At 66.0% G+C, this 55822-nt stretch carries 55 protein-coding genes, 1 tRNA gene and 2 pseudogenes (1 of these 58 cut by a window edge); 26 read left to right on the top strand and 32 right to left on the bottom strand.

The genetic code is table 11. The features are described 5' to 3' along the window. The 12 genes from frr to lpxB form a co-directional block, all read left to right on the top strand. On the top strand, window positions 1–116 hold the 3' end of the coding sequence (frr, locus tag ACH13J_RS09895; protein WP_397543164.1) for a ribosome recycling factor. The gene continues 448 nt to the left of window position 1, outside the view; the window shows 116 of its 564 coding nt (coding positions 449–564); the start codon falls outside the window, past its left edge; it ends in the stop codon at window positions 114–116. Window positions 117–193: 77 nt separating this feature from the next. After that, complete coding sequence (locus tag ACH13J_RS09890) at window positions 194–931, top strand: isoprenyl transferase (protein ID WP_397543163.1); 738 nt, start codon at window positions 194–196, stop codon at window positions 929–931. Continuing rightward, window positions 928–1695: a phosphatidate cytidylyltransferase gene (locus ACH13J_RS09885; protein WP_397543162.1), complete on the top strand. Its 768-nt coding sequence runs from the start codon at window positions 928–930 to the stop codon at window positions 1693–1695. Before ACH13J_RS09890 ends, ACH13J_RS09885 begins: the two co-directional genes overlap by 4 nt. 6 nt (window positions 1696–1701) lie before the next feature. Beyond that, window positions 1702–2874, top strand: a complete 1173-nt coding sequence (gene dxr / locus ACH13J_RS09880) for a 1-deoxy-D-xylulose-5-phosphate reductoisomerase (protein WP_397543161.1) — start codon at window positions 1702–1704, stop codon at window positions 2872–2874. A 10-nt stretch (window positions 2875–2884) separates the two neighbouring features. Then, window positions 2885–4237 (top strand): RIP metalloprotease RseP, encoded by a 1353-nt coding sequence (gene rseP / locus ACH13J_RS09875; RefSeq protein ID WP_397543160.1) that lies wholly within the window; start codon window positions 2885–2887, stop codon window positions 4235–4237. 91 nt (window positions 4238–4328) lie between these two features. Next, entirely contained in the window at window positions 4329–4454 is a 126-nt protein-coding gene (locus ACH13J_RS09870; protein ID WP_397543159.1) for a hypothetical protein, read from the top strand. Window positions 4455–4664: 210 nt separating this feature from the next. Continuing rightward, window positions 4665–6992, top strand: a complete 2328-nt coding sequence (gene bamA / locus ACH13J_RS09865) for an outer membrane protein assembly factor BamA (RefSeq protein ID WP_397543158.1) — start codon at window positions 4665–4667, stop codon at window positions 6990–6992. A 2-nt stretch (window positions 6993–6994) separates the two neighbouring features. After that, complete coding sequence (locus ACH13J_RS09860) at window positions 6995–7579, top strand: OmpH family outer membrane protein (protein WP_397543157.1); 585 nt, start codon at window positions 6995–6997, stop codon at window positions 7577–7579. Between the two features lie 70 nt (window positions 7580–7649). Beyond that, the gene (gene fabZ / locus ACH13J_RS09855; protein ID WP_397543156.1) at window positions 7650–8114 is read left to right on the top strand and encodes a 3-hydroxyacyl-ACP dehydratase FabZ; all 465 of its coding nucleotides are present in this window, start codon (window positions 7650–7652) and stop codon (window positions 8112–8114) included. A 4-nt stretch (window positions 8115–8118) separates the two neighbouring features. Beyond that, window positions 8119–8925 (top strand): acyl-ACP--UDP-N-acetylglucosamine O-acyltransferase, encoded by an 807-nt coding sequence (gene lpxA / locus ACH13J_RS09850; RefSeq protein ID WP_397543155.1) that lies wholly within the window; start codon window positions 8119–8121, stop codon window positions 8923–8925. 3 nt (window positions 8926–8928) lie between these two features. Beyond that, complete coding sequence (locus ACH13J_RS09845; RefSeq protein WP_397543154.1) at window positions 8929–9735, top strand: LpxI family protein; 807 nt, start codon at window positions 8929–8931, stop codon at window positions 9733–9735. Between the two features lies 1 nt (window position 9736). Then, complete coding sequence (gene lpxB / locus ACH13J_RS09840) at window positions 9737–10888, top strand: lipid-A-disaccharide synthase (protein ID WP_397543153.1); 1152 nt, start codon at window positions 9737–9739, stop codon at window positions 10886–10888. Between the two features lie 14 nt (window positions 10889–10902). Here the strand turns inward: lpxB and mnmA are convergent, their stop codons facing one another. Both mnmA and ACH13J_RS09830 read right to left on the bottom strand, forming a co-directional pair. Continuing rightward, a complete protein-coding gene (gene mnmA / locus ACH13J_RS09835; RefSeq protein ID WP_397543152.1) occupies window positions 10903–12039 on the bottom strand; it encodes a tRNA 2-thiouridine(34) synthase MnmA in 1137 nt (378 codons plus the stop codon). 138 nt (window positions 12040–12177) lie between these two features. Continuing rightward, window positions 12178–12254, bottom strand: a tRNA-Ile gene (locus tag ACH13J_RS09830). Between the two features lie 235 nt (window positions 12255–12489). On the opposite strand from ACH13J_RS09830, the gene purM reads away from it, so the two are divergent. From purM to rnd, 3 genes are all read left to right on the top strand, one after another. Further along, window positions 12490–13536: a phosphoribosylformylglycinamidine cyclo-ligase gene (purM, locus tag ACH13J_RS09825; protein WP_397543151.1), complete on the top strand. Its 1047-nt coding sequence runs from the start codon at window positions 12490–12492 to the stop codon at window positions 13534–13536. Next, a complete protein-coding gene (purN, locus tag ACH13J_RS09820; RefSeq protein WP_397543150.1) occupies window positions 13533–14126 on the top strand; it encodes a phosphoribosylglycinamide formyltransferase in 594 nt (197 codons plus the stop codon). The genes purM and purN overlap by 4 nt, the downstream gene beginning before the upstream one ends. Before the next feature lie 82 nt (window positions 14127–14208). After that, complete coding sequence (gene rnd, locus ACH13J_RS09815) at window positions 14209–15369, top strand: ribonuclease D (RefSeq protein WP_397543149.1); 1161 nt, start codon at window positions 14209–14211, stop codon at window positions 15367–15369. Window positions 15370–15389: 20 nt separating this feature from the next. Here the strand turns inward: rnd and ACH13J_RS09810 are convergent, their stop codons facing one another. Next, a complete protein-coding gene (locus ACH13J_RS09810) occupies window positions 15390–15974 on the bottom strand; it encodes a hypothetical protein (protein WP_397543148.1) in 585 nt (194 codons plus the stop codon). 136 nt (window positions 15975–16110) lie between these two features. On the opposite strand from ACH13J_RS09810, the gene ACH13J_RS09805 reads away from it, so the two are divergent. Next, window positions 16111–16521: a SufE family protein gene (locus ACH13J_RS09805; RefSeq protein ID WP_397543147.1), complete on the top strand. Its 411-nt coding sequence runs from the start codon at window positions 16111–16113 to the stop codon at window positions 16519–16521. Window positions 16522–16599: 78 nt separating this feature from the next. Here the strand turns inward: ACH13J_RS09805 and ACH13J_RS09800 are convergent, their stop codons facing one another. After that, window positions 16600–17235 carry a DUF1638 domain-containing protein gene (locus ACH13J_RS09800; RefSeq protein WP_397543146.1) on the bottom strand — a complete coding sequence of 212 codons (636 nt, stop codon included), beginning with the start codon at window positions 17233–17235 and terminating at the stop codon, window positions 16600–16602. Window positions 17236–17305: 70 nt separating this feature from the next. Further along, on the bottom strand, window positions 17306–18010 hold the full coding sequence (locus ACH13J_RS09795) for a corrinoid protein (protein ID WP_397543145.1): 705 nt from the start codon (window positions 18008–18010) through the stop codon (window positions 17306–17308). Window positions 18011–18211: 201 nt separating this feature from the next. Between ACH13J_RS09795 and ACH13J_RS09790 the strand changes: the two genes are divergently transcribed. Further along, entirely contained in the window at window positions 18212–19300 is a 1089-nt protein-coding gene (locus tag ACH13J_RS09790; RefSeq protein WP_397543144.1) for a PA0069 family radical SAM protein, read from the top strand. Window positions 19301–19350: 50 nt separating this feature from the next. Here the strand turns inward: ACH13J_RS09790 and bmt are convergent, their stop codons facing one another. Both bmt and ACH13J_RS09780 read right to left on the bottom strand, forming a co-directional pair. Continuing rightward, window positions 19351–20388 (bottom strand): betaine--homocysteine S-methyltransferase, encoded by a 1038-nt coding sequence (bmt, locus tag ACH13J_RS09785; protein WP_397543143.1) that lies wholly within the window; start codon window positions 20386–20388, stop codon window positions 19351–19353. 88 nt (window positions 20389–20476) lie between these two features. Further along, window positions 20477–20791, bottom strand: coding sequence for a DUF1476 domain-containing protein (locus ACH13J_RS09780; RefSeq protein WP_397543142.1), 315 nt, complete (start codon window positions 20789–20791; stop codon window positions 20477–20479). A 423-nt stretch (window positions 20792–21214) separates the two neighbouring features. Here ACH13J_RS09780 and aroQ point away from each other — a divergent pair, with 423 nt between their 5' ends. Both aroQ and ACH13J_RS09770 read left to right on the top strand, forming a co-directional pair. After that, entirely contained in the window at window positions 21215–21658 is a 444-nt protein-coding gene (gene aroQ, locus ACH13J_RS09775; protein WP_397543141.1) for a type II 3-dehydroquinate dehydratase, read from the top strand. Continuing rightward, complete coding sequence (locus tag ACH13J_RS09770) at window positions 21655–22410, top strand: autoinducer binding domain-containing protein (protein ID WP_397543140.1); 756 nt, start codon at window positions 21655–21657, stop codon at window positions 22408–22410. Before aroQ ends, ACH13J_RS09770 begins: the two co-directional genes overlap by 4 nt. A 377-nt stretch (window positions 22411–22787) precedes the next feature. Here the strand turns inward: ACH13J_RS09770 and tsf are convergent, their stop codons facing one another. After that, window positions 22788–23663: a translation elongation factor Ts gene (tsf, locus tag ACH13J_RS09765; protein ID WP_397543139.1), complete on the bottom strand. Its 876-nt coding sequence runs from the start codon at window positions 23661–23663 to the stop codon at window positions 22788–22790. A gap of 74 nt (window positions 23664–23737) precedes the next feature. Further along, on the bottom strand, window positions 23738–24511 hold the full coding sequence (rpsB, locus tag ACH13J_RS09760) for a 30S ribosomal protein S2 (RefSeq protein ID WP_397543138.1): 774 nt from the start codon (window positions 24509–24511) through the stop codon (window positions 23738–23740). 234 nt (window positions 24512–24745) lie between these two features. Here rpsB and ACH13J_RS09755 point away from each other — a divergent pair, with 234 nt between their 5' ends. Further along, window positions 24746–25444 carry a DUF502 domain-containing protein gene (locus tag ACH13J_RS09755; RefSeq protein WP_397543137.1) on the top strand — a complete coding sequence of 233 codons (699 nt, stop codon included), beginning with the start codon at window positions 24746–24748 and terminating at the stop codon, window positions 25442–25444. Window positions 25445–25485: 41 nt separating this feature from the next. Here the strand turns inward: ACH13J_RS09755 and ACH13J_RS09750 are convergent, their stop codons facing one another. Together ACH13J_RS09750 and ACH13J_RS09745 are read right to left on the bottom strand one after the other, a co-directional pair. Further along, entirely contained in the window at window positions 25486–26502 is a 1017-nt protein-coding gene (locus ACH13J_RS09750) for a patatin-like phospholipase family protein (RefSeq protein WP_397543136.1), read from the bottom strand. Window positions 26503–26595: 93 nt separating this feature from the next. Further along, a complete protein-coding gene (locus tag ACH13J_RS09745; RefSeq protein ID WP_397543135.1) occupies window positions 26596–27369 on the bottom strand; it encodes a 3-hydroxybutyrate dehydrogenase in 774 nt (257 codons plus the stop codon). A gap of 158 nt (window positions 27370–27527) precedes the next feature. On the opposite strand from ACH13J_RS09745, the gene ppk2 reads away from it, so the two are divergent. From ppk2 to ACH13J_RS09730, 3 genes are all read left to right on the top strand, one after another. Next, window positions 27528–28448: a polyphosphate kinase 2 gene (gene ppk2 / locus ACH13J_RS09740; RefSeq protein WP_397543134.1), complete on the top strand. Its 921-nt coding sequence runs from the start codon at window positions 27528–27530 to the stop codon at window positions 28446–28448. Window positions 28449–28670: 222 nt separating this feature from the next. Continuing rightward, entirely contained in the window at window positions 28671–30500 is a 1830-nt protein-coding gene (locus ACH13J_RS09735) for an extracellular solute-binding protein (protein WP_397543133.1), read from the top strand. A 32-nt stretch (window positions 30501–30532) separates the two neighbouring features. After that, window positions 30533–30649, top strand: a complete 117-nt coding sequence (locus tag ACH13J_RS09730) for a lipoprotein (protein ID WP_397543132.1) — start codon at window positions 30533–30535, stop codon at window positions 30647–30649. 82 nt (window positions 30650–30731) lie between these two features. Here ACH13J_RS09730 and ACH13J_RS09725 read toward each other — a convergent pair whose 3' ends face one another. The 3 genes from ACH13J_RS09725 to ACH13J_RS09715 all read right to left on the bottom strand — a co-directional run bounded on the left by ACH13J_RS09725 (window position 30732) and on the right by ACH13J_RS09715 (window position 34144). After that, window positions 30732–32045 (bottom strand): cytochrome P450, encoded by a 1314-nt coding sequence (locus tag ACH13J_RS09725; protein WP_397543183.1) that lies wholly within the window; start codon window positions 32043–32045, stop codon window positions 30732–30734. Window positions 32046–32098: 53 nt separating this feature from the next. Continuing rightward, window positions 32099–33310, bottom strand: coding sequence for a hypothetical protein (locus tag ACH13J_RS09720; RefSeq protein ID WP_397543131.1), 1212 nt, complete (start codon window positions 33308–33310; stop codon window positions 32099–32101). An 81-nt stretch (window positions 33311–33391) separates the two neighbouring features. After that, entirely contained in the window at window positions 33392–34144 is a 753-nt protein-coding gene (locus ACH13J_RS09715) for a cytochrome c biogenesis protein CcdA (protein WP_397543182.1), read from the bottom strand. 92 nt (window positions 34145–34236) lie between these two features. Here ACH13J_RS09715 and ACH13J_RS09710 point away from each other — a divergent pair, with 92 nt between their 5' ends. Further along, complete coding sequence (locus ACH13J_RS09710) at window positions 34237–34485, top strand: sulfurtransferase TusA family protein (RefSeq protein WP_397543130.1); 249 nt, start codon at window positions 34237–34239, stop codon at window positions 34483–34485. 72 nt (window positions 34486–34557) lie between these two features. On the opposite strand, the gene ACH13J_RS09705 is transcribed toward ACH13J_RS09710, so the two are convergent. The 7 genes from ACH13J_RS09705 to ACH13J_RS09675 form a co-directional block, all read right to left on the bottom strand. Beyond that, the gene (locus ACH13J_RS09705) at window positions 34558–37401 is read right to left on the bottom strand and encodes an Rne/Rng family ribonuclease (protein WP_397543129.1); all 2844 of its coding nucleotides are present in this window, start codon (window positions 37399–37401) and stop codon (window positions 34558–34560) included. Between the two features lie 437 nt (window positions 37402–37838). After that, window positions 37839–39173: a response regulator gene (locus ACH13J_RS09700; protein WP_397543128.1), complete on the bottom strand. Its 1335-nt coding sequence runs from the start codon at window positions 39171–39173 to the stop codon at window positions 37839–37841. 28 nt (window positions 39174–39201) lie between these two features. Then, window positions 39202–40941 (bottom strand): sensor histidine kinase, encoded by a 1740-nt coding sequence (locus tag ACH13J_RS09695; RefSeq protein ID WP_397543127.1) that lies wholly within the window; start codon window positions 40939–40941, stop codon window positions 39202–39204. Window positions 40942–41029: 88 nt separating this feature from the next. Continuing rightward, window positions 41030–41698, bottom strand: a complete 669-nt coding sequence (gene purQ, locus ACH13J_RS09690) for a phosphoribosylformylglycinamidine synthase subunit PurQ (protein WP_397543126.1) — start codon at window positions 41696–41698, stop codon at window positions 41030–41032. Continuing rightward, window positions 41698–41937, bottom strand: coding sequence for a phosphoribosylformylglycinamidine synthase subunit PurS (gene purS, locus ACH13J_RS09685; RefSeq protein ID WP_397543125.1), 240 nt, complete (start codon window positions 41935–41937; stop codon window positions 41698–41700). Before purS ends, purQ begins: the two co-directional genes overlap by 1 nt. Window positions 41938–41949: 12 nt before the next feature. After that, window positions 41950–42711: a phosphoribosylaminoimidazolesuccinocarboxamide synthase gene (gene purC / locus ACH13J_RS09680; RefSeq protein WP_397543124.1), complete on the bottom strand. Its 762-nt coding sequence runs from the start codon at window positions 42709–42711 to the stop codon at window positions 41950–41952. Between the two features lie 112 nt (window positions 42712–42823). Then, on the bottom strand, window positions 42824–44047 hold the full coding sequence (locus tag ACH13J_RS09675; protein WP_397543123.1) for an acyl-CoA dehydrogenase: 1224 nt from the start codon (window positions 44045–44047) through the stop codon (window positions 42824–42826). A 105-nt stretch (window positions 44048–44152) separates the two neighbouring features. Between ACH13J_RS09675 and ACH13J_RS09670 the strand changes: the two genes are divergently transcribed. After that, window positions 44153–45064, top strand: a complete 912-nt coding sequence (locus tag ACH13J_RS09670; protein WP_397543122.1) for a LysR substrate-binding domain-containing protein — start codon at window positions 44153–44155, stop codon at window positions 45062–45064. Window positions 45065–45109: 45 nt separating this feature from the next. Here the strand turns inward: ACH13J_RS09670 and phoB are convergent, their stop codons facing one another. The 11 genes and pseudogenes from phoB to ACH13J_RS09615 all read right to left on the bottom strand — a co-directional run bounded on the left by phoB (window position 45110) and on the right by ACH13J_RS09615 (window position 55050). Then, entirely contained in the window at window positions 45110–45799 is a 690-nt protein-coding gene (phoB, locus tag ACH13J_RS09665) for a phosphate regulon transcriptional regulator PhoB (RefSeq protein ID WP_397543121.1), read from the bottom strand. Between the two features lie 26 nt (window positions 45800–45825). Continuing rightward, window positions 45826–46539, bottom strand: a complete 714-nt coding sequence (gene phoU / locus ACH13J_RS09660; RefSeq protein ID WP_397543120.1) for a phosphate signaling complex protein PhoU — start codon at window positions 46537–46539, stop codon at window positions 45826–45828. 9 nt (window positions 46540–46548) lie between these two features. Then, a complete protein-coding gene (gene pstB, locus ACH13J_RS09655; RefSeq protein WP_397543119.1) occupies window positions 46549–47346 on the bottom strand; it encodes a phosphate ABC transporter ATP-binding protein PstB in 798 nt (265 codons plus the stop codon). Window positions 47347–47360: 14 nt separating this feature from the next. Further along, window positions 47361–48167 (bottom strand): annotated as a pseudogene (gene pstA, locus ACH13J_RS09650) (phosphate ABC transporter permease PstA); the annotation flags it as partial. A gap of 498 nt (window positions 48168–48665) precedes the next feature. Further along, a pseudogene (locus ACH13J_RS09645) lies at window positions 48666–49157 on the bottom strand (DUF3333 domain-containing protein); the annotation flags it as partial. Window positions 49158–49169: 12 nt separating this feature from the next. Then, window positions 49170–50546, bottom strand: a complete 1377-nt coding sequence (pstC, locus tag ACH13J_RS09640; protein ID WP_397543118.1) for a phosphate ABC transporter permease subunit PstC — start codon at window positions 50544–50546, stop codon at window positions 49170–49172. 115 nt (window positions 50547–50661) lie between these two features. Continuing rightward, entirely contained in the window at window positions 50662–51642 is a 981-nt protein-coding gene (locus ACH13J_RS09635; RefSeq protein WP_397543117.1) for a substrate-binding domain-containing protein, read from the bottom strand. A gap of 170 nt (window positions 51643–51812) precedes the next feature. After that, a complete protein-coding gene (locus tag ACH13J_RS09630) occupies window positions 51813–52871 on the bottom strand; it encodes a sensor histidine kinase (RefSeq protein ID WP_397543116.1) in 1059 nt (352 codons plus the stop codon). Window positions 52872–52876: 5 nt separating this feature from the next. Beyond that, window positions 52877–53398, bottom strand: a complete 522-nt coding sequence (locus tag ACH13J_RS09625) for a DapH/DapD/GlmU-related protein (RefSeq protein ID WP_397543115.1) — start codon at window positions 53396–53398, stop codon at window positions 52877–52879. Next, window positions 53395–54048: a guanylate kinase gene (gmk, locus tag ACH13J_RS09620; protein WP_397543181.1), complete on the bottom strand. Its 654-nt coding sequence runs from the start codon at window positions 54046–54048 to the stop codon at window positions 53395–53397. The genes ACH13J_RS09625 and gmk overlap by 4 nt, the downstream gene beginning before the upstream one ends. A gap of 123 nt (window positions 54049–54171) precedes the next feature. Continuing rightward, the gene (locus ACH13J_RS09615; protein WP_397543180.1) at window positions 54172–55050 is read right to left on the bottom strand and encodes a YicC/YloC family endoribonuclease; all 879 of its coding nucleotides are present in this window, start codon (window positions 55048–55050) and stop codon (window positions 54172–54174) included. Window positions 55051–55241: 191 nt separating this feature from the next. Between ACH13J_RS09615 and ACH13J_RS09610 the strand changes: the two genes are divergently transcribed. After that, window positions 55242–55822 (top strand): PAS domain-containing protein (locus ACH13J_RS09610; RefSeq protein ID WP_397543114.1); only part of this gene is annotated, 581 nt, incomplete at its 3' end.

Raw genomic sequence — 55822 nt, 5'->3', positions numbered from 1 at the left:
TGTCCGAGGACGACCAGAAATTCTGGGAAAACGAGGTGCAGGAGATGACGGACAAGTACATCTCCGCCGTGGACGAGGCGCTGGAGCACAAGCAGGCCGAGATCATGCAGGTCTGACCTGCACGTGATCGAACCGCGAACGGGCGATGAACCGGCACGCCCCCGGTCGGCCGGAAAACCACAGGAGCGAGACCATGGCGCGAAACGCAAAGACACCGCCCCCCGCGCAAGGCGGCCCGCGCCACGTCGCGATCATCATGGACGGTAACGGGCGGTGGGCACAGGCGCGGGGCCGCCCGCGGCTTTTTGGCCATCACGCCGGGGCGCGCCGCGTGCGCGAAATCGTGACGGCCTGCCCCGATCTCGGGGTCGAGTACCTGACGATCTTTGCCTTCTCCACCGAGAACTGGAAACGCACCCAGGCCGAGGTGGCCGGTCTGATGAGTCTCTTCCGCCGTTACATCATGAAGGAAATGCAGGACTTCGTGCGGGAGAACGTGCGCGTGCGCTTCATCGGCGACCGACCCCGGCTGGATGCCAAGCTGCGCGCGCTCATGGACGAGGCGGAGCAGATGACCAGCCACTGCACGGGCACCAACCTGACGATCGCCTTGAACTACGGCGGCCGCGACGAGGTCTCGCGCGCGACCAAGCGGCTGGCAGAGGATGTCGCCGCGGGCCGGCTGAAACCGCAAGACGTGGACCAGGAGACGCTGCCGAGATACCTTGATACCCATGTGCTGCCCGATCCCGACCTGGTGATCCGCACGAGCGGCGAGGCCCGCATCTCCAATTTCCTGCTGTGGCAATCCGCCTATGCCGAGTACGAGTTCATCGACACGCTCTGGCCGGATTTCACCCGCGAGATATTCACCAACCTGCTCAAGAGTTACGGCGCGCGCGAGCGCCGGTTCGGGGCCGTCACCGCATGAACGACGCGCGGCGATGGCACGACCTGATGCCGCGCGTGCTCTCGGGGATGGCGCTTGCGGTGGCCGGGGGTGCCGCGCTCTGGCTGGGGGGCTGGGTGTTCGCGCTGGCGGCCTGCGCGGCCTGCGGCGTGATGATCTGGGAGGCGGGGCGCATGTTCGGCTCGCCGTCGCCGCGCACCGACGGGGCATTGGCCGCCGTGTCGGTCGCGCTGGCATGGCTGCTGCCGGGAATGTTCGCGCTGCCGCTGATGGGCGCGGCGGCGCTGGTCGGCGCCGGGCGGGCGGCGCACGACAAGGGGCTTTGCCTGGGGCTCTACCTTTGGGTGGTTCTCGCGACCTTTGGCCTTGTCGTTCTGCGGGACGCGACGGGATTTGCCGGCATGGCCTGGCTCGTCGGCGTGGTCGTCGCGTCCGACGTGGCTGGCTACTTCGCCGGGCGGATGCTTGGCGGGCCGCGGTTCTGGCCGGCGGTAAGCCCCAAGAAGACATGGAGCGGCACGCTTGCCGGCTGGGCCGCCGCCGCGCTGGTCGGCGCGGTGTTCGCCGCCGGCGCCGGGGGGGCATGGCTGGTACCGGTGTCGGTGGCGGTGGCGCTGGCCGGCCAGCTGGGGGATATCGGTGAAAGCGCCGTCAAGCGCCGGATGGACGTCAAGGACAGCTCGGACCTCATCCCCGGCCATGGCGGCGTTCTCGATCGATTCGACGCGCTATTGGGCGCGGCCGTTCTGGCGACTATCTTCTGGTCACTCGGCTTGATTTTCTAGGGGCGCATGAAACGGGTTTCGATACTGGGCGCGACCGGCTCGATCGGTCAGAACACCATGGACCTGCTGCGCCGCGACAGCGCCGGCATCAAGGTCGTGGCGCTGACGGGCGGCCGCAACATCAAACGGCTGGCCGCGGATGCGCGTGCCCTTGGCGCCGATATCGCCGTCACAGCGCATGACGAGCTTCTGGACGAGTTGCGCGCGGCACTGGCGGGCAGCGGGACCGAGGCCGCGGCGGGCCGGGCGGCGCTGGTCGAGGCCGGGGCGCGCCCCGCCGACTGGGTGATGTCGGCCATCGTGGGTGCGGCCGGTCTGCGGCCGGGCATGGCCGCGCTCGAGCAGGGCGCGACGCTGGCGCTGGCCAACAAGGAAACCATGGTGGCAGCCGGACCGCTGGTGATGGAGACGGCGCGCCGCCACGGCGCGCAAATCCTGCCGGTGGACAGCGAGCATTCCGCGATCTTCCAGGCGCTCCGCGGCGAGGACTCCTCGGCGGTGGAGCGCGTCATCATCACCGCGAGCGGTGGCGCCTTTCGTGACTGGCCGCTGGAGTCGCTGGACAATGCCACGCCGGAACAGGCCGCCACACACCCCAACTGGGAGATGGGACAGCGGATCACCATCGACAGTGCCTCGATGTTCAACAAGGCGCTTGAGATGATCGAGGCGCGCGAGTTCTTCGGCTTTGCCCCCGACCAGATAGAGGTGCTGGTCCACCCCGAGTCGCTGGTGCATGCGCTGGTGGGTTTTCGCGATGGCGGGCTCATGGCACATGTCGGCCCACCCGACATGCGCCATGCCATCGGCCACGCGCTGCATTGGCCCGAGCGGCGCGACCTGCCGGTTGCGCGGCTCGATCTTGCCGCCGCGGGCCAGCTCACCTTTCGCGCGCCGGACATGGCACGATATCCCGCCCTTCGGCTGGCCCGCGAGGTGATGGCGGCGGGCGGAGCGGCGGGCGCGGTGTTCAACGCGGCCAAGGAACGCACGCTCGATCACTTCATTGCTGGACATATCGGATTCCGGCATATGTCAGAGGTTGTCGAAGAGGTGCTCGCCCGTATGTCGTCAGACGCGGGCCCCAATCTAGACGGATTGACCCTCGATAGGGTTTTGGAGGCGGATCACCGCGCGCGTGACTGCGCCGACGCGGTGGTGAAGGAAACAGCAGGCTAGGAGGACACGGGTGGACCCGATTTCCCTGATCCCACAATTCGGCGGCGTTTTCATGACGGTGCTTGCATTCATCGTGGCATTGTCCGTGATCGTCGCCATCCATGAATACGGCCACTACATCGTCGGCCGGTGGTGCGGGATCAAGGCGGACGTGTTCTCGCTCGGGTTCGGGCCCGTTTTGTGGGCGCGCACCGACAGGCGCGGCACGCGCTGGCAGGTCGCGGCGCTGCCGTTCGGCGGCTACGTCAAGTTCATGGGCGATTCCAACGCCGCGAGCGGCACGGCGGCCGAGAGCGTCGAACACATGCCCGAGGAGCAGAAACGCCATACCATGCTCGGCGCGCCGCTCTGGGCGCGCACGGCGACCGTGGCGGCGGGTCCGGTGTTCAACTTCGTGCTGTCGATCCTCGTTTTCGGCGGCGTCATGATGGCACAGGGCAAGATGGCCGATCCCCTCACCGTGGACGAGGTGCGGCCCCTGCCGGTGGACGGGATCACGCTGGAGCCGGGCGATGCGCTGTTGCGCATAGCAGACCAGCAGGTGCCCGAACGCGACCCCGACGCGCCCGAGGCATTCTCCGATTTCGTCGACAGCCTGCCCAGGCAAGCGTTGCTGGATTACCAGGTGCGCCGCGACGGGTCCGAGACGACGGCGAAGGGGCCGTTCCCGATGCCGCCGCTGGCGACCCAGATCGCCCCCCAGTCCGCCGCGTATGCATCCGGGCTGCGCCCGGGCGACGTGATTGTTGCCGTCGACGGCCAGGACATCGTCGCCTTTTCCCAGCTCAAGGAGATCGTCGAGACATCCGGTGGCCGGCCTCTCCAGCTCGATGTCTGGCGGGACGGCACGGTGCTGGATTTCACGCTCTCGCCGCGCCGGGTCGACGAGCCGCAGGAAGAGGGCGGGTTCGAGACACATTGGCGGATCGGCATCGCCGGCGGGCTGGCCTTCGAACCGGCGACCGAGCGTCTCGGCCCGGTCGAGGCCATCGGCAACGGCACGGTGCAGGTCTGGCTGGTGATCGAGAACTCGCTGTCGGGCCTCTATCACATGGTCACGGGCGCGATCAGCAGCTGCAACATGTCTGGCCCCATCGGCATCGCCGAGGTGTCGGGCGCCATGGCAAGCCAGGGAATCGGCAATTTCGTCTGGTTCATCGCCGTGCTTTCGACGGCTGTCGGCCTGCTGAACCTGTTTCCGATCCCGGTGCTGGATGGCGGGCATCTGGTCTTCTACGCCTACGAGGCCGTAGCCGGCAAACCGCCAAGCGACGCGGTCCTGCGGGCGCTCATGACGGTGGGGCTGGTGTTCGTGCTGGGCATCATGGCCTTTGCGCTGACCAACGACATTTTCTGCCCGTGATACCGGCGCCCTGAAATCGTCACAATCCCGGCCTCGTCCACGCCACATTTTCCGATCAGGTTAGGCGTCGAACGGAACTGGGCGAGACACCATGGAACAGATCACTGGCGGCTATCGCGGTTTGGGCGTGCTTCTGACGGTCAACTGGGACCGGCTCATTTATCTGGCCACGATCGTGCTTGCGCTTCTGGCCGGCGCGTACATCGGATCGCTCTGACCCGCGTCGCCCCGCGGGCCGAAAACATGCTTGGACAAGGCCGGGCAGGACCGCTGCCCGGCTTTCTCGTTTGCGGTCACTGGTTGGCCGGGACCGCTCGGCTGGTGGTCCCGTGTGCAACACCCACGAAATCTGCCCACTGCTACTTTGACAAGTTTGGGATTAAAGGTTACTGACAGCCTATATTGGGATGTCTGACTGGGTTTGATCATGATCGACTTGACCGTCTGGCGGGCCGGGCGCCGCGCGTATGAATTCGCGATTAAGTCCTTGGCGATCAAGGGTCTGCTTGTCGTTCTTGTGATGCTGGCAAGCATGATCGCCCCCGAGCGCGCCGACGCGCAGACGTATCGCTTCACCTCGGTCGCGATCGAGGGCAACCAGAGGATCGAACCCGGCACCATCCTGACCTATGCCGGCATCGCGCGGGGCGAAACGGTCACGGCCGGCCAGCTCAACGAGGCCTATCAGCGCATCCTTGATACCGGTCTGTTCGAGGAGGTGGAAATCGAGCCCCGCGGCAGCCGGCTGGTGATCCGCGTGGTCGAGTATCCGACGATCAACGAGATCGCCTTCGAGGGCAATCGCAAGATCAAGGACGAGGACTTGTCCGGCATCGTGGAAAGCCGCGCACGGCAGGTATTCAACCCGGCCAAGGCCGAGCGCGACGCCAGGCGGATCTCGGAGGCCTATGTGCAGAACGGTCGCGTCGCGGCCCGCGTCACGCCGAAGATCATTCGCCGCAGCGAGAACCGTGTCGATCTCGTGTTCGAGATATTCGAGGGCAAGGGCATCGAGATCCAGCGTGTCAGCTTCGTCGGCAACAAGGTCTTCTCGGACCGCCGCCTGCGCCGGGTTGTCGAGAGCAAGCAGGCGGGGCTGCTGCGCGCGCTGATCTCGCGCGATACGTTCGTCGAGGACCGCCTCGCCTTTGACCGCCAGGTGCTGACCGATTTCTACCAGTCGCGCGGCTACGTCGATTTCCGCGTGACCGGAACCAACGCCGAACTCACGCGCGAGCGTGACGCGTACTTCGTCACGTTCAACGTTCAGGAAGGCCAGCAGTTCCGCTTTGGCGAGATCAGCGTGACCAGCGAGATATCCGGTGCCAACCCGCGCGCCTACGAGGACGTGCTGCGCATGGACAGCGGCGACGTCTACTCGCCCTCTCTGGTAGAGGACGCCATCGCGCGGATGGAACGCCTGGGCGTTGCACAGGGTGTCGAGTTCCTCCGCGTCGAGCCGCGGATCACGCGCAACGACAGGGAACTGACGCTGGACGTCGAGTTCATGCTGGTGCGCGGTCCCCGCGTCTTCGTCGAACGGATCGACATCGAGGGCAACACGACAACGCTCGACCGGGTCATCCGCCGCCAGTTCGACACCGTCGAGGGCGACCCCTTCAACCCCCGCGAAATCCGCGAGGCCGCAGAACGCATCCGCGCGCTGAACTATTTCAGCAACGCGGAAGTCGATGCGCGGGAAGGGTCGCGCCCCGACCAGGTGGTGGTCGATGTGAACGTGGAGGAAAAGACCACTGGCTCGCTGACCTTCGGCGCCAGCTTCTCGGCCGACTCCGGGCTGGGGATCTCGGTTGGTTTCCAGGAGCGGAATTTCCTTGGCCGCGGCCAGACTCTGTCGGCCAAGCTGTCCTTCTCGGACGAAACGGCCAATTACAGCCTGAACTTCGTCGAGCCGGCCTTCCTCGGGCGTGATGTCGCCTTCTCGTTCCAGTCCTCCTTCGTCGAAACCGATGGGTTCAACAGCAACTACGACACCACCTCCGGCACGTTCCGCCCTGGGCTGACCTTCCCGCTCAACGAGGTGGCGGACCTTACGCTGTACTACAGCGCGCGGTATTCCGAGATGGACAACTATACCGGCACCTCGCCGACCCTTGCCTTCGAATCCTCGCTTGGGGGCGAGTTCGCCAGCGCACTGGGATACCGCTACGTGCTCGACACGCGCGACAAGGGCCTGAACCGCGACGCGGGGATTCTGCTCGACACGGGGATCGAGGTCGCCGGGCTCGGCGGAGATCAGGAATACATAAAGTCCAATATCCGCCTTCTGGGTGAAACCACCGTCATGCGGGGCGATGTCACGCTGCGCGGTATCCTCGAGGGCGGTGCGATCGAGCCCCGCAACGGCACAAGGCTGCGCGCCGTGGACAGGTACACGCAGCAGGTCATGCGTGGTTTCGACGCCAATGGCATGGGGCCGATCCAGGGAACCGAGCACCTCGGCGGAAAGGCATATGCCGTGGCCAAGTTCGAGGCCGAATTCCCGATTGGCCTGCCCGACGAGCTCGGCGTCACGGGCGGGGCGTTCTACGACGTGGGCGCAATCTGGGGCGTGGACTCGGTCGTGCCGCCCGCCGTCCGTTCGGCCAGCTTCAAGCCGCGCCACGTGGTGGGCCTGTCGCTGTTCTGGGAGTCACCTTTCGGCCCGATCCGCATGGACTTCTCCCACGCGCTCGAGAAAGAGCCGGGCGACATTGAGCGCAACTTCGACTTCTCGGTTAGATCGGACTTCTGAGCGTGACCTTCCCCAGGGGCCTGATCGCCACGGTTCTTGCCCTTGCCCTGTTGCCCGTCTTTGCGCCCATCGCGATGGCCCAGGGCATCGGCGTGGTCCAGAGCGAGATCCTCGTGCTGGATCCCGAGCGCCTGTTCGAGGAAACCCGTCTGGGCAAGCGCATGCTTGCCGAGCATCAGGAAAAGCGCGAGCAGTTGGCCGCCCGCAACCGCAAGCTCGAGGCCGAGCTGGAGGCGGAGGAGAAACGCCTGACCGAGCAGCGCGACGAGACATCGCCCGAGGAATTCCGCGATCTGGCCGATGCCTTCGATTCCAAGGTGCAGCAGATCCGCCGTGACAGCGAACGCCGCGCCCGCGACCTCGAACGGGAACGGGAGCGCTTGCCGCTGGCATTTCTGCGGTCCGTCGAGCCCGTCCTGACCGAAGTCATGCAAAAGGCCGGTGGCGTCGTCGTGCTGGATGCCCGCACCGTGCTGTTCAGGGCCGACGTGGTCGACGTGACCGATGCAGCCATCGCGCGGATCGACGAGGTGATCGGCAAGGGGCCCGAAACCTTGCCCGAGCCGGGCCGGGACGCCGAGCAATAGCCGTGCGGCTTGCCCGCGCGGCGGTGGCTTGCTAGGGACACCGCTGAGGCGCCGAGCGAAAGGACCGATCATGACAGAGCCGCTGAAGACTGCGGATATCCAGCTGATCCAGCGGCTGATTCCCCATCGTTATCCCTTCCTTCTCGTTGACCGCGTCGTTGACATAGACAGCTTTCACAGCGCCCGCGGGATCAAGTGCGTGACCATGAACGAGCCGCACTTCCAGGGGCATTTCCCCGGAAAGCCGATCATGCCGGGCGTCACGATCGCCGAGGCGATGGCGCAGACCGCTGCGGTGATGGTCGGGGTCGCGCTCGGCATGGAGGACCGCAACCTGCTGGTCTATTTCATGTCGATCGAGCGGGCCAAGTTCCGCCGCATGGTCGCGCCCGGCGATGTGCTGGAACTCAGGGTGGAAACGCTGCGCGGAAAGCCCGGCGCGAAGGTCTGGAAGTTCCGGGGCGTGGCCGAAGTCGAGGGGGAACTGGCCGCCGAGGCGGAGTTTACCGCCATGATGGACCTGCCCGAGGAGTGACCGCATGAGCACGCGCCCGCAAACGCAGGTGCACCCGAGCGCCGTGGTGGAAGACGGCGCCGAGCTGGGGCAGGGCTGTCGGATCGGACCTTTCTGTCACGTGGGGGCCGAAACGCGCCTTGGCGACGGTGTCATCCTGAAATCCCATGTCGTGGTCTCTGGCGAGACCGAGATCGGCGCCGACACGATCGTGTTTCCCTTTGCCTGTATCGGGGAAATCCCGCAGGATCTGAAGTTTCGCGGAGAAAAGACCCGGCTTGTGATCGGGGCGCGCAACCGGATCCGCGAACACGTGACCATGAACACCGGCACCGAGGGCGGTGGCGGCACCACCCGCGTGGGCGATGACGGGCTTTTCATGGCCGGCTGTCATGTCGCGCACGACGTGCGGGTGGGTGACCGCGTGATCATCGTCAACAACGCCGCGCTGGCCGGCCACTGCGTGATCGAGGACGATGTCATCATCGGCGGTCTGTCCGGCGTCCATCAGTACGTCCGGATCGGGCAGGGCGCGATCATCGGGGCCGTGACCATGGTGACCAACGACGTCATACCCCACGGTCTGGTGCAGGCCCCGCGGGGCGAGCTGGACGGCCTCAACCTCGTCGGGCTCAAGCGCCGGGGCGTCAAGCGCGACGACATTACCGCGCTGCGCGCCGCCTTCCAGATGCTGGCGCAGGGCGAGGGCAGCTTCCAGGAGCGCGCCCGCCGTCTGGGGGAAGAGACACAGAGCGCCTATGTGCGCCAGATCGTCGACTTCGTCACCGCGGGCAGCGACCGGTCCTTCCTGACGCCGGGGCCGGGTGCCTGAGCCGTGGCGGGACGGCTGGCCATCATCGCCTGCGCAGGCAAGCTCCCCGTCGAGGTCGCGCAGGCCGCGCCGGAGGCGATGGTCATCACGCTGGAGGGCATCCCGAGCGACCTTGCCCCGCGGTCCGAGCGGCACCGGCTGGAGAAGATTGGCACGCTTTTCGCGGCGATGAGGGCGACAGGGGTGGATCGTGTCGTGTTCGCAGGCTCGCTGGCGCGGCCCGCGCTCGACCCGGCGGCGTTTGACGCGGACATGGCGGCGCTCGCGCCGCGGCTCGTGTCGGCGATGTCCGAAGGCGATGACGCATTGCTGAGGACAGTTCTGAAGGTCTTCGAGGAACAGGGCTTTTCCGTGGTCGGCGCGCACGAGGTCGTGCCCGGCCTCGTGGCGGAGGCGGGGCTTGCCATCGGTCCCGCACCGGGGCCGTCCGAGGAGGCCGACATCGCCCGCGCATCCCGGATCCTGCACGGCATCGCGCCGCTGGATATCGGGCAGGGCTGCGTCGTGGCCGGCGGCCAGTGCCTCGGGATCGAGACGGTGCAGGGCACCGACGCTTTGCTGTCCTTCGTCGCAGGAACGGAGGCGAAGTTTCGCCGCGGCCACCGCGGCGTTTGCGTCAAGGCCGCCAAGGCGGGGCAGGATCTGCGCATCGACATGCCCGCCATCGGGCCGCGCACCGTGACCGCTGCCGCGGGCGCCGGTCTGGCCGGGCTGGCGGTCGAGGCTGGGCGCGTCATGATCCTCGAGCGCGAGGCTACCCTGGCCGCGCTGCGTGATAGCGGCCTGTTCCTCGTCTCCCGGTCGCTCTGAGATGCGCGTCTTCGTCATCGCGGGCGAAGCCTCGGGCGACCGGCTGGGCGCCGCGCTCATGGCCGGTCTCAAGTCGATGACCGAGGTCGAGTTCACTGGCATCGGCGGCCCGATGATGGAGACGGAGGGCATGGAGTCCCTCTTTCCCATGGACGATCTCAGCGTGCATGGGCTGATCGAGGTTCTGAAACGCTACCCGCATCTGCGCCGGCGCCTGAACCAGACCGTCGAGGCCGTGCTGGAGGCAAGCCCCGACGTTCTCATCACCATCGACAGCCCGGATTTCTGTCTTCGCGTGGCCCGGCAGGTGCGTGCGCGCAGCGCGGTGCGCACGGTGCATTACGTGGCCCCTTCGGTCTGGGCATGGCGGCCCGGACGCGCGGACAGGATGGCCGCCTATATCGACCACGTGCTGGCGCTGCTGCCTTTCGAACCGCCTTACATGGAGGCCGCGGGAATGGCCTGCGATTTCGTTGGCCATCCGGTTGTCAGCGAGCCGCAGGCCACCGGGGAAGAGGCCGCCGCGTTCCGCGCCCGCCACGGGATCGACGACGCGCCGCTGCTGATGGTGCTGCCGGGATCACGCCGAAGCGAGGTGGCGCAGCTGGCCCCGCTCTTCGGCGCGGCGCTGCGCGAGGTATGCCGCCGGCGCCCGACGCTGCGCGTTGTCGTGCCCGCCACGGCCGCGCGGGCCGCTCAGGTGCGCGCACTGGCCGCGGACTGGCCCGGCCGCCCGGTTATCGTCGCTCCCGACGAGATGAGCTATGGCGCCTATCTTGCGGAAAAAAGGGCGGCTTTCGGCGCTGCAGACAGGGCGCTGGCCGCCTCCGGGACCGTGTCGCTGGAACTTGCGGCGGCTGGTATCCCTATGCTCATCGCCTATGACGTGAACCGTGTCAGCCGCGAGATCCTGCGCCGGATACTGCGGGTGGACACGCTGACGCTTGTCAACCTCGTCACCGACAGCCGGGTCGTGCCGGAACTCCTGGGGGCCGACTGCCGCCCCGACCGGATTGCCCCGGCGCTCATCGATCTTCTGGACGATCCCGGGGACCAACCGGCCGCGATGCGGCGCACGATGACCCTTCTGGGCGAAGGCGGCGAAGCGCCGGGGCTGCGTGCGGCACGGGCGGTTCTGGACCGGATGGGCTGACCCCCGCCGCCGTGTCAGCCTTTCCAGATCCAGCCGCCACCGAGGATGCGCGTGCCGCCGGTTTCGTAGAAAACGCAAGCCTGACCGGGTGAGACGCCCTCTTCGGGCGTGAGCAGCTCCACCTCGGCCTCCATGTCGGACAGCGGCCGGATGATGGCCTCGCGCGGGGGACGGGTCGAGCGGACCTTGACCGAGACCTGCCACTCGGACGCGCCGGCAAAGGGCGCATCGCCCAGCCAGTTGATTTCGCGCACGGGAACGGTGCGGGTCGCAAGCATCTCCTTGGGTCCCACGATCACGCGGCGGTTTTCCACGTCCAGCTTCACCACGTAGAGCGGCGCCTCCAGACCGCCGATTCCAAGCCCCCGGCGCTGGCCGATCGTGTAGTGGATCACGCCGTCATGCGTGCCCAGAACGCGGCCCTGCGTGTCCACGATCTCGCCCGGCTCGGCGGCGCCGGGGCGGAGCTTCTCGATCACGCTGGCATAGTCGCCATTGGGTACGAAACAGATGTCTTGGCTGTCGGGCTTTTCTGCCACGCTCAGCCCGTAGCGCGCGGCCAGCGCGCGGGTGTCGTCCTTGGAGGGCAGATGCCCGAGGGGAAAGCGCAGGAAATCCAGCTGCTCCTGCGTGGTCGAGAACAGGAAGTAGGACTGGTCGCGGTTGGCATCCGCCGCGCGGTGCAGCTCGGGGCCGCGCGCCCCCATGCGGCGCTGGATATAGTGGCCCGTGGCCATGCAGTCCGCGTCGAGATCCTTGGCCGTCTCCAGAAGGTCCTTGAACTTCACGCGCTCGTTGCATCGGATGCAGGGCACGGGCGTCGCCCCGGCAAGATAGCTGTCGGCGAATTCGTCGATCACCGATTCGCGAAAGATGTTCTCGTAATCCAGCACGTAATGGGGAAAGCCGCGCTGCTCGGCCACCCGGCGGGCGTCGTGAATGTCGATCCCGGCGCAGCAGGCCCCCTTCTTGGCCAGCGCCGCCCCGTGGTCGTAAAGCTGGAGCGTGACGCCCACCACCTCGTAGCCTTCCTCGGCCAGCTTGGCGGCCACGACCGAGGAATCCACGCCCCCGGACATCGCCACGACGACGCGGGTGTCGGCGGGGGCCTTGGGCAGCCCGAGGGAGTTCAGTTCGGTATCAAGCGGCATGGGTCGTGTTCCGGTCGGCAAGAGTAAACGCGGCGGCCACGGGCACGGATCGCGCGCGAAGGTCCAGCCCTTGGCACATGGTCCCGTGCCGCCGCGGCGTCAAGTGCGCGGGGCCGCCCAAGCCAAGGCCGGCGCGGGTGGTAGGCCCGGAGGGACTCGAACCCCCAACCAAAGCGTTATGAGCGCTCTGCTCTAACCAATTGAGCTACAGGCCCGGCCTGACGCTTTGGTAGGCGCGGGCAGGGGGAGCGTCAAGGCCTTCGGACTGCGTTGATCCGTTTTGCACGGCGTCGCGGACCGGCGCGGCGGCGATGCCGGGCCGACAGCGGGTTTTTCCGGCTTTTCAGCCTGTTGAACACGGGGCGCCCATGCGCGCGACCCAAGGCGCTTTCCTTCGCCGCGCGCTTGGGCTAACCCGGCGCCAGCAGGGCACGGCGAGGGGTGAGACGGATGAGCAACGGAAAGAACGGCATGACATACGCCGACGCGGGCGTGGACATCGCGGCTGGCAATGCGCTCGTCGAACGGATCAAGCCCGCGGCCAAGCGGACCACGCGGGCGGGCGTGATGGCGGGGCTGGGGGGCTTCGGCGCGCTGTTCGACCTCAAGGGCGCGGGCTATGACGACCCCATCCTCGTGGCGGCGACAGACGGCGTGGGCACCAAGCTGCGGATCGCCATCGATACCGGGAACGTGGATACCATCGGTATCGACCTTGTGGCGATGTGCGTGAACGATCTGGTCTGCCAAGGGGCCGAGCCGTTGTTTTTCCTGGATTATTTTGCCACCGGCCGGCTGGATGCGGATACTGCGGCGCGGATCGTGGAAGGCATTGCCGAGGGCTGCGCACGCGCCGACACCGCCCTCATCGGCGGCGAGACGGCCGAGATGCCGGGCATGTATGCCGACGGTGATTTCGACCTTGCGGGGTTCGCCGTGGGCGCGATGGAACGCGGGGCGGACCTGCCGCGCGGGGTTCAGGCGGGGGACGTATTGCTCGGGCTGGCGGCAGACGGGGTGCATTCCAACGGCTACAGCCTCGTGCGCAAGCTGGTGGAGATGTCCGGGCTGAACTGGGATGCGGCGTGCCCCTGGGGCGGGGGCAGCCTCGGCGCGGCGCTGCTGGCGCCCACGCGGCTCTACGTCAAGCCGGCGCTTTCGGCCGTGCGCTCGGGCGGGGTTCACGCGCTGGCCCACATCACGGGCGGGGGGCTGACAGAGAACCTGCCGCGCGTTCTGCCCGCGGGTGTCGGCGCCGAGGTGAACCTTGACGCGTGGGAGCTGCCCGGCGTCTTTCGCTGGCTCGCCACGACGGGGGGGCTTTCTTCCGACGAAATGCTCAAGACCTTCAACTGCGGCGTCGGCATGGTGCTGGCAGTTGATCCGGCCAAGGCCGAGGACCTCGCCGCATCGCTGCGCTCCGCGGGCGAAAGCGTCGTCCGGCTTGGCCATCTGTGCGAAGGGCAGGGCGTGACCTTTTCCGGAACCCTGCAGTGACGAAACGCGTCGCCATCCTGATATCGGGCGGCGGGTCCAACATGGTGGCGCTGGTGGACAGCATGACTGGCGACCACCCCGCGCGGCCCTGCCTGGTGCTGTCCAACAGCGCCGATGCCGGCGGGCTGCAAAAGGCCGCGGCCCGGGGCGTGCCCACGGCGGTGGTCGATCACCGCCCGTTCAGGGGCGACCGTATCGCCTTCGAGACCGCCCTGCAGCACGAACTGGAGGCGGCGGGGGCCGATATCGTCTGTCTCGCAGGGTTCATGCGCATCCTGACCGCCGGGTTCGTCCGGGCGTGGAAAGGACGGATGCTGAATATCCACCCCTCGCTCCTGCCGAAGTATCCCGGGCTCGACACCCATGCACGGGCATTGGCCGCCGGTGACGCCGAGGCGGGCTGCACCGTTCACGAGGTGACGCCCGAGCTCGACGCGGGGCCGGTTCTGGGGCAGGCGCGCGTGCCGGTCCGACGCGGCGATACGCCGCAATCGCTTGCGGCGCGGGTTCTGGAGCAGGAACACCGGCTCTACCCCGCTGTGCTCCGCCGCTTCGCGCAGGGCGACAGGAGGCCCGTCCGGCTGCCCTGAGCCTGCCGGTTTCCTTTTCCAGCTGGCTGTCCTATACGGGCAGGGGGGAAGATAACATCAAAGGACGCGAGCCCCGCCACCCATGAAAACGATCACCACAACCGAAGAGCTTGCGCGTTTCTGCGAAAAGGCGCGCACCCAACCCTATGTCACCGTCGATACCGAGTTCCTGCGAGAGCGGAGCTATTATTCCCAGCTCTGCCTCGTGCAACTGGCGCTGCCCTCCCGCGGGGAGGCGGACGCCGTGCTGGTCGATCCGATCGAGGGCAAGGACATGTCGCTGGAGCCGCTCTACGAGCTCTTTCGCGACACGTCGGTGGTCAAGGTCTTTCACGCGGCCCGCCAGGACCTGGAGATTTTCCAGGTCGAGGCCGGGCTGATCCCCGCGCCGCTCTTCGACACGCAGGTGGCGGCGATGGTGTGCGGTTTCGGCGAGCAGGTGGGTTACGAAACACTGGTGCGCAAGCTGGCCAAGCAGTCGCTCGACAAGACGTCACGTTTCACCGACTGGTCGCGTCGCCCGCTGTCGGAAGCGCAAAAGAAATACGCCCTGGCGGACGTGACCCATCTGCGTGACATCTACGACCAGCTTTCGGCCAAGCTCGAGGAGACGGGGCGCGCGCATTGGCTTGCAGAGGAAATGGAGATCCTGACCGACCCCGAGACCTACATCATCCGGCCCGAGGAGGCGTGGAAACGCGTCAAGACGCGCAACGCCTCGGGCAAGATGCTGGCGATCGTGCGCGAGCTGGCGCGGTTCCGCGAGGATTACGCGCAACGCCGCAACATCCCCCGCAACCGCGTGTTCAAGGATGACGCGCTGCTGGAACTGGCCTCTACCAAGCCGGTCACGGCAAAGGACCTGTCGCGGTCGCGCCTGCTGCTGCGGGAGGCGCGCAAGGGCGAGATCGCCGAGGGCATCCTCGCGGCGGTAGAGGCGGGGCTGGAGTGCCCTGCCGACCGGATGCCCAGGCCCGATCGCAGCCGCGAGAAGCTGCAGGTCAACCCCGCGCTGGCCGACCTGTTGCGTGTTCTGCTGAAGGCCAAGTCGGACACTTACGGCGTGGCCGCCAAGCTGATCGCCAGCGCCGCCGATCTGGATGCGATCGCGGCAGGTGCGCGGGACGTTCCCGCGCTGCGCGGCTGGCGGCAGGAAGTGTTCGGGCGGGACGCGCTGCGTTTGTGCGACGGGCGTATCGCGCTCGCGGTCGAGGGCCAGAGCGTCATCGCCATCGACCGCTGAGCCGGCACGAAGCGGCAGGGCTACCGGCGCGTCGTGCGCACGTTGCGGCGGGCGATCACCCGGATCGTGCGGATCTCGTCCAGTTCGGCACTGCTGAGCGGCGCGGCCGCCTGCAGCTGACGGGTCCGCGCCGGACCCTGCGGGGTGTTCACCGGCTGCAATGCCAGCAGTTCGTAGGTCATCACGCCGTCCTGCGGCTGGTCCTCGTCGAGCGGGAGCAGGCGGACGTCGAAGGCGCCCTGCCGGCCCGACAATCCGCTGACCCGGACGATGGCGCCGGTCGAGGTGGGTTCGACCCCGAGCTCCGTCACCTGGTCGACGCGGGTGCCCAGATACGGCGATTCCTTGTTGCGGCGACGCAGGATGCCGGACTTCTGCAATGAAGACCGGTTGGCCGCGACAAGCTGCGATTGCTTGTCCTCGCCGATCAACGGGTTGATCTCCTCCACCCGGCCGTCCGCCGTGGTGACGGTGCCGGATTCGACCTCCTGCGAGGTGCTGCTTCCGAACCAGTTGACCGGGTTGAGCCGCGACTCGCGCAGGCTGCCGCCGCAGCCGGCAAGGCCGATGGACGCTATGAGCATGATGACGACGGTGAACCGCATTGGCGCAGACCCTTCAACTAGCCTGGTGGCCTGTTAACGCATATACTGCCACTTGAAAAGCGCCACGGGGTCTGGACGCGGGGCGAAACCGCGCCTAGGTATTCGGTGACACGAAACCCCGAAGGGACAAACAGACGTGGCACGCGAGGCATTCGAGGAGATCGTCGAGGATTTCGAGTTCCTGGAGGATTGGGAAGACCGCTACCGGTACGTCATCGACCGGGGCAAGGCGATGGAGCCGCTCGACGATGCGCTGAAGGTTCCGGCCACGAAGGTTGAAGGCTGCGCCAGCCAGGTATGGTTGCATCCGCGCGTGGAAAACGGAACCTTCTCTTTCGAGGGCGACAGCGATGCCATGATCGTGCGCGGGCTCATTGCCGTTCTGCAGGCGCTCTACAACGGGACGCCGGTGGCGGAGGTGCCCCGCATCGACGCGCAGGGCGAGCTGGCCCGGCTGGCGCTGGAAGATCACCTGTCATCGCAACGTTCCAACGGGCTGCGCGCGATGATCGAGCGTATCCGGCAGGTGTCCGCGGAAGCGGCCTGAGGGGGCAGGGGCGCTGCCCCTCTTGGCCCTGCGGGCCAATTCACCCCGGGGTATTTTGCCCCAAGAAGAAGGGCGGGATCAGGCGCGGGCGGCGAGGGCGCGCTGCAGGTCGCCATAGCCTGTATAGCGGTACTCGTAATCGAGCCCGAGGCGGTCGGCGCAGTCACGCGCCTTTGCTTCCAGCGACGGATCGCGCGTCTGCGCCTGGTAGACCAGCTTGGTGTAGTTGCCGAAGAGCATGTCACGCAATTCCGGGTGGCGGTCGAGGCCCATCGGTTTCCACACGAAGGCGTCGAACTGCTTGACCAGAAAATCCGTCAGGTAGAACGCCGTCATCTCGTCGCGCCGGGCGAAGGCCTCGGTGCCCTCGAAAAAGGCGTAACAGTGCGGGCCCTCGACCATGTCGACCCCGAGCTCGGCGCACTTGGCCTGAAGTTGCCCGCCGGTGCCGCAATCGGCGTAAACGATGAAGATCTCGTCATAGCGATCGCGGTTGGCGCGCACGGTGCGCTCGACCTCCGGCACGATCCGGTCGGGATACAGGTGCAGCTTGGCCGGCAGGCAGGTGAGATCCATGTGGTCCCAGCCATTGGCGCGCTTGAGCGCGAGGATTTCGCGTGCGAGGGCGCCGCAGGCGACCAGCAGGATCCGCCCGCGGGCCGGCTCTGAATAGCCCGCTTCGGTCAGGGTCGCGTCGCTTGGCAGCTCCGTCATTGCACGCGCTCCGAATGAAAGCGGCCCGCGCAACCGTTGGCGGGCCGTCAGGGACCGTGTCCTGCCCGTTTCAGGCCGTGACGCCCTGGTTGTGCTTGCGGCCCACGAGCGTCTTGGCGGTTTCCACGGCCACCGCGGCATCGCGGCAGTAGGCGTCGGCGCCGATCGCACGGCCGAATTCCTCGTTGAGCGGAGCCCCGCCCACGAGAACGATGTAGTCATCGCGCACGCCCTGTTCCACCATCGTGTCGATCACGACCTTCATGTAGGGCATCGTGGTGGTCAGCAGCGCGGACATCCCGAGGATGTCGGGCTGTTCGTTCTCCAACGCCTCGAGGTAGTTCTCGACCGGGTTGTTGATCCCGATATCGACAACCTCGAACCCGGCGCCTTCCATCATCATCGAGACGAGGTTCTTGCCGATGTCATGAATGTCGCCCTTGACGGTGCCGATCACCATTTTGCCGACCCGTTGCGCGCCGGTCTCGGCCAGCAAAGGCTTGAGGATGTTCATCCCCGCCTTCATCGCGTTCGCGGCCAGCAGGACCTCGGGGACGAACAGGATGCCGTCGCGGAAATCCTTTCCCACGATCGTCATGCCGCCGACGAGCGCCTCGGTCAGGATGCGGTAGGGTTCCCATCCCCGCTCCAGCAGGATGTTGACGCCTTCCTCGATCTCTTCCTTGAGACCGTCGTAAAGGTCGTCGAACATTTGCTGGACAAGTTCCTCGTCGTCCAGCTCGGAGAGGATGATGTCGTCTTCTTCGTCGGACATGGGCTGATCCTTGCATCGCAGGCGCGGGGCGCGTTGGTCTCCCTGCTTCATCGTCAATTTGTCGCACCTTCACTTTGCGAATTGCGACATTGGCGCTCTCGCTTCCGACCTGTGGGGGAAAATCCATGGGGGCGAGGTGGTTAACGCCCGTTTTCGGCGGCCCGGTTGACAGTGTTCCATGTTTGTTCCATCGTCCATCCCATGAGATGCCGCGACGATACGATCGATCCGGGCCTCAGGCGGCGCGGCCGCGGCGCGGCAAGCAACGCGGCCGGCCGTCACGAGCGGTACGGTCGCAGCCATGACGACGATGGCTGGCCGCGCGCGGACGACGCCGCGGTGCTGCGCACCCAGACCGGCGCCGAGCGGACGCGGAGCGCAATCACATACAACCGCTCGCCCGATCTGCCATTCGACCGCTCGCTCAACCCGTACCGCGGCTGCGAACACGGGTGCATATACTGCTTTGCACGGCCGAGCCACGCGTGGCTGGGCCTTTCGGCGGGGCTGGATTTCGAGACCCGGCTGGTGGCCAAACCAGACCTGCCCCGGCGGCTGGAGCAGGAGCTGGGGCGGCGCGGCTACCGGCCCGCCACGATCGCGATCGGCACGAATACGGACCCGTATCAGCCGATCGAGCGCGAGCATGAAATCACGCGCGCCTGCCTGCGCGTTCTCGACCGCTTCAATCATCCGGTGGCCGTGGTGACCAAGGGGTGCCTCGTGGAGCGGGATATGGACATACTCTCGGACATGGCATCGCGCGGACTGGCGCGGGTCGGGATCTCGCTCACGACGATGGATGCCGCCCTGTCGCGCCGGATGGAGCCCCGCGCGCCCGCGCCCGCGCGCCGCCTGGCGACGATCCGGCGCCTGAGTGCCGCGGGCATCCCGGTGCGCGTGATGACCTCGCCGGTCGTCCCTGGCCTCACAGATCACGAACTGGAGTCACTGCTGGCGGCGGCGCGCGACGCGGGGGCCATTGCCGCGAGCTGGGTCATGTTGCGCCTGCCGCGCGAAGTGTCGCCGCTTTTCCGTGAGTGGCTGGACAGCCATTGCCCGGATCGGGCAGGGCGCGTCATGCGGTTGGTGCGCGAGATGCATGGCGGCCGCGACTACGCCGCCGATTGGGGGCGCCGCATGCGCGGGTCCGGCGCACATGCCGGGATGATCGCGCGGCGCTTCGACATCGCGGTGAAACGGTTGGGTCTGGCCCATCACGCGCCACCGTTGCGCACCGACCTTTTTGCCCGCCCGCCGCGCGTGGGCGACCAGCTTTCGCTATTCTGATCGGCCCCAGGGGGCGGGGTGCAAAAGACGCGGCACCCGACGCGGCCGGGTCAGCCGCGGCGGCGGCGTCCGCGGCCGCTGCCGCTGCCGCGGCGCGGAACGGGCTTGGCGGCGCTGTCTTCCTCGGTGCCATCCACGGCAGAAGAGAAGGGGCCGAGCGCCGCCGTGATCTGCTCCAGCGTGGGGCGCGGGCCGCGCGGGCGCGTCTCCAGCGCGTCGCGCATCCGTTCGAGATGCGCGGGCATGGTCCCGCAGCAGCCCCCGATGATCGTCGCGCCGGCGTCACGCGCCAGAACGGCATAGTCGGCCATGAGGTCGGGCGTGCCGTCATAGTGGATATGCCCGTCCACGTATTTGGGGATGCCGGCATTGCCCTTGGCGACGATGGGCCGCTCGGTGCCCTGCGCCACGAAACCGAGCACCGTGCGCAGCAGGTCCGATGCGCCCACGCCGCAATTGGCCCCGAATGCCAGCGGAGGGTTGGGCAGGGATTCGACCATCTCGGCCATATCGGCCGAGGTGAGCCCCATCATCGTGCGCCCCGCGGTGTCGAAGCTCATCGTGCCGCACCACGGCATGTCGACCATCGCGAACGCCTCGGCCGCGGCCTTGTATTCCTCCGGCGCCGAAATGGTCTCGAGCCAGAGCACGTCGGCGCCGCCTTCCTTCAAGCCGTCGGCCTGCTCATGAAAGATCTCGACGGCCAGTTCATGGGTGAGCGCACCCATCGGTGCCATGATCTCGCCCGTGGGTCCGACCGACCCCGCCACGACCACGGGGCGCTCCTGGCGGTCCGCGACCTCGCGCCCGATCTCGGCGGCCATGCTTGACAGCTGGCGGGCACGTTTTTCCGCGCCATGGAGCTTCAGCCGCGCCGCGTTGCCCCCGAAGGAATTGGTGAGAAAAAGGTCGCTGCCCGCTGCCACGGCCATGGAATAGAGCCTGTCAATCCGGTCCGGGTGCGTCTCGTTCCAGATTTCCGGCGCATCACCCGACTCCAGGCCCATGTTGAAAAGGTTGGTGCCTGTGGCGCCGTCGGCGAGTATCCAGTCCCGCTTTGCGAGCATGCGGGCGAGGGCGTTGGTCATGGTCTCTCCTGGCTTGCGGGGGAGCTTCCGTCGAGAACGGCACGCGTCCCGCGAATGCGGCCCGTGCCCCTGTGCCGGGGCAGGGCGGTCAGCCTTCCTTCATCACCTGGTCCTTGGCGACCTTCAGCAACTCCACCATCTTGCCGCGGATGGTATCGGCATCTGCGAGGTCCCCGAGATCTCCGGCGACCTTGCGCACGACGTCCTCGTGACCGGCCTCCTCGAAATCGGATTTCACGACTTCCGTGGCGTAGGCCTGCGCGTCGTCCCCGGTTTTCCCCAGCATTTCCGCCGCCCAGAGTCCAAGCAGTTTGTTGCAGCGCATCTGCGCGCGGAACTTCATTTCCTCGTCATGGGCGTACTTGTTTTCGAAGGCGTTCTCGCGGTCGTCGAAGGTGGTCATTTTGGCCGCTCCCTGGCACGGTGTTACGTTGGGTCTTGATATGCCTTCTGGACGGCTGAACCGCAAGGGGGCAGGCCAAACGCAAAGACGCCCGCAGGCGTGCCCGAGGCACAGGCCACCCGCGCAGACCGACTTGTCACGATACCGAACAATAAACGCATAATCAATATTATGTTAAATAACTACCAGGCGCGGCGTCACATAAGGTCACAGTCAAATGCAAGGCATCACAAGCTGTTAGGTGTAATCGCTAATGCTTTGCAAGGGTCGATTCAATTGCCTCGGCCTATGCGCGACAGCCCCGCTTTCCAACAATAACTGCAATTGTATCACACTGGTATTGCAGCGCGGGAAAATCGTGTCGTTCTCTCTCGACACGCCCGCGCCGCGCCGACAGTATATTCCAAAAACGGCAGGTGTTTCATGACGTCAATCCTTGTGCTCAACGGTCCCAACCTGAACCTGCTCGGCCAGCGGCAGCCGGATGTTTACGGTGCAACCACGCTTGGCGAAATCGAGCTCATGTGCCGCAGCAAGGCCAGCACCCTCGGGTTGGAGCTCGGCTTCGAACAAAGCAACAGCGAAGGCGGGCTGATAGATCACATTCACGCCGCGGCGGGAACGCATCGCGGCATCGTCATAAACGCGGGCGCCTACACGCATACATCCATTGCATTGATGGACGCGCTGAGCTCGGTCGCGCTGCCGGCGATCGAGCTGCACCTGTCCAATATCCATGCACGGGACTCGTTCCGCCACACCTCTTACATCGCCCGCGTGGCGATCGGCGTGATCTGTGGCTTCGGCCCGGCCGGTTACGAGCTTGCCATCGAGGCGATGGCGCGGCACCTGGAGGCGCGCAATTGATCCCGTCGGACGAGCTTAACGCTCTGATCACGGCCAACAGCGTCGAAGAGTTGTGGGACATGCACACGCGGCGCATGGCAGAGTACGGCTTCGACCGTCTTATCTATGGCTTCAGCCGCTTCATGACCGAAACGTCGCTGGGTGACCCCGAGGATTTCATCCTGCTGAGCAATCATGACCCCGCCTACATGGAAAAATTCATCGGTGAAGGTTTGTTCCACAACGCGCCGATGGTTCGGTGGGCGCGCGAGCATGACGGGCCGCAATCCTGGGCGCTTATCGGCAAGATGAAGGCGGCCAACATCCTGACACCGGAGGAACAGAGGGTGATCGAGTTCAACCGCTCGATGGGTGTTGCGGCCGGGTTCACGATCAGCTTCAAATCCGTATCCGCGCGGGCAAAGGGCGCGATCGGCCTGACGGCGCGCAAGGGCGTGAGCCAGGCCGATGTCGATGCGCTTTGGGCGCGGCACGGCGAGGACATCCTGTTGCTGAACAACCTGACGCATCTGCGCATCATGTCCCTGCCCCATCGCCCCCTGGCCCGGCCGTTGACCCCGCGCCAGCGCGAGGTGCTTGAATGGGTCAGCGCCGGGAAAACCGTGCAGGACATCGCGCTGCTGATGGGGCTGACCCGCGTCACGGTAGAAAAGCACCTGCGACTCGCGCGTGAGGCGCTCGGAGCGGAAACCACGGCACAGGCGGTGGTAAAGGCCGCTTTCCAGCAACAGATTTTCGCGCTAAGCCTCTAATTTCGTATTAAAATTATCTTGGGTAAGGAATTCCGTACTTTTCCGTATTTATAACACATTGCAGAATTGTCGGGTTCCGTGAGTGGTGGCTTCGAGCCAAGGAACACTGGAGCGTACCCCTGCAATTCCAGGGCACTGCGATCCTTTCATTGTCGGCCGCCAGCCCTATTGGTCGGGCTAGCGGTCGGCACTCGACTTCCCGCTGTCAAATCATCCCCATGGTTGCAGCGGGTCTACGGCGCTGTCCTGTCCCGGGCAGCGCCGTCCAACCCGTCTGGACGAATCGTCACGTGTACCGCCGGGTGTCCCTAAAAAAACGGCGCCTCACCCCGTGTCCCGGGGGAGGCGCCGCAAGGCATTGCTAATGCGGGTATTGTTCAGCTTCCGGCGGCTTTCGCCACCTCGGCTGCGAAGTCTTCTTCCTTCTTTTCGATCCCCTCGCCCACTTCGAAGCGCACGAAACCGATGAGCTCTGCCCCGGCTTCCTTGGCGGCCTCGGCCACGGTCTGATCGGGGTTGATCACGAAGGACTGGCCAAGAAGCGTCACCTCGGACATGAATTTCTTCATGCGGCCCTTGATCATGTTCTCGATGATGTTCTCGGGCTTGCCGGACTCGCGGGCGATCTCCATCTGGATCTGGCGCTCCTTCTCGACGATTTCCGGATCAAGTGACGCCTCGTCGAGCGCCGCGGGATTGGTCGCCGCGATGTGCATGGCGACCTGCTTGCCAAAGCCCGCGTCGCCGCCGCTCAGCGCGACCAGCACGCCGATCTTTCCCATGCCGTCGGTGACCGCGTTGTGAACGTAGGAGACGACCGTCTCGCCCTCTACCTTGGCCATGCGGCGCAACGACATGTTCTCTCCGATCGTGGCCACCTTGTCGGTGATCGTGTCGGCCACGCTCTTGCCGCCGAGATCAGCGTCTTTCAGCGCGTCAACATCCGCCACGTCCAGTGCGACACTGGCGATGTCGGCCACCATCGCCTGGAATTCCGCGTTCTTGGCAACGAAGTCGGTCTCGGAGTTGACCTCGACGGCCACGCCCTTGCCGCCGTCCACCTTGACGGCGACGAGCCCCTCGGCGGCCGTCCGGCCGGATTTCTTGGCGGCCTTGGCCAGCCCTTTCGTGCGAAGCCAGTCGATTGCGGCCGTCATGTCACCATCGGTTTCCGTCAGTGCCTTCTTCGCATCCATCATGCCTGCGCCGGTGCTGTCGCGCAGTTCCTTCACCATTGCTGCTGTGATCGCCATGCTGGCTCTCCTCAAGTCTTCAAGGGATACGGCGGCGCATTAGCGCGCCGCCCATGTCAGTTTCGTGAAACGTCTCAGCCCTCGACCGGGGCGTCCTCGGCGGCGGCCTCTTCGGTCGGGGCCTCTTCCATCGCGCCAACATCGACGCCCGCGGCGCCAAGCTGGGCGGACATGCCGTCGAGCGCTGCCCGGCTGACGAGATCGCAGTAAAGCGCGATGGCGCGCGCCGCGTCGTCATTGCCTGGGATGATGTGATCGACCCGCTCGGGCGAGCAGTTGGTGTCCACCACGGCAACGACCGGGATGCCCAGCTTCTTGGCCTCGGCAACCGCCAACGCCTCTTTCTTGACGTCGATCACGAAGAGCATGTCGGGCAGCCCGCCCATTTCGCGGATCCCGCCCAGGCTGGCCTGCAGCTTCTCCTGCTCGCGCTCCATGCCGAGACGCTCTTTCTTGGTCATACCCTCGGCGCCGGCGTCCAGCACCTCGTCGATGTGGGCCAGACGCTGGATCGATTTCGAAACCGTCTGCCAGTTGGTCAGCGTGCCGCCCAGCCAACGGTGGTTCATGTAATACTGCGCGCATTTCTCGGCGGCATCCGCGATCGGCTGGCTCGCCTGCCGCTTGGTGCCCACGAACAAGACGCGCCCGCCCTTGGCGACACATTCGCGAATCGCGTTCAGCGCCGCGTCCAGCATCGGCACGGTCTGGGTCAGGTCGACGATATGAATGCCGTTGCGCGCCCCGTAGATGAACTCGCCCATGCGGGGGTTCCAGCGCCGCGTCTGGTGGCCGAAATGCACGCCAGCTTCCAGCAGCTGGCGCATGGTGAACTCTGGTAGAGCCATGGTCCTGTTTCCTTTCCGGTTTGCGCCTCGGCACGGGATGAGAAGCGGATCGCTTCAACCGGTGGACAGCCGGGGATGTCTCCCCCGGGCGGCCCGCCCGTGCCTGCGGAGTGAATGGCGTGCCTATAAACTCAACACGGGGCGCGTGCAACCCCTGCCCGCACGGCCAACCCCATTGCTCAAGCCGCAGAATGTGCTTACATGTCAGCGGTCCGAACGCGGCAGACCAGGCGCATGAATACTCCCTTCGACGAAGATCCGCATCCCACCAAGAAACCGGGCCCGTTTTCGGGGGTCCGGGCCAGCTTCCTGACGGGCATCGTGGTGATCGCCCCGGTCGGGCTGACGATCTGGCTCGTCTGGACGCTCATGGGATGGGTCGACAGTGTCGTGCTGCCTCTCGTCCCCGCGCGCTTCCGCCCCGAGGAATATATCGGGATCAACCTGCGCGGCGTCGGTGTCATCATTTTCCTGTTGTTCACCATCGTCGTGGGCTGGGTGGCCAAGGGGCTGATCGGCAAGTCTCTCATCCGCTTCGGGGAATCGCTCGTCGACCGGATGCCCGTCGTGCGCTCGATCTATTCGGGGGTGAAGCAGATCGCCGAGACAGTGTTCGCCCAGAGCGAGCGCAGCTTCGAGAAGGCGTGCCTCATCCAGTACCCGCGCAAGGGTATCTGGGCCATCGCCTTCATCTCCACCACGGCCAAGGGTGAACTGGTGCAGAAGGCCGAAACCGGCAGCGACATGCTCTCCGTTTTCCTGCCGACCACGCCCAATCCAACAAGCGGTTTCCTGCTGTTCCTCCCGCGGGAGGACGTGATCGAACTGGACATGTCGGTGGAGGACGCCGCCAAGCTGGTCATCTCGGCGGGGCTGGTCTATCCCGGCCAGCAGCAGCAGGACGAAACGCCCCTGCCCGGCCGAGCGGCCTGAACGAGCGCCCCGGCCCCGTCCGGGCGGGCCGTGCTGCCGGCCTAGCCGTTGCAGGTGGCGTCGATATCAACCGTGCCGTGACTGTTCAGGGCGGCGCCGTGGTCCTCCAGAAATCGTTCCGCCGCCTGCCGCCCCGCCGTTTTCAGCCGTCCCAGCGTCAGCGGAGTCGGCACCAGCTTGGTGGCCACGGACAGCTCGCGCATCAAGGCGTCATCGGCGATCATGTGAACGAAGACGCGCTTCATCGCGCCCTCCTCCACCCTGCCGGCGTCCAGCAGGCGTTGGACGAAATTGATGGCTCTCAGTTCGCGCAGCAGCGAAGAGTTGAAGCTGATCTCGTTTATGCGGTTCTGGATGTCCTGCGGCCCGCGCGGCACCTCCGGCCGTTCCAGCGGGTTGATGTTGACGATGACGATGTCGGCGGGCAGCCCGGCCTCGAAAAGCGGGAACAACGCCGGGTTGCCGGTATAGCCGCCGTCCCAGTAATGCGCCCCGTCGATCTCCACCGCCTGAAAGAGCGTGGGCAGACAGGCCGAGGCCAGCAGGCTCTCCGTCGAGATGTCGTCGCCGGTGAAAACGCGAATCTTGCCGGTATGCACGTTGGTCGCCCCGACAAAGAGCCGCGGCCCCTCCGCGGCGCAGACCTTGTCGAACTCGAAGGCACGCGCGACACGCTCCAGCGGGTTGCGGTAGAACGGTCCGTAGGCATAGGGCGAGACGATCCGCGTCATCGCGTCGGCCATGTGAAACTGCGGCGACATCTCCAGCATGTCGGCCACATGTCCCGGCATGACCGGCGTGCCCGACATCCATGCCGCAAGGCGCATGTCGCCGATCGCGCCCATCTGTGCCCACAGCCAGTCGAGATGGGCCCGCGCGCCGGCGCGGCCGTTCTCAAGCCATCCCGCCTTTACCGCGGCCCCGTTCAACGCGCCGGCCGAGGTGCCCGAGATCGCGGCGATCTCGATGTCGGGTTCCTCTAGCACCCGGTCGAGTACCCCCCAGGTGAAGGCGCCATGCGCGCCACCGCCTTGCAGGGCAAGGTTGATACGTTTCATCGCGCGGCCCCTTTTCTTCTTGGGTCAAATACCCTCGGGGGTGTGGGGGTGAAACCCCCACCCCGTCGGCGCGCGCCGGCGGTTCGAATCCCGTTACAGCGCCGTCCAGCCACCATCGACGCTGATCGTGGTGCCCGTCACTTGCGCGGCTGCCTCCGAACACAGGTAGAGCGCGGTTCCACCGATCTGTTCGACGGTTGCGAACTCCTTTGATGGCTGGCGCTGGAGCATGACCTCGCGGATCACCTGCTCGCGCTCCATGCCGTACTCCTTCATCGTGTCGGGAATCTGCGCCTCCACCAGCGGTGTCAGCACGTAGCCGGGGCAAATCGCGTTGGCGGTGATGGGTTCCTCGGCGGTCTCGAGCGCGGTGACCTTTGTAAAGCCCACGATCCCGTGCTTGGCCGCCACGTAGGCCGATTTGAACGGGCTTGCCGTCAACCCGTGTGCCGAGGCGATGTTGACGACCCGCCCCCAGCCCCGCTCGCGCATCACGGGCAGGGCCGCGGCGGTTGTGTGGAAAGCCGAGCTGAGATTGATGGCGAGGATCGCGTCCCACTTCTCCTGAGGAAACTCGGGAATCGGCGCGACATGCTGGATACCGGCATTGTTCACGAGGATGTCGCAGCCACCGGCCGCCTCGATCAGCCCGCGGCATTGCGCCGGGTTCGACATGTCGGCCTGCACGTAGCGGACCTCGGTTCCGAACTCGCTGCCCATCTCCCGGGCGAGCTTGTGATCCTCCTCGGTATCGGTGAAGGAATTCAACACGACCCGGCCGCCCGCGCGGGCGAATTCCCTTGCCACGCCCAGCCCGATGCCGGAATTGGACCCGGTCACGATCACGGTTTTGCCTTCGACTGACATCTTCTTCCTCCGCGCACTTCCTTTGCGCGGACCCTGCCATGCTGCAGCTGCGAAATAAATGCCCCGATGCGGCCTTGAGTCACGAAATCACGTAATCGTTGCGGTCCCGCCGCGACACGGGCATCAAGGAGATGGCTGGCGCTTTTCAGGAGGATGCGATGAACGACGACACCGAGACGGGCGGCGCGGCGGACTGGTTGGCCTCCGAACTCGCCGACACGCTTGACGAGGATTACGAGCTGGAAATCTCGGAGCCGGCCCTGTCGATGGAAATCCGTCGGATCTACCGTCAGGCGCACCCGCCGTCGTTGGAGCGCAAGGACTATTTCGTCAAGCTGCTGACGCTTCAGTCGGAACTCATCAAGTTGCAGGACTGGGTGCAGGCCACCGGCGAAAAGATCGTGGTCATTTTCGAGGGGCGCGACAGCGCCGGCAAGGGCGGTGTCATCAAGCGCATAACGCAGCGTCTCAATCCGCGCGTGGTGCGCGTGGTGGCCCTGCCCGCCCCGTCGGACCGCGAAAAGACGCAATGGTATTTCCAGCGCTACGTGCCGCACCTGCCGGCCGGCGGCGAGATCGTGCTGTTCGACCGGTCGTGGTACAACCGCGCCGGCGTGGAGCGCGTCATGGGCTTTGCCGACGACCGGCAGATCGAGGACTTCTTCAACGACGTGCCGGAATTCGAGCGCATGCTCGTCCGGTCGGGCATCCGTCTTGTGAAGTACTGGTTCTCCATCACCGACGAGGAACAGCAACTGCGCTTTCTCATGCGCATCCACGACCCCCTCAAGCAATGGAAGCTCAGCCCCATGGACCTTCAGAGCCGGGTCAAGTGGGAAGCCTACACCAAGGCCAAGGAGGAGATGCTGGAGCGCACCAATATTCCCGAGGCGCCGTGGTACATCGTCGAGGGCAATGACAAGAAGCGCGCGCGCCTGAACTGCATCGATCACCTGCTCAGCCTGATCCCCTACGAACCCGTGGACCACGAGGAGATCACGCTGCCTGAGCGCGTCTACAACTCCGACTACGAACGCCGCGTTCTGCCGGACAAGCTCTACGTGCCGTCCAAGTACTGACGCGCCCCGTGTCCCGGGGTGTCTGCACACCAAAAAAAAACGCCGGCACGAGGCCGGCGTTCAGTTATTGAGGCAGGTTTCATACAGGCAAGAAACCTATCGAGCAGTGGGTCCTTTATAAGCAATCTGGCGCCACGATCCAAGCTAAAAGTTTGAAAAGGCGTGAATCCGGCTTTACCGTCTCGTCGGTGCAAACAAGGGCGATACGGGATTGTTGCCGGAATGAGACCACATTTTTTCGCCCGGATGCGGGCCACGCTGGCCGGTATCGGCCTTTTAATCTTCGCCCAATCCGCCTTCGGGGAGCCGGCCCATGGCATAGCTATGTACGGCGACCCCGCCCTGCCACCGGATTTTGTGTCGCTGCCATATGCCAACCCGGAGGCGCCCAAAGGGGGGCGCGTGGTGACGGGGAACGTGGGCGGATTCGACACGCTGAACCCGTTCACCCTCAAGGGCGAGGCCCCCTGGCAGCTCCGATTCTTTACCCACGAATCGCTCATGGGCCGCTCGCGGGACGAGCCGTTCACGCTTTACGGCCTGCTGGCCGAATCGGTGGAGACGGGGCCTGACCGCGAATGGGTCGAATTCACCCTGAGAAAGAAGGCGGCGTTTTCCGACGGCACGCCGGTTACGGTGGAGGACGTGATCTGGTCCTACCGGACGCTCGGCGAGGACGGGCACCCCCGCTACCGGGCGTTCTGGTCCAAGGTCGCGCGCATCGAGTCCCCCGGCCCGCGCCGCGTGCGGATCACCTTCAACACGGCCGACCGCGAGCTGGCTCTCATCGCCGGGCTGCGGCCGATCCTGAAAAAATCCCAATGGCAGGACAAGCCGTTCGCCGACGCCAGCATCGAGGATGTCCCGGTCGGGTCCGGGCCGTACACGGTGGCCGACTACGAGGTGGGCCGGCACGTGACCCTGCGGCGCGATCCGGATTACTGGGGGCGCGATTTGCCCTTCCGGCGCGGCACACACAATTTCGACGAGATCCGCATCGAATTCTACGGCGACAACACCGTGCTGCAGGAGGCGTTCAAGGCACAGGCGCTGTCCTACATCCGCGAGTTCAACGCCGAACGGTGGGAAACGCAGTACGATTTCCCCGCGGTGGAGCGCGGCGAGATCGTGAAGTCGGAAATTCCCCACGGCAAGCCGTCGGGCATGACCGGCTTCGTTTTCAATACCCGGCGCGCGCCGCTGGACGACTGGCGCGTGCGTTCGGCGCTGATCCACGCGTTCAATTTCGAATATGTCAACGACACGCTTACGGGCGGACGGCAGCCGCGTATCAGCTCGTACTTCTCCAATTCCGAACTGGCCATGCGCCAGGGGCCGGCCGAGGGCCGCGTGCGCGAGCTGCTGGCGCCTTATGCCGACAGCCTGCTGCCCGGTGCGCTCGAGGGCTACGAGCTGCCGCAGGGCGACGGCACCAAGCGCAACCGCGGCAATATCCGCACCGCGCTTGAGTTGCTGGCCCGCGCGGGCTGGACCGTTCAGGAGGGCGTGCTCAAGAACGCCGAGGGGCGTCCGCTCCGGCTCTCCGTGCTGCTGCGTCAGGACGCGCTGCTCGCGCAGGTCAGCACCTACATGGAAATCTATGCGCAGGCCCTGCGGCGTCTTGGTATCGCGTTGCGGATCGAGACGGTCGACAGCGCCCAGTACCGCGCCCGCGAGCGCAACTTCGATTTCGACATCACCTTCATGCGCCGGGCCGTGTCCCTCAGCCCCGGCAACGAGCAGCGCTTCTACTGGGGCTCGCAGGCCGCCGACGAGCCCGGCAGCCGCAACCTGATGGGGATGACCTCGCCGGCGGCGGACGCGATGATCGACGAAATGCTGTCCTCGACCAGCCGTGCGGAATTCGTGTCAGCTGTCCGCGCGCTCGACCGCGTGTTGATTTCAGGCCGCTACGTCATCCCGATTCACCGCTATTCCGTGGGGCGCATTGCCCATCTGGACGAATTGAAGTATCCAGAGGAAAACCTGCCCGTCTACGGGGATGGAGTCTGGTTCCTTCCCGTGGTCTGGTGGCACGAGGCAAAAGAATAAGACAGGCAGAGAAAACCACGAGGTTGGACGCCATGAAAAGGCTGGTTGCTTTGACGCTGATCGCGGCGGCGCTGTCGGGTTGCGCAACGGTCGACGGGATCGGCCGTGACATCTCGGGTGCGGCGCGCGGCGTACAGAGCTGGTTCTGAAGCTTCACGCCCGCTGCGAAGGGGCCGAACCCGCATCGCGTGGATGCGGAAAGTGGCATTTGTCCCGGCCCGTGGCGGGTTGTCATCGTTCGCGTGGCGTGATCTTCAGCCAAATCCCGTCCTTGCCCCGCACGGTCAGATGCGCCACCGGCATCGCCGGCCGGCCGGGGGCCTGCGCGAAGCGATACGCCCGTACCAGCATGGCCAGTATAAGCGGCCCTTCCATCATCGCGAAACCGGCACCTGTGCAGACCCTCTGGCCCGCGGAAAACGGGATATATGCCTCGCGCAGGCAGGTTCGTCCGTTCTCGGTCGCGAAGCGGCCGGGGTCGAAATCGTCGGGGCGGTCCCAGAGCCGCTCGTGCCGGTGCAGATGCCATGGGCTGAGCACGATCTGGCTGCCGCGGGGCACGTCGCGGTCGCGAAAGCGCTCGGGGCAGGCCGCCTCGCGCACCATCATGGGCACGGGCGGATAGAGCCGCAACGTCTCGCGGAAGACATCGCGCGCCACCCTAAGCCGGCCCACATCCGCGAAGGACGGGCCATCCGGCCCGCAGACCTCGGCCGCCTCATGCGCCAGCCGGTCCTGCCATTCGGGATGAAGTGCGAGCATGTAAAGCGCCCAGGCCAGCGCCGAGGCGCTGGTTTCATGGCCGGCCAGAAAGAAGATAGCGACCTGGTCGACCATCTCTTCTGTGTCGAAGCAGTCACCGGTTTGGGGGTCAACCGTTGTCATGATCTTCGTGGCCAGGTCGTCGGGCGCCTCGCCCGCCGCGATCGCCGTCATGCGATCGATTGTGAGCCGCGTGATTAGGCGGCGGATGGTCGCGGCCGTCTCGCGCGTGCGGCGGCGGTGGAGGCGTGGCAACCACCCCGGCAAGGGTATCAAGGCGCCGAGGTTGAGAACCGGTTGCGTGCGCTGGTGGTCGCGGAATTGCTCGAAGACCTGCCGCGCCACGTCGTGTTCGATCGGGATGGAAAACAGCGTCCGGAAAATGACATCCGCCGCCGCATGGCTTGTTTCTTCCTCGATTTCAACGGGCTGGCCGTCAGCCTTGAGTCCGACCCGCTGCACGGCGCCCTGCCCCGCCGCGCGCATTGCCGGAAAGGTGTCGCGCAGGCGGCCGCCCTCGAAAGCGGGATCGATGATGCGCCTCTGCCGCTTCCACGTCGCGCCGTTGGTAACGAAAACCGAATTCCCCAGAAGCGGGCGGAGCCCCTCTCGGATACGGTTCGATTTCGGGAAATCGTCGGGCCGGTCCTTCAGCACCAGATCGACAAGAGACGGCTGGTTGCACAGGAACGAGCGGAAGAAAGGCGTACGGAATTCCGCCATCCACGCCCGGTAAAGCCGCGCGGGCTGCGCCGAGAGGATGTCCTGCCGGAACAGGCGCATGTAGCGTGCCAGTGACACGCGCCCCTCGCGCGCGGGGGGTTTGGGCGGCCGCGTCACGGCGCGACCCCGGTGTATCCGGCGGCGGGCCGTTCGATCCGGCTCGGCGACGGGGCGCGCTCCGCGAACCGCTGGCCAAGGGTCTTCGGACCGGCCGTAATGCGGAAATAATCGTAGTCGCCGGGCTGGTCGAAGGCGCAAAGATACTGGAAATGCAGGCGGAAGAAGCGCCAGCGCAGCGCGCGCCAGCGTGCCTGGCTCAGCGTGCGGGTGAACGCGGCGGACAGGACCAGCGGCCAGCGCTTGCCGGTTTCCGGCGCCACACCGCTGACCGCCACGGGGTCGCACAGCGCGAAGGCGCAACCGTCACCTGGCGCCGTTACGTCCACCCATGTCAGTTCTTGCCGCGTGCAGAGATAGGCAAGATCCCCCCGGAGGCGGTGCGCCCCGGGCAGGAACGACACCATCGGCACAACCTGCCCCAGCGACAGGAATGACAGCACCGGGCCATCCTTGCGCACCCGGCCGTCACGGATGACGTCGGCCAGCACCGATACGGCCAGGTGCGCGCCGGAGGAATGGCCAACGACCAGCACCTCGTCGACGTCGGTTTCCAGCGCCGCGGCGATCTCGTCGGCGAACTCGGCCATTCGCGCGCGCAGCTCGGGCGGCTCGGCGCCCCGGTGCCGCGCGGAATAGGCGTAATCATGCATCAGGTAATAGGCAAAGAACTTGTTGTCCCTGCGCCGGAACCATTCCAGCACCGGCGGCACCATGGCCAGCCCTGCCCAGGCCAGCCAGGGGTGCAAAAGCGCCAGAAAGCGCCCCAGGACCCAGGCCAGAAGAAGTGCAATGGCCAGCTGCGCCAGCAGGAACGCGACCGGGTAGAGCGCGGCGATCACCGGCCCTTTGCGCAACCCGCCCAGCCGGAACAACGCGCCGGAGGCGATGTAGACCCACGCCGTTCTGACGAGTTGAACGTAGGTTCCCAATATGCCCTGTTCCATGCTGTCCCGCACGATATCGGACCAGACCAGAACCTCGAACTCGGCTCGGACCTGCGCGCCCTCGATGTCTGCCGTGACGTTCCAGCCATATCGCCCGCCCCCATGTTTCGATTTTATATCAATATCATACGCCGATATTCTCGCCTGTTCCGCAGCCTCCTTGCGGTAGAGCTCGCGGTAGCGGCGGGGGTGTATCGGGTCGTAACCCGGCACGTAGAAAACGCGCCGGCGGTGCACCGTCGATATCGGGCAGCTGCTCATGCCTCACCTCGTCTTGGCGCACAGCCTAGCGTGCCATTCGGGCAAGAGTAAGACGTGGTCGGTCGAAAAGGATGGCGCGGCTCAGCCGAGTGCCGCCAGCGATGGGAACGTTTCCAGAAGCCAGTAGGAGAATGCCGAGAAACCGCCGGTGAGCATCAAAAGCCCGATCGTCCACAACAGCAGGCCCATCACGCGCTCGATCTGCTCCATGTGCCGTTTCATCCATGTCATCAGCCCGCCAAGACGCGGCAAGAACGCGGCAACCAGCAGAAACGGCACCCCGAGCCCCGCGGCGTAGACGGCCAACAGGACCGTGCCACGGGTCACCGACGCCTCGGCTGCCGCGAGCGACAGGATCGCCCCGAGCTGCGGGCCGATGCACGGTGTCCAGCCAAAGGCAAAGGCCAGACCCAGCACATACGCACCGAACGATGTGCCCGCCCGGTCACCCGCGTCCACGCGTGCCTCCCGGTCGAGGAACCCGATACGGAAGACGCCCACGAAATGCGCACCGAACACCATCACGACGATACCCGCGACCACGTTGAAATAACTTTGATACTTCAACAGGGCCACGCCGGCCGCGGAGGCCGCGAAGCCAAGGAACAGGAATACCGTCGAAAGCCCCAGCACGAAGAAGAGCGCCGGCACGACCGCGCGCGATCGGGGCCGCCCCGAGGCTGACAGGTCGCTGACCGTGACCCCGCTCATATAGGCGAGGTAGGGTGGCACGATGGGCAAGACGCACGGGCTGAGAAACGAAATGATCCCGGCCACGAGCGCCACGGTCATGGCGGGCAGGAGCGCCGCGTCGATGATTTCGATTCCGAACATGTCGATGACATAGACCATCGGTTGCGCCGGGTCACGGGGCCAGATGTCACAACCCTGTGGACAGGCCGTTACGGGGCGATTATGCCGCGGACATGACCTGCCAAGAGACACTCGACGCCCGTGGCCTGCTATGTCCGCTGCCGGTCCTCAAGCTGCGCAAACGGCTGAAGGCGCTGACGCCCGGCAGTGTCGTTCAACTCTGGGCCGACGACCCCGCGGCCGTGGTCGATGTTCAGCATTTCTGCGCGGAGTCGGGAGAAGAATATCTGGGGCTGGCGGAATGCGAGGGTTACAACGTTTTCCGCGTACGCAAACGCGCCAAGGGCACGGCAGGCACCTGACCGGTCGCGGCAGGGCGGTCAGCGTGTCCCGGCCACCGCGGGCCGGGACAGCACGTATCTGACGTCGACGGCTCAGCGGCCGATCGACCACCACCCCCGCCGCTTGGGCTTTGGTTTTGCCTCGGCAGACTCGGCACCGGCGTGCGCGGGCTCCGGCTCGGCCTCTGCCGGTTGCTCGCGGCTTGGCTCCGGTGTCTGCGTCTCCGGCTCTGGTGCCGGTTTGGATGCAGCCGGTTCAGGGGCCGGGCTATCGTCTTGCGGCGTGTCTTCCGTCGGTGCCGCTTCGGCGTCGCTAGCGGCCTCTGCCGCCTCCTCTGCGGGCCCGTCCGTCTTTTTCTTTCGCGACCGGGGCTTCTTCTTGGCCTTTTCTGGTTCCGCCGGTTTCTGTTCGTCCGCCGCGTCGGCCGCATCGGCATTCGCATCAGGGCCGGCCGCCGGCGTGTCGGTTTCGGCGGGTTTTGCCTCGCCTGACGGCTCCGCGGTTTCCTCGGCCTTCTTCTTGGACGAGGCCCTCGGCTTGCGCGTGCGCTTCGGCTTGGGTTTCTCGGCGGCACTATCTGCGGGTGCCGCGGTTTCGGGCGTTTCGGCGGGCGCGTCGGCGGGTGCCTGTTCACCGGCGGGTTCGCTGTCGGTCGATGCGTCTGCAGGCTCCTGCGTGTCGGCGGCCGCGGTTTCCCCGTTCGCCTGCTCGTTCGCGTTGCCCGACCGAGATTTCGAGCGGCGGCGGCGCCGGCGGCGGCGTTTCTTGGGCTTGCCCTCTGCTTCGCCCTCGCCCTCGCTCTCGGTCTTGTCGGGAGCGGCAGTTTCGGTGACGTCCTCGGCTTCTTCCTCGGGCACGTCCGCGACCGGCGAGCTGTCGACGGAGACAACCGGCGCGGCCTCGGCGACCTTGCGGGTCGCGGTCTTGAATTTCTCGATGGTGAAATCGGGGCTGATCAGCACCGGGTCGCCCTCGATCCGGATCGACAACCCGTACCGCGCCTCGATCCGCGCGACATGCTCGCGCTTGTGGTTCATCAGGAAATTCGCAATGCTCACGGGGCACTTGACCAGAACCTCGCGCGAGCGGCGGCGCACCCCTTCCTCTTCCAGCTGGCGCAGTATGTAGAGCGCGAGACTGTCATCCGACCGGATAAGCCCGGTGCCGTGGCAGTGCGGGCATGGCTGGGTGGTGGCCTCGATCATGCCCGGACGCAGGCGCTGGCGGCTCATCTCCAGCAGGCCGAACCCCGAGATGCGGCTGACCTGTATCCGCGCGCGATCCGACTTCAGTTTTTCCTTGAGGCGCTTCTCGACGGCGGCATTGTTCTTGCGCTCGTCCATGTCGATGAAATCGATCACGATCAGCCCGGCAAGATCACGCAGCCGAAGCTGGCGAGAGATTTCCTCGGCCGCCTCCAGGTTGGTCTTGAGCGCCGTCTCCTCGATCGAGCCCTCGCGGGTGGCGCGGCCCGAGTTGACATCGATGGCAACCAGCGCCTCGGTCACGCCGATGACGATGTAACCGCCCGACTTGAGCTGCACCGTCGGGTTGAACATCGAACTGAGATAGCTTTCGACCTGGTAACGGGCGAAGAGCGGAAGTTGATCCTGGTAGTGCTTCACGTTCTTGGCATGGGACGGCATGATCATCTTCATGAAGTCCTTGGCCACGCGGTATCCCGCCTCGCCCTCGACCAGCACCTCGTCGATCTCGCGGTTGTACAGGTCGCGGATCGACCGCTTGATCAGGTTGCCTTCCTCGTAGATCTGCGCAGGCGCGATGGATTTGAGCGTCAGCTCGCGGATCTGTTCCCAAAGCCGCTGCAGATACTCGTAGTCGCGCTTGATTTCGGCCTTCGTGCGCTTGGCGCCAGCCGTACGGACGATCAGGCCGGCGCCGCGGGGCACGATGATCTCGGATGCGATCTGCTTGAGCTTCTTGCGGTCGGCGGCGTTGGTGATCTTGCGGGATATGCCGCCGCCGCGGGCGGTGTTGGGCATCAGCACGCAGTAGCGGCCGGCAAGGCTGAGATAGGTGGTCAGCGCCGCGCCCTTGTTGCCGCGCTCTTCCTTGACCACCTGCACCAGCAGGATCTGGCGCACCTTGATGACTTCCTGGATCTTGTACTTGCGCGGGCGCGGCTTGCGGGGGGGACGGATATCCTCGCTGTCATCGTCGTCCGCGACAGACTCGATCATGTCGTCCTTGGACGCCGCATCGGCCCGCTTGCGTCCCGACGGCGCAGACCCGTTGCCGCCGTGCCCGTTCTTGGCGGCTTCACCGCCGGTATCGGCCGGCGCCGCGGCGCGCTGTTGCGTGTCCGCGGCGGCGGGCGCCTGTTCGGGTCCGGCCTCCCCTGCCCCGGTTTGCGGCTGATCATCCTCGGACGTTTCGCCTTCCGTGCTCCCGGGCTCTTCGACCGGGGTTTCGGGGACGGTTTCCATGGGCGACAGGCCCTCGCCGGGCGCGGCGGCCTCGGCCTCGGACTCTGCATCAAGCTCGATGGTTTCCATCCCCGAAATCTCGTCGGAGGTGGTCACGGCGTCGTCGGTTTCCGTCTTGGCCGCCTTGCTCTTGGAGGACCGACGGCGCGACGGCTTGGCGGGTTTGTCCTCGCTCTCCTCGCGGGCCTGCTGCTCCTCGGCATAGGCGCGTTCTTCCTCCAGCAGCGCCTCGCGGTCGGCCACCGGGATCTGGTAGTAGTCGGGGTGGATCTCGGAAAACGCGAGGAAACCGTGGCGGTTCCCCCCGTAATCCACGAAAGCCGCCTGAAGTGACGGCTCGACCCGTGTTACCTTGGCCAGATAGATGTTGCCGGCAAGTTGCCGCTTGTTCTCGGATTCAAAGTCGAATTCCTCGACCTTGTTTCCGTCGACCACCACGACGCGGGTTTCCTCCGCGTGGGTGGCGTCGATGAGCATTTTCTTTGACATGTCCTGCTTCTCAGCCGCGCTCTGCCGGCCGGTCCCGACAAGCCGAGGGCGAACCTTCGGCGGGCGGGGACAGCGCACACGGGCGGCTTTTGTCTGGGGGCGACTGCACACGATCGAGACCCTGCACCGCACACGGTGCCAATGGTCAAAGCCTGTATCGGTCTCGCGCGCCTCATCGCGGTTCTTCTTCTCCGGCCCGTCACGGGCCAACTCGGGGCCGGCACGACCCGATCGGAACGGTGTGCTGGCATGCGGGTGGCCCATCCTTGGCGGGCCCAATCGGTCTGTTCAGAGCTGCGGAAAGCACGTCCGGCAATTGTCTGAAACAGCGAAACTCGGTGCCGCCGGGACCAACCCCGGCGCATTTCACAACATTAAAGCGTTCCGGGGGCGAAATACAATGACAAAATGGGCAGCGCCGGCGGCGCGGTCAGCCCCTAGAGGTAATCCGACCGCTGCAGGCCGTACTTGGCCATCTTTTCGTTCAAGGTCCGGCGCGGCAGGCACAACTCGTCCATGACCGCGGCGATTGACCCCTTGTGCCGACGCATCGTGTTGTCGATCAGCATCCGCTCGAACGCCTCGACGTATTCCTTCAGCGGCTTGCCCTCGGTGGTCATCACCGGCTGCATCTCCTGGTGGTCCGACATCAGCAGTGACGCGATCGTGCCGCTGCCGCGGCGGGTCTGCAGCACGGCCCGCTCGGCCACGTTGATCAACTGGCGCACATTGCCCGGCCACGGGGCCTGCAAGAGCTGCGCGGCCTCCTGCGCGTTCACCTGTGGCGCGGCACAGCCGTAATCCTCGGCGAACTGTTCGGTGAACGCGGAGAAAAGGGTGAGCACGTCTTCGCCACGTTGCCGCAGCGTCGGCACCGTCAGGCGCAGGCTGCCGAGACGGTAGAACAGGTCGGGGCGCAGTGCGTCCTCGCAGGTGCGGTTCTGCTCCTGCATGTTCGAGATCGCCACGATGCGCACCTCGGGCGGGGTGCCCTCTTCGTTGATGAAGCTCAACAACCGGCTCTGCGCCGCCTCGCTCAGCGTCTCGATATCCTCCAGCACCAGCGTGCCGCCGCGTGCCTCCTCGACGGCGGGCAGCTGGCTGTCCTCGGGCTGCACCGGGCCGAAAAGGCGCTTCATCAGCGCGTCTTCCTCGTGGGCGGAGCATGATACCAGCACGAATTTCTTGCCCGCCCGCGCGCCGACCGCGTGCAGGGCATGGGCAACCAGTGTCTTGCCGGTGCCGGTCTCGCCCTCGATCAGGACGTGGTTGTCGGCCTGTCCCAGATCGAGGATGTCCTCCTTGAGCCGTTCCATGACCGGGCTTGAGCCGATGAGCTTTTTCATCAACTGGCCGCCATCGCTGAGCTCGCGCCGCAGCGCACGCGCGTCGAGCGTCATGCGCCGCGCACTCGCGGCCTTTTTGGCAAGTTCGTTCATGCGCTCGGGGTTGAAGGGCTTTTCGAGAAAATCGAAGGCCCCCACCCGCATCGCCTCCACGGCCATGGGCACATCGCCGTGGCCGGTGATCATGATGACGGGCAGGCTGGAGTCTGTGCCCATCAGCTTCTTGAGGAACTGCATGCCGTTCATGCCGGGCATCTTGATGTCGGTGATCACGATGCCCGGGTAATCCGGCCCCAGAACCTCCAGCGCCGCCTCGGCCGACGCGAATGCCTCCGTGTCGTAGCCCGACAGCGCCAGCCATTGGCTGATTGACTGGCGCATGTCCCGTTCGTCGTCGATGATGGCGATTTTCATGGCGCTCGGCATTGTTGGTCTCTCTCGCTTGATGGGCCTGCTATTCGGCGGCGGGGCGACCGCTCGCATCGGCCCCGTCGGGCAGGATCGGCACCTGCATCTCGAAAACGGCGCCGCCATCTGTTGCATTGCGCGCGGTCAGCCGCCCGCCCATCTCTGCCACGAGGCCCGAGGAAATGGCCAGCCCCAACCCGACGCCTTCGCCGGGATGCTTGGTGGTGTAGAAGGGTTCGAACAGGTTCTCGATGTCCTCGATCCCGGGGCCGTTGTCACGCACCGTGAGCACGGCCGTCTCGCCCACGGCCAGCAGGATGTCTATGGCCGCGTCGGGCACGTTCTGCGTGGCATCGAGCGCGTTGCGCAACAGGTTGACCATCACCTGCTCGATCCGCACCTGGTCGCCCATGACGATCACCGGCTCGTCGGGCAGGGTCAGGTTGATCTTCACCTCGCGCTGGCGCAGTTGCGGCTCCATCATGGACAGGGCTGAATTCAGCGCCTCCGACAGGTTGACGGGGCGGAACTCGTCGCCGCTCTGCCGGGCGTAGGATTTGAGCTGGCGCGTGATCTTGCCCATCCGTTCAAGCAGGTCGTCGATGCGCTGGAAGGAGGCGAGCGCCTCTTCCGGGCGGTTGCGGTTCAGCAGCAGCCGGGCGCCGGCAAGGTAGGTCTTCATCGCTGCCAGCGGCTGGTTCAGTTCGTGACTGACGGCCGCCGACATCTCGCCCAGGGCCGCCAGTTTGGAACTTTGCGCCAGCGTCTGCTCGGCGACAGCAAGGTTTTCCTGAACCCTCTGCCGTTCGGCGATTTCCCGCTGGAGACGGGCGTTGAGTGCGCGAAGCTCCGCCGACTCGCGCTGGAAAACGGCCATCCGGACCGTCGCCTTGCGGTTCAGGAAGTAGAAGGCGAGCGCCAGCAGGATCGCAAAGCACATGATCTCGATGGCCAGTACGCCGTTCACCTTCTCGCGCACGCTGGCATAGGTGGTGAAGCTGGCGATGCGCCATCCGCGAAAGGCCACGCGCCCGCCCACGCGCATAACCGCCTCGCCCTGCACGTAGGCATCCGGCGGCAGCGTGTTCCAGTCCGCGGTGGCCTGCAGCGCGCGCTGGATCGCGCTCGAGGGCGGCTCCTTGGCCAGCGCCTCCTTCTCTGTCAGGCCCCGCCAGCGCGGCTCGGTGGCGAGGATGATCCGCCCCTCGCTGTCGGTGACCATCACCGCGTCCGAGATGCCCGCCCAGGCCCGTTCGTACTTGCCCAGCCCGACCTCGACCAGGATGACCCCCGCCAGCCCCTTCTGGGTTTCGACCCGGCGGGAATAGTAGAACCTGAACCGCCCGGTTTCATCCTGCAAGATGTTGAAAATATTGTTTTTCGATCGAAGAGCATCCACGAATATCGGGGAATCCCCGTAGGAGCGGCCGATCGTTTCGCGGTTCGTCGCGGCCACCACGCGGCCGTCCTTGTCCAGCAGGGTCAGGGAGGCTGCCGAGATCTCCTCGTTAAAGGTGATCAGCCGCTGCGAGGATTGCGAGAAATCGCCGCTTGCCAGCGCCGAGATGAGCGCGGGGTCCCGCGAGAGCAGCTGTGGCACGATGGCATTTTGCTGCAACTCGCTGAGCAGGTTGCCGCTGTAGAGCACCAGGCGCAGTTCGGCCCGGTTGCGCGTGGTCTCGGTGAAGCGGTCGGTCAGCATCCTGTTGGTTACCGCCACGATGACGACCGCCAGCACGATCAGCGCGACAAGCGAAAGCCGCGCCCGCCAGCTCAGCGTGCGCATCTTCCCGCCCGGTCCCTTGTCCGGCGGATGTGGCGTGGGCAAGACCATGGTGAAAAGATTACGCCGCGCGCTTCCGGGCCTCAAGCACTCAAGCGGCCTGCAGCGCCCCGACGAGGGAGTCGAACATCGTGCGGCCCTCGATGTTGCCATGCGCGGGGTCGGCCATGCGCTCGGGATGCGGCATCATCCCCAGAACGCGGCGGTTTTCCGACAGGATGCCGGCGATATCCTGAACCGAGCCGTTGGGATTTTCGGTGTAGCGGAATGCCACCCTGTCGCCGTCGTTCAATAGCTTGAGGGTAGCGTCGTCGGCAAAGTAATTCCCGTCATGGTGCGCGATCGGCAAGGTGATCGTGTCTCCGGCCCTATATCCCGAGGTGAAGGCGCTGTCTGTCGTCTCGACCGTCAGGCCAACCGCCTTGCAGATATATTTCAGCCCTGCGTTGCGCAGCAGCACGCCGGGCAGCAACCCGGTTTCCGTCAGCACCTGAAAGCCGTTGCATATGCCCAGAACGTAGCCGCCCCGGCCGGCATGGGCGACGACCGAGCGGCAGATCGGCGAATTCGCCGCGATGGCCCCGCAGCGCAGGTAGTCGCCGAATGAAAACCCGCCCGGCACGCCGACCACATCGACGCCCGCGGGAAGCTCCGTGTCCTTGTGCCAGACCATCGAGACGCGCGCCCCGGCATTGCGAAAGGCCACGGCCATGTCACGGTCGCAGTTCGAGCCGGGAAAGACGATCACGGCCGCGTGCATTACGCAAGCTCCACCGAATAGCTTTCGATTACCGTGTTGGCGAGCAGCTTTTCACACATCTCGGCAACCTGCGCGCGGGCCTTGTCGTGGTCGGTCTCGGCAATGTCGAGTTCGATCACCTTGCCCTGCCGGACGCTGTCGACCCCCTCGAAGCCGAGCTGGACGAGCGCGTGGCGCACGGCCTCGCCCTGCGGGTCCAGCACCCCGTCTTTCAGCATCACATGCACCCGTGCCTTCATGGCGTTGCCCCTTCAGTTGATCAACGTCGGCCGCGTGATCTGCGTCGCGCCCTTGGGCATGACCCCGAGCCGCCGGGCGACCTCGGAATAGGCGTCCGTCAGGTTTCCGAGATCGCGGCGGAACACGTCCTTGTCGAGCTTCTTGCCGGTCTCGATGTCCCACAACCGGCAGCTGTCGGGCGAGATCTCGTCGGCGACGATCAGGCGCTGATAGTCGCCCTCGTAGACGCGGCCCACCTCGATCTTGAAATCGACGAGCCGGATGCCGACGCCGTACATGACGCCCGAGAGAAAGTCGTTGACGCGGAGCGCAAGGCTGAGGATGTCATCCATGTCCTGCTGGCTGGCCCAGCCGAAGGCGGCTATGTGCTCCTCCGTGACCAGCGGATCGCCCAGCTTGTCGTCCTTGAGGCAGTACTCGACGATCGGGCGGGGGAGTTGCGTGCCCTCGTCGATTCCCAGCCGTTGCGCCATGGACCCGGCGGCATAGTTGCGCACGATCACCTCCAGCGGGACGATCTCGCAGGCGCGCACAAGCTGTTCGCGCATGTTCAGCCGCTTGAGGAAATGGTTGGGGATGCCGACATTGGTCAGGCCGGACATGAAGTATTCGCTCAACATGTTGTTGAGCACGCCCTTGCCCTCGATAACATCCTGTTTCTCGGCATTGTAGGCCGTCGCGTCATCCTTGAAATACTGAACGATCGTGCCGGGCTCGGGTCCTTCGAAAAGGGTCTTTGCCTTGCCCTCGTAGATCTTCTTGCGTCGCGCCATTCCGACTCCAATACATGCGGCCCGGCGGGGACGACTCCCCGCCCGGGCCTTGGGCATCTCATAAGGCATGGCTTCGCCCGCCGCAAGACGAGCCGGTACGCGCGCCGAGGGATCAGAAGAATGCCTGAAGCCCGGTTTGCGCCCGCCCCAGTATCAGCGCGTGAACGTCATGCGTCCCCTCATAGGTGTTCACCGTTTCAAGATTCATCATGTGGCGGACAACGTGGTATTCGCCAGAGATCCCGTTGCCGCCATGCATGTCGCGGGCCATCCGCGCGATGTCGAGCGCCTTGCCGCAGTTGTTGCGCTTGATGAGCGAGATCATCTCGGGCGCGGCCCGTGCGTCGTCCATGAGCCGCCCAACCTGCAGCGCGGCCTGAAGCCCCAGGGCGATCTCGGTCTGCATGTCGGCAAGTTTCTTCTGGAAAAGCTGGGTGTTGGCGAGGGGCCGGCCGAACTGGTGCCGGTCAAGGCCGTACTGGCGCGCGGCCTGCCAGCAGAACTCTGCCGCGCCCATCACGCCCCACGCGATGCCATAGCGCGCGCGGTTGAGGCAGCCGAACGGCCCCTTGAGCCCCTCGACATTGGGCAGGAGCGCGTCCTCGCCCACCTCGACCCCGTCCATGACGATCTCGCCCGTGACGGAGGCACGCAGCGACTGCTTGCCCTCGATCTTGGGCGCGGACAGGCCCTTGGCGCCCTTTTCAAGAACGAAGCCACGGATCTTGCCGCCATGCGCCTCGGACTTGGCCCAGACAACGAAAACATCGGCGATGGGGCTGTTGGAGATCCACATCTTGGAGCCCGTCAGGCGATAGCCGGTCTCTGTCTTTTCCGCGCGGGTCTTCATCCCCGCAGGGTCCGAGCCGGCATCCGGCTCGGTCAGGCCGAAACAGCCGATCAACTCGCCACTGGCCAGACCGGGCAGGTACTTTTCGCGCTGTGCCGTGCTGCCATAGGCGTGAATGGGATACATCACGAGGCTCGACTGCACGCTCATCATGCTGCGATAGCCCGAATCCACGCGTTCGATCTCGCGCGCGACAAGTCCGTAGGACACGTATCCGGCGCCCAGACCGCCATGTTCCTCCGGAATGGTGGTGCCCAGAAGGCCCATATTCCCCATCTCGCGGAATATGCCGGGATCGACCGCCTCTTCCTCGTACGCGGCCTTGACCCGCGGCTGCAGCACCTCCTGTGCAAAGCTGCGCGCGCTTTCGGCGATCATGCGCTCGTCCTCGGCCAGCTGATCACCAAGCCGGAACGGGTCTTGCCAGTCGAAGGTGCCAAGGTTGGGCTTGTCCTTGGCGCGGATCTGCGGGGCGTCGAGGCTCATCTCGGTCACTCCTTATGCCGGTACATCAAGTTTTCTGGAGTTTAGTCGGAAATTTCGGTAAGAAAAAGCGACAAACCTGCATCAACCCATGAGTGAAACGCATATATGTCCCCTGCCCCAAGACGCCTTTTGCCGTCAACCGCCAGCTTGCGGGCGCTGGAGACCCTCGACCGGCTGGGCAGCGCCACGGCGGCCGCGGACGAACTCGACCTGACGCAGGGCGCCGTCAGCCGCCAGCTTCAGGCGCTCGAAACCCAGCTGGGCCAGCCGCTCGTATTCCGGCAGGGGCGGCGTCTTGTGCTCACGCCCGAGGCAGAGGCCTATGCCGCGGAGATACGCGATGCCCTGCAAAAGATCACGCAGGCGTCGTTGCGGCTGACCGTAAACCCGGCTGGCGGCAGCCTCGATCTGGCGATCCTGCCCACCTTCGGGATGCGCTGGCTTGTGCCCCGCCTGCCCGATTTCGCCCGCCGCCATCCCGAGGTGACGATCAACCTCTCGACCCGGCTCAAGCCGTTCGATTTCGCCGCGGAACCCCTTGATGCGGCGATACATTTCGGGAAAGCGGACTGGCCGGACACGCAGGCGCTCAAGCTGCGTGAGGAAACCGTGGTGGCGGTGGCCGCACCCGCGCTTCTCGACGCATCCCCGCCACGGCAGGCGGCGGACCTGCTGGACCTGCCGCTGTTGCACATCCAGACGCGGCCCGAGGCGTGGCAGGCATGGTTCCTGGCGCACGGTGTCGTGGCGGACGCCGTCACCGGCACGATCCACGACCAGTTCGCCACAATCACGCAGGCCGCCCTGCACGGGCTGGGGGTGGCGCTGCTGCCAGACTACCTCGCGGCACAGGACATCGCCACCGGCCGGCTGAGGCCCGCGTGGGGCGGTCCGACGCCCGCGCCCGGCGCCTATCACCTCGTCTGGCCGGTGACCAAGTCGCGTGACCGTGCGCTGGTGACATTCCGCGACTGGCTGGCCACCCAGACCGAGGAGGACGACCGCCTGCCGCGGTGACCGTCCGACGCCCACGGAGGGCGGCACCGGCGCCGCGCGCCCGCCTCAGCCGAGCGCGTAGCCCGCCCCGCGCACGGTGCGCAGGGGATCGTCGCCGCCATGCTGGCACAGCGCCTTGCGCAGCCGCCCGATGTGGACGTCCACGGTGCGGGTGTCAACGTAGATGTCGCGCCCCCATACCCTGTCGAGCAGTTGTTCGCGCGACCAGACGCGCCCGGGCTGTTCCATGAACGTCGAAAGCAGGCGGAACTCCGTCGGTCCCAGCTTGAGCGGCTGCCCGCCCCGGGTGACGCGATGTGTCTCGCTGTCGAGCAGGATGTCCTCGAACTCCAGACGCTCGCCCACGGTCGAGGGCCGGGTCCGGCGCAGCTGCGCACGCACCCGCGCCATCAGCTCGATCACCGAGTAGGGCTTGACCACGTAATCGTCGGCGCCCGTTTCCAGCCCGCGCACCCTGTCCACCTCTTCCGAGCGCGCCGAGATCATGATGATCGGCACACCCCGGGTGTCGGGCCGGGTCTTGAGCTGGCGGCACACCTCTATGCCCGAGACGTTGGGCAGCATCCAGTCCAGCAGGATCACGTCGGGCACCGCCTCTTCGGCCAGCATGAGCGCCTCGTCGCCGTCCTCGGCGCGCGAGACGGCGAACCCGTCGGCTTCCAGGTTGTAGGTCAGGATTTCGAGCTGGGCGGGATCGTCTTCAACCAAAAGAACACGCGGCTGGTCGGACGTCATGGTTTCAGGTCCTGTAAATCATCTCGTCAGGGGGCCACTTCGGGATCGCTTGAGGTGCGGTCCTCCTTGGGGCGCTTTTCCTCGGGGACTTCGCCGGTGACCATGTAGATGACCTGTTCGGCGATGTTCGTGACATGGTCGCCCATGCGCTCCGTGTTCTTGGCGATGAAATGGAGATGCATGCACGCGGTGATGTTGCGCGGATCTTCCATCATGAAGGTCAGGAACTCGCGGAACAGCGCGGTATACATCTGATCCACGTCCTTGTCGCGGTGGATCACGTCGCGGGCCAGATCGGGATCGCGCTGCACGAAGGCATCCAGCACTTCCTTGAGCATCTGCTGCACTTCCTTGGTCATCCGCCGGATGGCCGCGGGCGCCCCGGGGATCTGCTGCATCTGCGACAGGACCGTCGTGCGCTTGGCCATGTTCTTGGCATAGTCGCCGATGCGTTCGAGATTGCCCGAAAGCTTCATGACCGTGAGGATCACGCGCAGGTCAACGGCGGCGGGCTGGCGTAGGGCGATGATGCGCGCCGCTTCATGGTTTATCTGTTCCTCCAGCCCGTCGATGGCGCGATCACCTTCGCGGACCTTCTCGGCCAATTCCTCGTCGCGCGTCTCCAGCGAGGTCGCCGCGTTCAGGATCGCGTCCTCCACGAGCCCGCCCATTTTCATGATCTGGGCCTGGATCGCTTCAAGATCCCGGTCGTAGGCCGAGGCGATGTGTTCGTCCTGCATGTGTGCTCCTTACCCGATGCGCCCGGTGATGTAGCTCTCGGTCCGCTCGTCGGTGGGGTTGGTGAAAATCTGGCCCGTTTCGCCGAACTCCACCAGGTTGCCCAGGTGGAAGAAGGCGGTCTTCTGGCTGACCCGCGCGGCCTGCTGCATGGAGTGGGTGACGATCACCACCGAGTAATTGGTGCGCAGCTCGTCGATCAGCTCTTCCACCTGGCTCGTGGCGATGGGATCGAGTGCCGAGCACGGCTCGTCCATCAGCAGGACCTCGGGCTCGGTGGCCACGGCGCGGGCGATGCACAGGCGTTGCTGCTGGCCGCCCGAGAGTCCGGTCCCCGGTGTTTCCAGCCGGTCCTTGGCCTCTTCCCACAAGGCGGCACGCTTGAGAGCGGTCTCGACGATCTCGTCAAGCTCGGCCTTGTTCTTCGCCATGCCATGGATCTTGGGGCCGTAGGCCACGTTGTCGTAGATCGACTTGGGAAAGGGGTTCGGCTTCTGAAACACCATGCCGACCTTGGCGCGCAGCTGGACCGGGTCCACCTTCTTGTCGTATATGTCCTCGCCGTCGAGCTTTATATCGCCCTCCACGCGGCAGATGGAGATCGTGTCGTTCATCCGGTTGAGGCAGCGCAGGAAGGTCGACTTGCCGCAGCCCGACGGGCCGATGAACGCGGTCACCGTCTTGTCCTCGATGTCCACGTTGACGTCCTTTATGGCATGGGTGTCGCCGTAAAAGACCTGCACGTCCCGGGCCGAGAACTTGATTTCCTTGGTGTCCACGGTGCGCTCCGTTTTCAATGTATCGTACATGCCTGTTCCTTTCGTTACCAGCGGCGCTCGAACCGGCGGCGCAGCAGGATGGCCAGCAGGTTCATCAACACAAGGAAGCCCAGAAGCACGCAGATCGCCGCGGCGGTGCGGGCCTCGAAGGCGCGCTCGGGGAAATCCGACCAGCGGAACACCTGTACCGGCAGGACAGTGGCGCTGTCGGTGATGCCGGTGGGCACGTCGACGATGAAGGCCACCATCCCGATCATGATCAGAGGCGCCGTCTCGCCAAGGGCCTGGGCCATGCCGATGATCGTGCCGGTCAGGATGCCCGGCATGGCCAGTGGCAGCACATGGTGAAAGCTGGCCTGCACGTTCGAGGCCCCCACGCCGAGCGCGGCGTCGCGGATCGAGGGCGGCACCGCCTGAATCGCCGCCCGCGCCGCGATGATGATGGTCGGTAGCGTCATCAGTGCCAGGACGATGCCCCCCGCAAGCGGTGCGGAGCGCGGAACGCCGAACACGTTTAGGAACACAGCCAGCCCCAACAGGCCGAACACGATCGACGGCACCGCGGCAAGGTTGTTGATGTTGACCTCGATGAAGTTGGTAAAGCGGTTCTTGGGCGCGAATTCCTCGAGATAGATCGCGGCCAGAACCCCGATCGGGAAGGCGAGGCAGAAGGTCACCAGCATGGTCCAGAACGATCCGACCAATGCGCCGCGGATACCCGCCAGCTCGGGCGAGCGGCTGTCGGCGGAGGTGAAGAAACGCCAGTTGAACGTCTCCTCGATCTGGCCGCGGTCCTTCAGCGTCTCGATCCATGCAATCTGTCGGTCGCTCACCTTGCGGTCAGCCTCGGGCGCGGTGCTGGTGTAGAATGCCCACTCCGCGCTGTCCTCGATGGGCAGGTCCATGCGCGTCAGCATCTCGCCGCGGGCCTGCGCGCGATTGACCTCGGTCAGCCGCATCCAGCCGCCGCCGGCCTTGATCAGAAGCGAGATATTCTCGTCGTCGACCTCCTCCGCGCCGCCGGCCCCCGCCGCGCGGGCCTCCAGCGCCTCGGCCTCGTCGATCAGCGCCTGGCGCTTTTCGTCGGCGCGTTCCGCCTTTTCGAGTTGCCGCTGACGGTCTTCCTCGGTGTCGGCTGCCTCCGCGCGCTCGCCGTAGACGCGCACGGCATTGGCTTGCCGCGCAGCCTTGCGGCGCAGGGAGTCGGCATCGACGTAGAGGTGCTCCTTGACCTGTGTCAGCGCAGCGGCGAAGTCGTTGGCGCTGGTCGACACGGCCAGCCGGCCATCCGCGCGCTCGCTGACCGACAGCACGCCCGAGACCTCGCGCTCGCGCAGGCGACCGTACTCCCCCTTGAGATAGAGGTCCGTCACGTCCGAGGCGAGGAACCGGTGCGTGATCGTCTCGCCCAGCAGGGACGGGTCGGCGGCGACACGGTCAGCCAGCTCGAAGGATGCGCCACCTGACAGGATATCGCCCAGCTGGCGGCGTTCGGTGCGGCCGGACGCGCCGGGGAACAGCTCTCGCATGACCGTGGTGGTCAGGGCGTCGAAGTCGGCGCGCGCGATGGTATCCTGCGCCGGATCGGCCCCGATGCCGAGCGCCTCCCGATCGATCGTCACCTCGGCCGTCACGTAATGCTCGGTCAGCGCGCGCGAGGCCTGGCCAAAGACCGACCCGAGCAGCGAAACCAGCGCCAGCGCCGCGACGGCGATCGCGATGATCCCGTAAGCCTTGAGCCGGCGCTCTGCCGCGCGGCGCTTGCGCAGGCGGCTCGATCCCTGCCTGATGCTGCCGTGATCGAAGCGGCGGCCTTCGGGTTGGGCTGCGGTGTCAACCATGTCTCTGGTCCCCTAGTCGTACTTCTCGCGGAACTTCGCGACCAGCCGCTGCGCGGCCATGTTCATCAGCAGGGTCATCACGAACAGGGTGAAGCCCAGGGTAAAGGCAGGCCCGGCTGCCGTCTCTGCCTCGGTGTCGCCGGTGATGAGTGCGACGATCTGCACCGTCACGGTCGTCACCGCCTCCAGCGGGTTGGCTGTCAGGTTGGCGCCCTGCCCCGCGGCCATCACCACGATCATCGTCTCGCCCACCGCGCGGCTTATAGCCAGCAGCACGGCCGAAACGATGCCCGGCAGGGCGGCGGGCAGCACCACCTGCTGGATCGTCTCCGCGCGCGTTGCACCCAGCCCGAGCGAGCCGTCGCGCAGCGACTGCGGAACGGAATTGATCACGTCGTCGCTCAGCGAGGATATGAAGGGGATGATCATGATGCCCATCACGATCCCCGCCGCCAGGGCGGATTCGCTGGCCACGCGTATTCCGATCGCCTCGCCCCCGTCGCGCAGCAGCGGCGCAAGCGTGATCGCGGCGAAGAAGCCGTAGACCACCGTCGGGATACCGGCGAGGATCTCCAGCATCGGCTTGGCGACCGAGCGCACCTTGGTCGAAGCGAAGTCCGACAGGTAGATCGCCGCGAACAGGCCCACCGGCACCGCCACGAGCATGGCGATCACCGTGATCAGCAGCGTGCCGGCAAAGAGCGGCAGTGCGCCGACCTTCTCGGCGTCCATCTTGCCCTCGAACACGCCGGACAGGGGGCTCCACGTCGTGCCGAAAAGGTAATCGTGCACCTGCCAGTCGATGGCGTTGAAGAACCGGACGGTTTCGAAAATCAGCGACAGGACGATCCCGATGGTCGTCATGATCGCGATCGCCGCCATCACCAGCAGGATCGCCCGGATCACTGTCTCGGAACGGTTGCGCGCGCGCCATTCCGGCGACACGCGCGAAAACGACAGCAGCCCGGCCAGCATCGCGCCGCCGAGGGTCAGCAGCGCCATCACCCAAAGGTGGATCGTGTCCAGACGGCCGAAATGTTCCGCCACCTGGTCTCGCAAGATCCCGCTTTCCGAGGAAATCCGCCCCTCGGCCAGCGCACGTGCATCGGACAGGATGAGCTGGTGCTCGATGAAGGCGGCGTCGGGCCGCGCATCCGCGATTTCGGCCAGCAGGGTGGAAGTGACCCACCAGTTGCCGAGAACGACGGTGACGACCAGCGCACCCCAGCCGATCAACAGCACCCAGAGCAGGCTGTGCAATCCATGATAGGACGGGCGGGAATGCAGCGAAACCGTGTCCTCGGCGGCAAGCAGCGTCGCGCGGCGGCTGGACAGGAAAAAGGCGGCGATGGCCATGACCAGCACGGCCAGGAAGAGCGAGAAGACCATTATCGGGCTCCGGACTGCGGCGGACCTGTATCGGGCTCACGGCCAGACGGCGCGGCCCGAACATGCGCGCCGGGGGCAGCGCACCGCCCCCGGCAGGGATGATCGCACCGGGCGATCAGTAGTTTTCGGGCGTCAGGGCCGGCAGGTTCTCCACCGCGTCCTTGTTCTTGGCCATGATGTCGTCGCCAACCGGGATCAGGCCGATATCGACAAGATAGCCGTCGGGGCCATTGGCGTTGACGAATTCGGTGGCGTACTCGATCACGCCGGGGACCACGCCGACATGGGCGTGCTTGATGTAGAAGTACATCGAGCGCGACACGGGGTAGTCGCCCGAGGCGATGTTCTCGAAGGTCGGCTCGACACCGTCGACCACGGCGCCCTTGATGACGTCGGCGTTCTGGTCGAGGAAGGAGAAGCCGAAGATGCCCAGGGCGCGGTCGTTGGCCTCCAGCTTGGACACGATCAGGTTGTCGTTCTCGCCGGCCTCGACATAGGGGCCGTCCTCGCGGATTTCCATGCCGGTTTCGCCGCAGTCCTCGCCGCCGGCTTCTTCACAGCCCGCTTCCATGACCAGCTCTTCGAAGGCGTCGCGGGTGCCCGATGTCGGCGGCGGCCCCAGCACCTCGATCTCTTCCATCGGCAGGGCCGGGTCGATCTCGTCCCACGTGGTCGGCTTCGGGCCATTCTTGGCCAGAGCTTCCCACAGCTGGGCGCGGCTCAGTTCGAAGTCGGGGCCGGAGTCGGCGTTGGCAACCACGATGCCGTCATAGCCCGCGACCACCTCGGTGAACTCGACACCGTTCTCGTTGCACATCTCGACCTCGGACATCTTCACGCGGCGCGACGCGTTGGTGATGTCGGGATGCTCGGTGCCGACGCCGGCGCAGAACAGCTTGAGGCCGCCGCCCGAGCCGGTCGACTCGACGACGGGCGTGGGGAATTCGGTCGTCTTGCCGAACTGCTCGGCAACCGCGGTGGCGAACGGGAACACGGTCGACGAGCCGACGATGCGGATCTGGTCGCGTGCCGAGGCGGCGGTCGCGGAAACGGCAGCGATCGCCAGAGCAGAGGCGGTCAGTTTCACAAAGGACATGTATAGCTCCTGATTTCGGTTTGACGGGCCATGACAGCGATGGCCTCGCCGGCGGTGCTAGTGATATCGCGCGACGCTTTTGTTACAGCGATGTAACGGTTTTATGACAGTCCGGCCCGCGGCCCTGAATTTTTCCGCCCGGCCGTCGCGGCCATCGGCATGACCCGCGCTCATGCCCGGTTCCCGTGCCGCTCCCGCGGCAGCACGACGCGGAATTCGCTGCCCTCTCCCGGCGACGATTCGATCCGCAGACGCCCGCGGTGCCGCCCGACGATGTGCTTGACTATCGCCAGGCCCAGCCCGGTGCCCCCCATCTGGCGCGAGCGGTGGCTGTCCACGCGGTAGAACCGCTCGGTCAGTCGCGGGATGTGCGCCGGATCGATCCCCGGCCCTTCGTCGCGCACCCCGATCACCGCCGCCGGTCCGCGCAGGGCGGGATCCCGCTCCGTGGTGTGCACTGACAGCGCCACGGTATTGCCGCGCCCGCCATACTTGATCGCGTTTTCCAAAAGGTTGGTTATCACCTGCCGCAACTGGTCGGCATCGCCGGCCACCGTGACGGGTGCGTCCGGCAGCTGCGTGGCAATGGTCACGTCGTTGTCCCCCGCCACCTGCCGTAGCGCGTGGACCACCTCGGCGGCGACGGCGGCCACGTCCACCGGATCGGTCGGGCGCACCCTCTCCTGCGCCTCGACCCGGCTGAGCGACAGCAGGTCGCGCACCAGCCGTTCCATCCGGTGGGCCTCCTGCTCCATCGTGGCGAGAAACCGCTCGCTGGCGTCAGGATCGTTGCGGGCCGGGCCGCGCAGCGTCTCGATGAAACCCAGAAGCGCGGTCAGCGGGCTGCGCAGCTCGTGGCTGACATTTGCGACGAAGTCGCGCCGCATCTGGCCGGCCTGCTCCAGCTGCGTGACGTCCTCGAAACAGACCAGCACGCCATGCACCAGCTCGGTGTCGACGGACGAACAGGTCACGTTGAAGGCGGTATCCTGCCCGCCATCGCGCGACAGGTAGCGTGTCGTGGTCGTGCGGCCCGCACGCAGGCAGGTCTCGATCGCGTCAAGGATCGCGGGCTGGCGCAAGGCCGTGATGAAGTGCCGCCCGATAAGCCCCTGCCCCAGCAGCGCTGCCGCCCTGCGATTGGCGCCCAGCACGCGTTCGCCCTGCCCGATCAACAGCGACGGCAGCGGGATCGCGTCAAGAAGCGGCGAGATGCTGTCGGCGTGCATGGCCCTCAGGCCTCTCTCAGCGCCTCGCGATAGCGGCGCATGTTCTCCTGGTAATGCCGGGCGCTGGCCCGCAGCCCCGCGATGGCGTCGGCGTCGAGCGTGCGCACCACCTTGCCCGGCATCCCCATCACGAGGCTGCCATCGGGGATTTCCTTGCCCTCGGTCACCAGTGCGCCCGCCCCGATCAGGCAGTCGCGCCCGATGCGCGCCCCGTTGAGCACCGTGGCGCCCATGCCGATCAGCGTGTTCGCGCCAAGGGTGCACCCGTGCAGCATCACCTTGTGGCCGATGGTGCAGCCCGGCCCGATCGTCAGCGGGTACCCCATGTCGGTGTGCATGACGCAGTTTTCCTGAACGTTGCTGCCCGCGCCCACGACGATGGGTTCGTTGTCGCCGCGCAGCGTGCTGCCGAACCAGACCGAGGCACCCTCCTCCAGCACCACCTGCCCGATCAGGTTGGCGTCGGGCGCAACCCACGTGTCCTCGGCGATCCGGGGCGCGTGCCCCTCAAGCGTGTACAGTGTCATTGCCGCTCCTCGAATTCGCGCTGCAAACCCTGGACATGCGCGCTCAGCCCCGGCTGCTGGATCCGCTTGAGCCGCGTGGCCTCTATGATGGTCTTGAGCCGCCTGTCCGTCTCCTCAAGGTCGTCGTTGACCAGGACATAGTCGTATTCCGCCCAGTGGCTTATCTCGTCCCAGCTCTTCTGCATCCGCCGCGCGATCACGTCCGGCGCATCCTGGCCCCGTGCCTCCAGCCGCCGGCGCAGCTCGGCGATCGAGGGCGGCAGGATGAAGATCGACAGCGTGTGCTGGCCCAGCACCGAGTTCTGGATCTGTTGCGCGCCCTGCCAGTCGATATCGAACAACACGTCGCGCCCCTGCCCGATGGCCTCTTCGACGGGCGCCCGCGGCGAGCCGTAGAAATTCCCGAAAACGTGGGCGTGCTCGAGCATGCCCTGCTCGGACACCTGCCGTTTGAACGCCGGCTCCGAGAGAAAGTGATAGTCCTGCCCGTCCACCTCGCCGGCCCGGGGCGTGCGCGTGGTGGCCGACACCGAGAACGAGATCGTGCTATCCCAGTCCCGCAGCCGGCGCGAGAGCGTGGACTTGCCCGCGCCCGACGGCGAGGACAGGATAATGAGTATGCCGCGCCGGTCTGTCATGGCGTCCTCCAGCTGACCCGCGCCCGCGCATCTTCTTGGCCGAAATACCCCGGGGGTGAGGCCGCAGGCCGAGGGGGCAGAGCCCCCTGCGCCACATCCCGGGCGCGCCCCCGGCGGCCAACGAAATGCCGCGCGCTACTCCACATTCTGAACCTGTTCGCGCATCCGCTCGATGACCGATTTCAATTCCAGCCCCACCGCCGTCAGCGCCGTGTTCTGCGCTTTCGAGCACAGCGTGTTGGCTTCGCGGTTGAACTCCTGCATGAGGAAATCCAGCTTCCGGCCCACGGGGCTGCCCGCCGCCAGCAGATCCCGCGCGGCGGCGAGGTGGGCGCGCAACCGGTCCAGCTCCTCGGTGACGTCGGCCTTGACCGCCAGCAGCGCCAGTTCCTGCGCGACCCGGCCCTCGTCAACCGGCGGGGCTGCCGTGGTGACGCGATCCAGCGCGGCCCTGAACGCGCGTTCGATTTCCGGCTGGCGCGCCTCTGCCGCCGCGGCGGCGGCCTCGGTCAGACGCGCGACCTCGTCCAGCTGACCGGCCAGGATCCCGGACAGCTTGGCCCCCTCCTCCGCACGCATCCGCAGGAACGACTCCAGCAGCCTCTCGAAATCCGCCTGGAGATCGCTTGACAGCGCCGCGGTATCCGCCGCGCCAGCTCCCGCGTCCAGCACCCCGCGGCAGGCCAGAAGATCCGCCGCCGTGGCCGGGGCAAGCGTCAGGCCCTGCTCCATCGCGCGCGCCTCGATCCGGGCCATCGCATCGAGCAGGTCCGTCAGCTGGGCCTCGTTGACGGACAGCGCGCCGCCGCGCTCCGCGCGGGTCACCTTCAGCGACACGGTGACGTTGCCGCGCGCCAGCGCCGCGGACAAGCGCCCGCGCAGGGCCGGTTCCAGCCCGTCGATCCAGTCGGGCAGGCGCAACCGCAGGTCCAGCCCCTTCCCGTTGAGGCCGCGCAGCTCCCACGCGCAATCGTGGCCATGCCATGTGCCCCTGCCCGAGGCATACGCCGTCATCGAATTCAGCACGTGCCGTCCCTCGTTGCCGATCCGCGCCGGGCACAACCGGCACCCTGCCGTCCTAGCCATTCCCCCGGCCGGGGGCAAGCGCGGGCCGCGCGTTAACCAATGGACGGGGTTTCGCGCGAATTGGCTCAAAAGTCGTGTTAAATTTTAGGAAACCCGGCCCAGCAACCGGAGAACGTCTGATGAAAGACAGGTTCCAGCCTCACAATGCACCGCGCGGTTCTCGTGGTGTCACGCCCCTGCACCAAGACGAGAGCAAGCCCGCCGCGGGGCGGACGGATGCGCTCCTGCATTACTGGCAGAGCTTGTGCGGACGCGGCACCCTGCCAAGGCGTGCCGATGTCGAACCGCGCGCGATCGGGGCGCTTTTGCCCGACACATTTCTTCTCGAACGGATCGCGCCTGGGCTGGCACGGTTCCGCGTGGCGGGCACGCATCTGTCTGAGCTCATGGGCATGGACGTGCGCGGCATGCCGGTAAGCTGCCTGATCGCGCCGTCCGATCGCGATGATCTGGCCGAGTCGCTCGCGGCACTGTTCGACAGACCGGCCTGCTTGCGGCTTGATCTGCGCTCCGCCGCCGGGGTGTCGCGGCCGGCACTCACGGGGCGGATGCTCCTGCTGCCGTTGCTTGGTCGAACCGGTGCGGTCGACCATGCGCTCGGCTGTCTCGTCACGTCCGGGCCGCCGGGCCGGCCGCCGCGCCGGTTCTGCGTAACCGACCAGCGGACGCAAACGGCGGCGCCCCGGCCATCGCGGGCGGC

Origin of the sequence: Roseovarius salis (assembly GCF_044472985.1) — a bacterium.
In the GTDB taxonomy this organism is placed as follows: domain Bacteria; phylum Pseudomonadota; class Alphaproteobacteria; order Rhodobacterales; family Rhodobacteraceae; genus Roseovarius; species Roseovarius salis.
The sequence above is the reverse complement of the archived record's forward strand: the minus strand, read 5'-3'. Positions and strand labels throughout refer to the sequence as shown.

Coding starts and splice junctions, on each gene's coding strand:
- ACH13J_RS09890 (WP_397543163.1), top strand. CDS start 194: ATGGCGCGAAACGCAAAGACACCGCCCCCCGCGCAAGGCGGCCCGCGC.
- ACH13J_RS09885 (WP_397543162.1), top strand. CDS start 928: ATGAACGACGCGCGGCGATGGCACGACCTGATGCCGCGCGTGCTCTCG.
- dxr (WP_397543161.1), top strand. CDS start 1,702: ATGAAACGGGTTTCGATACTGGGCGCGACCGGCTCGATCGGTCAGAAC.
- ACH13J_RS09870 (WP_397543159.1), top strand. CDS start 4,329: ATGGAACAGATCACTGGCGGCTATCGCGGTTTGGGCGTGCTTCTGACG.
- bamA (WP_397543158.1), top strand. CDS start 4,665: ATGATCGACTTGACCGTCTGGCGGGCCGGGCGCCGCGCGTATGAATTC.
- fabZ (WP_397543156.1), top strand. CDS start 7,650: ATGACAGAGCCGCTGAAGACTGCGGATATCCAGCTGATCCAGCGGCTG.
- lpxA (WP_397543155.1), top strand. CDS start 8,119: ATGAGCACGCGCCCGCAAACGCAGGTGCACCCGAGCGCCGTGGTGGAA.
- lpxB (WP_397543153.1), top strand. CDS start 9,737: ATGCGCGTCTTCGTCATCGCGGGCGAAGCCTCGGGCGACCGGCTGGGC.
- mnmA (WP_397543152.1), bottom strand. CDS start 12,039: ATGCCGCTTGATACCGAACTGAACTCCCTCGGGCTGCCCAAGGCCCCC.
- purM (WP_397543151.1), top strand. CDS start 12,490: ATGAGCAACGGAAAGAACGGCATGACATACGCCGACGCGGGCGTGGAC.
- rnd (WP_397543149.1), top strand. CDS start 14,209: ATGAAAACGATCACCACAACCGAAGAGCTTGCGCGTTTCTGCGAAAAG.
- ACH13J_RS09810 (WP_397543148.1), bottom strand. CDS start 15,974: ATGCGGTTCACCGTCGTCATCATGCTCATAGCGTCCATCGGCCTTGCC.
- ACH13J_RS09800 (WP_397543146.1), bottom strand. CDS start 17,235: ATGACGGAGCTGCCAAGCGACGCGACCCTGACCGAAGCGGGCTATTCA.
- ACH13J_RS09795 (WP_397543145.1), bottom strand. CDS start 18,010: ATGTCCGACGAAGAAGACGACATCATCCTCTCCGAGCTGGACGACGAG.
- ACH13J_RS09790 (WP_397543144.1), top strand. CDS start 18,212: ATGAGATGCCGCGACGATACGATCGATCCGGGCCTCAGGCGGCGCGGC.
- bmt (WP_397543143.1), bottom strand. CDS start 20,388: ATGACCAACGCCCTCGCCCGCATGCTCGCAAAGCGGGACTGGATACTC.
- ACH13J_RS09780 (WP_397543142.1), bottom strand. CDS start 20,791: ATGACCACCTTCGACGACCGCGAGAACGCCTTCGAAAACAAGTACGCC.
- aroQ (WP_397543141.1), top strand. CDS start 21,215: ATGACGTCAATCCTTGTGCTCAACGGTCCCAACCTGAACCTGCTCGGC.
- tsf (WP_397543139.1), bottom strand. CDS start 23,663: ATGGCGATCACAGCAGCAATGGTGAAGGAACTGCGCGACAGCACCGGC.
- rpsB (WP_397543138.1), bottom strand. CDS start 24,511: ATGGCTCTACCAGAGTTCACCATGCGCCAGCTGCTGGAAGCTGGCGTG.
- ACH13J_RS09755 (WP_397543137.1), top strand. CDS start 24,746: ATGAATACTCCCTTCGACGAAGATCCGCATCCCACCAAGAAACCGGGC.
- ACH13J_RS09750 (WP_397543136.1), bottom strand. CDS start 26,502: ATGAAACGTATCAACCTTGCCCTGCAAGGCGGTGGCGCGCATGGCGCC.
- ACH13J_RS09745 (WP_397543135.1), bottom strand. CDS start 27,369: ATGTCAGTCGAAGGCAAAACCGTGATCGTGACCGGGTCCAATTCCGGC.
- ppk2 (WP_397543134.1), top strand. CDS start 27,528: ATGAACGACGACACCGAGACGGGCGGCGCGGCGGACTGGTTGGCCTCC.
- ACH13J_RS09735 (WP_397543133.1), top strand. CDS start 28,671: ATGAGACCACATTTTTTCGCCCGGATGCGGGCCACGCTGGCCGGTATC.
- ACH13J_RS09730 (WP_397543132.1), top strand. CDS start 30,533: ATGAAAAGGCTGGTTGCTTTGACGCTGATCGCGGCGGCGCTGTCGGGT.
- ACH13J_RS09725 (WP_397543183.1), bottom strand. CDS start 32,045: ATGCGCCTGTTCCGGCAGGACATCCTCTCGGCGCAGCCCGCGCGGCTT.
- ACH13J_RS09720 (WP_397543131.1), bottom strand. CDS start 33,310: ATGAGCAGCTGCCCGATATCGACGGTGCACCGCCGGCGCGTTTTCTAC.
- ACH13J_RS09715 (WP_397543182.1), bottom strand. CDS start 34,144: ATGTTCGGAATCGAAATCATCGACGCGGCGCTCCTGCCCGCCATGACC.
- ACH13J_RS09710 (WP_397543130.1), top strand. CDS start 34,237: ATGACCTGCCAAGAGACACTCGACGCCCGTGGCCTGCTATGTCCGCTG.
- ACH13J_RS09705 (WP_397543129.1), bottom strand. CDS start 37,401: ATGTCAAAGAAAATGCTCATCGACGCCACCCACGCGGAGGAAACCCGC.
- ACH13J_RS09700 (WP_397543128.1), bottom strand. CDS start 39,173: ATGCCGAGCGCCATGAAAATCGCCATCATCGACGACGAACGGGACATG.
- ACH13J_RS09695 (WP_397543127.1), bottom strand. CDS start 40,941: ATGCGCACGCTGAGCTGGCGGGCGCGGCTTTCGCTTGTCGCGCTGATC.
- purQ (WP_397543126.1), bottom strand. CDS start 41,698: ATGCACGCGGCCGTGATCGTCTTTCCCGGCTCGAACTGCGACCGTGAC.
- purS (WP_397543125.1), bottom strand. CDS start 41,937: ATGAAGGCACGGGTGCATGTGATGCTGAAAGACGGGGTGCTGGACCCG.
- purC (WP_397543124.1), bottom strand. CDS start 42,711: ATGGCGCGACGCAAGAAGATCTACGAGGGCAAGGCAAAGACCCTTTTC.
- ACH13J_RS09675 (WP_397543123.1), bottom strand. CDS start 44,047: ATGAGCCTCGACGCCCCGCAGATCCGCGCCAAGGACAAGCCCAACCTT.
- ACH13J_RS09670 (WP_397543122.1), top strand. CDS start 44,153: ATGTCCCCTGCCCCAAGACGCCTTTTGCCGTCAACCGCCAGCTTGCGG.
- phoB (WP_397543121.1), bottom strand. CDS start 45,799: ATGACGTCCGACCAGCCGCGTGTTCTTTTGGTTGAAGACGATCCCGCC.
- phoU (WP_397543120.1), bottom strand. CDS start 46,539: ATGCAGGACGAACACATCGCCTCGGCCTACGACCGGGATCTTGAAGCG.
- pstB (WP_397543119.1), bottom strand. CDS start 47,346: ATGTACGATACATTGAAAACGGAGCGCACCGTGGACACCAAGGAAATC.
- pstC (WP_397543118.1), bottom strand. CDS start 50,546: ATGGTCTTCTCGCTCTTCCTGGCCGTGCTGGTCATGGCCATCGCCGCC.
- ACH13J_RS09635 (WP_397543117.1), bottom strand. CDS start 51,642: ATGTCCTTTGTGAAACTGACCGCCTCTGCTCTGGCGATCGCTGCCGTT.
- ACH13J_RS09630 (WP_397543116.1), bottom strand. CDS start 52,871: ATGCACGCCGACAGCATCTCGCCGCTTCTTGACGCGATCCCGCTGCCG.
- ACH13J_RS09625 (WP_397543115.1), bottom strand. CDS start 53,398: ATGACACTGTACACGCTTGAGGGGCACGCGCCCCGGATCGCCGAGGAC.
- ACH13J_RS09615 (WP_397543180.1), bottom strand. CDS start 55,050: ATGACGGCGTATGCCTCGGGCAGGGGCACATGGCATGGCCACGATTGC.